The following is a 55,637-nucleotide window of genomic DNA, read 5'->3' on the forward strand; positions in this document are numbered from 1 at the left end:
GAGCATCACCCCCACCGCCCCCAGTACCAGCACGATCACCAGGGTGATCAGCCAGGCACGCTGGGCGATGCGCCGCCGCGCCACGCTGAACGCCGCCTCCACGGTCTCGGCGAACAGCGTACGGTCACGCGCTTCGTGGTTGTAGGCCTGCACGGTCTTGATCTGGCCGAGGCTCTCGGCGACGTAGCTGCCGACATCGGCGACCCGGTCCTGGCTTTGCCGCGACAGGCTGCGCACCCGCCGGCCGAACAGCAGGATCGGCGCCAGCACCAGCGGCAAGGCCAGCACCACGATGCTGGTGAGCTTGGGGTTGGTGACGAACAACAGGATCACACCACCCACCACCATCAGGGCGTTGCGCAGGAACATCGACAAGGACGAACCGATCACCGACTGCAGCAGCGTCGTGTCGGCGGTCAGCCGCGACTGGATCTCCGAGCTGCGGTTGTCTTCGAAGAACCCCGGGTGCAGCCCCAGCAGATGATCGAACACCGCCCGGCGGATGTCGGCGACACAGCGCTCACCGATCCACGACACCAGGTAGAAGCGGGCGAAGGTGCCCACGGCCAGGGCCAGCACCAGCAGCAGGAACAGGCCGATGGTCTGGTTGAGCTGGTGCATGGAGCCGGTCATGAACCCCTGATCCACCAGCAGGCGGATCCCCTGCCCCATCGACAGGGTAATGCCGGCGGTGACCACCAGCGCCAACAAGGCCAACAGGGCCTGGCGGCGGTAAGGGCGCAGGAACTGCCAGCCCAGGTGCAGGGCACGACGCTGGCGGGAAGAGATCGGTTCAGGCATGGCGGGCATGTTCGGCAGGAAGATGGACCAAGCCTACCACTCGTCCACCTCGCAGGAACTGATCCACCCCCGCAGGCTTCGTATCGGACATAGCGGACGGCGTGGGCGTAAAGGCCTTATGCCCCACCTATGACCTTTCGTTCTAAGGTGCCGCTGGAGCTTTGCCGCGCTTTCTGTTGGACTGGTCCTGTCATGCACCGCCAGCTGTCACAGGCCAGTCATGGCAAAGCGGTACGTTCGAGCATGAACCTGAAGAGGAGACAGGACATGAGCTTGCAGCACGGCAACGAGACGCCCAAGACCCCGAAGAACCCGCAACCCCAGGCCTGCGGTTCGATCATCGATGGCCAGGGCCGCGAGGTGCCGATCACCGAGCAGATGATCCAGAAGGCCTGCAAGGACCTGGAAGAAAGCCGAGTCAAGAAAGTCGGCAAAGACTAGCACAAGAATTCCTTCGAACCCGGCGCATGCGCCGGGTTTTTATTTGCCGGTCAAGCCGTCAAACCAGCACCGCCCCCAACGCACTCACCACCTGCGCCAGCTGCGGCGCCTCGCCCCGCAGACGCACCGCCAACCCTTCGATCTCGCGCCGTACCGGGTAATGCTTGCGCAGCAGGTCGAAGGCCGCACGCTGCTCGGCAGGGTCGTCGCTCAGGCTGCGACGGAAATCGGCATCGTCACGGCGCGGGTCGTACACCGCCCGGCACAGGGTGGCCAGTGCCCAGGCCGGTTCGGCGCCCGCATCCAGCTCGATCTGCGCCAGCGCAGGGGCAGGCAACAGGTCCGCCAGCCGTACCTGCTCGGGTTCGCCCTGCACGCGGCAGAACGCCTGGTAGATCTGCGCCGTGCCGCGCTGCTTGCCGTCCAGGCTGTAGCCGGCGATATGCGGGGTGGCCAGGGTGCACAGATCGGCCAGTTGCAGGTCCACCTGCGGTTCGCCCTCCCACACGTCGAGCACCGCGTGCAGGTCTTCGCGATCGAGCAGCAGCTCACGCAGCGCAGCATTGTCCACCACTGGGCCACGGCTGGCGTTGATCAGCCAGGCGCCGGGGCGCAGGCGCGCCAGGCGTGCTTCATCGAGCAGGTGCCAGGTCGGGTGTTCGCCACCGCGTTGCAGCGGCGTGTGCAGGCTGATCACGTCGCACTGCGCGACGATGGTCTCGAGGTCGACGAAGTCGCCGCCCTCGCTGGCCTGGCGCAGCGGGTCGCACACCAGCACCTTCCAGCCCAGGCCATGCAGTACGCGCACCAGGCGCCCACCCACTTCGCCGGCACCGACCACGCCATAGACCCGCTTGCCCAGCTCGACACCCTCGAGCTCGGCCAGGGTCAGCAGGCTGCCCAGCACATAATCGACCACGCCACGGGCGTTGCAGCCCGGCGCGCTGCTCCAGTGGATGCCGGCTTGCGCGAAATAGTCGAGGGCGAGGTGATCGGTACCGATGGTGCAGGTGCCCACGAAGCGCACCTTGCTGCCTTCCAGCAGTTGCCGGTCGACGCGGGTCACCGAGCGCACCAGCAGCACGTCGGCGTCCTTCACGCAGGCGGCATCGATGGCCCGGCCGGGGTAGCGGCGGATCTCGCCGAAACCGGCAAAGAAGGCATCGAGCAGCGGGATGTTTTCGTCGGCAACTATCAGCATGGCGCTCTCCTGTCAGGGGAGCGCAGTGTAGCCTGATCGCGCCGGCCTCAGTCGGCCTTCTTGCGGATCCAGTACAGGTAGGTGCCGGCCTCTTCCTGCTGGCCCAGCAGTTCGTGGCCCAGGAAAACACAGAACTTAGGGATGTCGCGACGGGTCGAGGGGTCGGTGGCGATCACCTTGAGCACGCCGCCAGCTACCAGTTCGCGCACGTGCTTGTGCAACATCATCACCGGTTCCGGGCAGTTCAGGCCGGTGGCGTCGAGGGTGGCGTCGTGGGTGAAGTCGGTCATGAAAGGCTCCGCAAAATGATCGTCATTGTGGCGCATCCATCGATGGGCTCCAAGGGGGCTGCCGCGCAGCCCAGGCGCTGGTTTCAACGCGGTTTCAGGTCCAACCGGCGAAGGTGGCAGGTCACTTCCTCGCGGTCGTGGTACAGCTGCTTGCAGGCGATCGACACTTTCACCTTGCGCGCCTTGAAGCCTTCCTCGATGCGGTCGAGCAGCTTGCGCACCTCGGCGTGGCGCTGCTTCATCGGCAGCTTGAGGTTGACCACCGCCTCGCGGCACAGCCCCTCGCCCAACCAGGTCTCGATCAGCGACGCGGTACGCGCCGGCTTCTCGACGATATCGCAGACCATCCAGTCCACGGTCTGTTTCGGCTTCCAGGTGAAGCCGTCGGCCATCAGGTGGGTGACCAGGCCGGTGTCCATCAGGCTCTCGGCCATCGGCCCGTTGTCGATGGCGGTAACCAGCATGCCGCGCTTGACCAGCTGGTAGGTCCAGCCGCCGGGCGCAGCCCCCAGGTCGACACCGGTCATGTCGTCGTTCAGGCGCTGGTCCCACTGCGCGCGCGGGATGAACTGGTGCCAGGCTTCTTCCAGCTTGAGGGTCGAGCGGCTGGGTGCCTCGCGAGGGAACTTCAGGCGCGGGATGCCCATTGGCCACAGCGCCTGGTTACCCGCTTCGGCCTGGCCCAGGAACACCCGCCGGCCACTGATGAAGGTCAGCAACAGGCGCGGACGCTGCGCGTCGTCGACCAGCCGCCCGGCCTTCTCCAGCGCCTTGCGCAGCGGCACTTCGAACTTGCGGCAGAAGGTCGACAGTTCCTTGCCGTCGTTGGTGTCGAGCACCTCCAGCCACAGGCTGCCGAACACCGGCAACTCGGCCAGGTGCTCGAGCAGCACGCTGATGCGGTCGGTCTCGGGCAGCTCGATGTAGCCGCCGCGCGCCCACTGGCGCGGGAAGATCAACTGGTCGAAACGCATTTCACGCATCACCCGCGCGGCACCGTCGGGCTCGCTGCAGACGAATTCGGCGCAGGCGCTGTTTGGCTTGCCTTTGGCATAGCCGGCCACGCCCAGGTGGGCGGCGTGTTCGCTGATTTCGGCGCAGACCTCGCCCTCGAAGCCGGGCCGGCAATGCATGAACAGGGTATTCATCTCTAACTCCACATCACTGGCGCAGGCGGCGCCAGCCTTGACCCGGCGCAACGCAAGGTGCGGCCGGGCGGCGAATGATAAAGGAAGATCGGAACCCGCGACACGCCCCACCGGTCCAGAAAAGGGTCAGGCCCGGCAAACGGGGCTAACCTGACTGTTCAGCCAGGTCCGTGCCGTGCGGACCGATCCACAGCGGTGACACTGGCGACCCCATGGCAGTCGCCGGGCACCGGAGCACAAGGAGTTGTCAATGCCCTCGCTCGATAGCCTGAAAACCCTCAAGTCGCTGAAGGTGGCCGACCACACCTACCACTATTTCAGCCTCGCCGAAGCTGCCCGCCAGCTGGGCGACCTGCAACACCTGCCGATGTCGCTGAAAGTGCTGCTGGAGAACCTGCTGCGCTGGGAGGACGGCAAGACCGTCACCGGCGACGACCTGCAGGCCTTGGCCGAGTGGCTCAAGGAGCGCCGCTCGGACCGCGAGATCCAGTACCGCCCGGCGCGGGTACTGATGCAGGACTTCACCGGCGTGCCGGCCGTGGTCGACCTGGCCGCCATGCGCGCTGCCATGCACAAGGCCGGTGGCGACCCGCAGCGCATCAACCCGCTGTCGCCGGTGGACCTGGTGATCGACCACTCGGTGATGGTCGACCGCTACGCCAGCCCCGCCGCCTTCGCCCAGAACGTCGACATCGAGATGCAGCGCAACGGCGAGCGCTACGCGTTCCTGCGCTGGGGCCAGAACGCCTTCGACAACTTCCGCGTGGTGCCACCGGGCACCGGCATCTGCCATCAGGTCAACCTGGAATACCTCGGGCGCACGGTCTGGACCCGTGAAGAAAACGGGCGTACCTACGCCTTCCCCGACACCCTGGTCGGCACCGACTCGCACACCACCATGATCAACGGCCTGGGCGTGCTCGGCTGGGGCGTGGGCGGTATCGAGGCCGAAGCGGCGATGCTCGGCCAGCCAGTGTCGATGTTGATCCCGGAGGTGATCGGCTTCAAGCTCACCGGCAAGCTGCGCGAGGGCATCACCGCCACCGACCTGGTGCTGACAGTGACGCAGATGCTGCGCAAGAAAGGGGTGGTGGGCAAATTCGTCGAGTTCTACGGCGACGGCCTGGCCGACCTGCCGCTGGCCGACCGCGCCACCATCGCCAACATGGCCCCGGAATACGGTGCCACCTGCGGCTTCTTCCCGGTCGACCAGGTGACCCTCGACTACCTGCGCCTGTCGGGCCGCCCGGAGCAGGCGGTGCAATTGGTCGAAGCCTATTGCAAGGCCCAGGGCCTCTGGCGCCTGCCCGGCCAGGAACCGCTGTTCAGCGACAGCCTGGCGCTGGACATGCGTGAGGTCGAAGCCAGCCTGGCCGGGCCCAAGCGCCCCCAGGACCGGGTGGCCCTGCCCCAGGTGCGCCAGGCCTTCGACCATTTCATCGAGCTGCAACCCAAGCCGCTGGCGAAAGAAGTCGGGCGCCTGGAAAGCGAAGGCGGTGGCGGCGTGGCCGTGGGCAATGCCGACCAGGCCGGCGAGATCGAGTACACCCATGCCGGCCAGACCCACACCCTGCGTGACGGCGCGGTGGTGATCGCCGCCATCACCTCGTGCACCAACACCTCCAACCCCAGCGTGATGATGGCGGCCGGGCTGGTGGCGAAAAAAGCCGTGGAAAAGGGCCTGCAGCGCAAGCCCTGGGTCAAGAGTTCGCTGGCCCCCGGCTCCAAGGTGGTCACCGACTACTTCAAGGCAGCCGGCCTGACGCCCTACCTCGACCAACTGGGCTTCGACCTGGTGGGCTATGGCTGCACCACCTGCATCGGCAACTCCGGGCCGCTGGACGAGGCCATCGAACAGGCCATCGGCAGCGCCGACCTGACGGTCGCCTCGGTGCTGTCGGGCAACCGCAACTTCGAAGGCCGGGTGCACCCACTGGTGAAAACCAACTGGCTGGCCTCGCCACCGCTGGTGGTGGCCTACGCCCTGGCCGGCAGCGTGCGCGTGGACCTGAGCCAGGATGCCCTGGGCACCGGCAAGGATGGCCAACCGGTCTACCTGCGCGATATCTGGCCCAGCCAGCAGGAAATCGCCGCAGCGGTCAGCAACGTCGACACCCGCATGTTCCACAAGGAATACGCCGAAGTGTTCGCCGGCGACGCGCAGTGGCAGGCCATCGAGGTACCACAGGCGGCCACCTATGTCTGGCAGGACGATTCCACCTACATCCAGCACCCGCCGTTCTTCGACGACATTGGCGGCCCGTTGCCGCAGATCGCCGATGTGAAGGGGGCACGCATCCTCGCCCTGCTCGGCGACTCGGTGACCACCGACCATATTTCCCCGGCCGGCAACATCAAGGCCGACAGCCCCGCCGGGCGCTACCTGCGCGACAAGGGCGTGGAACCGCGCGACTTCAACTCCTACGGCTCGCGCCGCGGCAACCACGAAGTGATGATGCGCGGCACCTTCGCCAATATCCGCATCCGCAACGAGATGCTCGGCGGCGAGGAAGGTGGCAACACGCTGTATGTCCCGACCGGCGAGAAGCTGTCGATCTATGACGCCGCCATGCGCTACCAGCAGGACGGTACGCCGCTGGTGGTGATCGCCGGGCAGGAATACGGCACCGGCTCCAGCCGCGACTGGGCAGCCAAGGGCACCAACCTGTTGGGAGTGAAGGCCGTGCTGGCGGAAAGCTTCGAGCGCATCCACCGCTCCAACCTGGTGGGCATGGGCGTGTTGCCGCTGCAGTTCAAGGCCGGTGACGACCGCAAGCGCCTGGGGCTGACCGGCAAGGAGCGCATCGACGTACTGGGGCTGAGCGGCGCGCAGCTGCGGCCGGGGATGAACCTGCCATTGCGCATTACCCGTGAGGACGGGCAACAGCAGCAGATCGAGGTGCTGTGCCGGATCGACACGCTCAATGAGGTGGAATACTTCAAGGCGGGGGGCATCCTGCACTATGTGCTGCGGCAACTGATTGCAGGGTGATCATGGCCAGGGGCCATTTATTGGCCCCTGATCTGGTGTCCTGAAGGGCGCGAGCTCAGTCGAAGCAGTTCCGGACTCGCTGCCACAAGGATTTTGCATGTCGTTGCCCCACTGGATCGCGCTGGGCCTGCTGGCCCTCGGCTACTGCTTTGCACTGGCCCACGGCAGCCTCGGCCTGGCGGCCCTGCCCAGCCTGCTCGCCCTGCTGTGCACCGCCCTGCTGGTACGGCGCAGGGTGCGCTGGCAACAGAGCCTCGGCCACCTGCTGTTCATCGTCCTGGCGGCGGCGCTGGCCCTGCACTGGCTGCCGGGCTTCAATGGCGCCAAGGTCATCGACAAGGCCGTGTTCAGCCCAGGCGCTGTGCCCTTCTCGATGTACCTGAACCTGGACAAGCCGCTGATCGGCCTATGGTTGCTGCTGGCCTGCCCGTGGCTGGTGGTGCTGCGCGGGCGTGGGCTGGCGCTGAGCCTGCTGGCAATCCTGCCGCTGACCCTGCTCGCCTGCCTGGGGGGCGCCTGGGCCCTGGGGCTGGTGGCCTGGGCCCCCAAGTGGCCAGACCAGGCCTGGCTGTGGCTGCTGAACAACCTGCTGCTGGTCAGCCTGACCGAGGAACTGCTGTTTCGCGGTTACATCCAGGGCGGCCTGCAACGTCTGTTCAAGCATGACGGCCTGGCGTTGCTGGCAGCCGCGCTGCTGTTCGGCCTGGCTCACCTGGGTGGTGGCTGGCAGTGGTTCTACCTGGCGACGCTGGCGGGGGTGGGTTATGGCCTGGCATACCGCCATGGCGGCCTGGCCGCAGCGGTGGCCTGCCACGTCTGCGTCAACCTGGCGCACTTCGCCGGCTTCAGTTATCCGATGCTGGTTCTTGGCTAAGCAATCGGTCATGATCCGACCTGATCGTCATAAACCATAAATAAAGCTGCCATATTGACGGCAACGCACGTGAACGCGCGGGCTTCAATCACAACCTCAGTGCTCACCCGTTGCGCCAGATCAATGCCAGTTAAATATTCATTCAATAAAACCAACGGCTTGCCGATACCTGTCGAAAGCCTTGCGGATTGAACAGCCAATGCGTAACAACCAGCCGATTACCCAGAGAGAACGGACTTTCCCTGCCCAGCAGCGGTTGATCTCCACGACCAACGCCAAAGGCGTGATCACCTACTGCAACGACGCCTTCGTCGAGATCAGCGGCTTCTCCCGCGAGGAGCTGCTGGGCGCAGCGCACAACCTGGTGCGCCACCCCGACGTACCGCCGGCGGTATTTGCCCACATGTGGCAGACCCTCAAGCAAGGCCTGCCATGGATGGGCATCGTCAAGAACCGCTGCAAGACCGGCGACCACTACTGGGTCAATGCCTACGTCACCCCGGTGTTCGAGAACAACCAGGTGGTTGGCTATGAATCGGTGCGGGTCAAACCCACCGCCGAACAGATCCGCCGCGCCGAAGCCTTGTACCAGCGCATCAACCAGGGCAAGTCGGCGATCCCGCGCCGCGACCAGTGGCTGCCAGTGCTGCAGGACTGGCTGCCGTTCATCCTGATCAGCCAGGTCGGCTTCCTGATCGGCAACTGGCTCGGCCACTCCTGGGGCTTTGCCCTGGCTGCCGGCCTCTCGGTCCCCCTGGGCCTGCTCGGCCTGAGCTGGCAGCAGCGCGGCCTCAAACGCCTGCTGCGCCTGGCCGAACAGAGCACGTCCGACCCGCTGATCGCGCAGATGTACACCGACAGCCGCGGTGTCCAGGCGCGCCTGGAAATGGCCATGCTCAGCCAGGACGCACGGATGAAGACCTGCCTGACCCGCCTGCAGGACAGCGCCGAGCAGCTCAGCGACCAGGCCCGCCAGTCCGATACCCTCGCCCACCAGAGCTCGTCGGGCCTGGAGCGCCAGCGCGTGGAAACCGAGCAGGTGGCCGCCGCCGTCAACCAGATGGCTGCCACTACCCAGGAAGTGGCCAACCATGTGCAACGCACCGCCGATGCCACCCAGGAAGCCAACCGCCTGACCAGCCAGGGCCGCAGCATTGCCGGCGAAACCCGTGACGCCATCGAACGCCTGTCGGCGGCCGTGGGCGAGACGGGCCTGACCGTGACGCAACTGGCCAAGGACAGCGACGAAATTGGCGGCGTGGTCGATGTGATCAAGGGCATTGCCGACCAGACCAATCTGCTGGCGCTCAACGCCGCCATCGAAGCGGCCCGTGCCGGCGAGATGGGCCGCGGTTTCGCCGTGGTCGCCGACGAGGTTCGCCAGCTGGCCCAGCGCACCGCCGAGTCCACCGGGCAGATCCACGGCCTGATCGCCAAGCTGCAACAAACCGCCAACAACGCGGTGCAGACCATGGAGACCGGCCACCGCCAGGCGCAGGAAGGTGTCGAGCGGGTCATGGAGGCCGACCAGGCGCTGGTGGGCATCAGCGAAGCGGTCGCCAACATCACCGACATGGCCACCCAGATCGCCGCCGCCACCGAAGAACAGACCGCGGTGGCCGAAGAGATCAGCCGCAACATCAGCACCATTGCCGACCTGGCCGACCAGACCGCCGGCCAGGCCCAGCGCTCGGCGCTGCTCAGCGAAGAGCTGACCAGCACCGCTGGCACCCAGTACTCGCTGGTGGAGCGTTTCAACCGCTGAACCTGTAACACCCACTGCGGGGCAAGTCCGCTGGCACGAGATCATCGTGGCAGCAGGCTTGCCCCGCAGTGCGTTCTACCAGTCCAGCTTCAACCGGCTTTCGAAATAGCGTTCTTCGCCCGTCAACGGATCCACGAAGCACAGGCTCTGGGCCAGCAGCTTCAGTGGCCGCTCGTAGTCATCCTGTGCGTCGACCAGTTGCGGATAGAACGGGTCGTTGCAGATCCCCGCCCCCAGCGCCGCCATGTGCACCCGTAACTGATGGGTCTTGCCGGTCACCGGCGACAGGCCATAGCGCCACAGCTCACCGTTCTTTTCCAGCACGCAGGCATGGGTTTCGCTGTTATCGGCCCCTTCTACTTCATGCATGCGGAAGAACGGCTCGCCATGCACCAGGCGGCTGCAGTGCACCAGCGGGAAGTCATGCTGCGGCATCGCCGCCGCGATGGCCTGGTAATGCTTGTCGATGCGCCGCTCGGGGAACAGCCGCTGGTACGCAGCGCGGGTTTGCGGGTTGGCCGAGAACAACACCAGCCCGGCGGTGTGCCGGTCGATGCGGTGCAGGGGCACCAGGTGCGGGTTGTCGAGCCGGCGGATCAACCGGCGCAGCAGGGTCTGCTCGACATATTCGCCGGTAGGCGTGACGGGCAGGAAATGCGGCTTGTCGGCCACCACCAGGTGCTCGTCCATGTACAGGATCTGTTCCTGTACCGGGATCGGCTTCTCATTGGGCACTTCACGAAAGTAATGCAGGCGCATGCCCTGGCGGTAGGCGAGATCGGCGGCAATCGCCTGGCCTTGTGCGTCCAGCACCCGGCCCCGGGCGAAACGGTCCAGCCACTGCTCGCGGTCGATGCCCTTGAAGTGGTCGCACAGGCAATCGAGCACTGTCGCCCAACGCCCGGGCGGCAGGCATACAGTGCTGGCTTGCAGGTGGGCGGGGTCGAAAGGCGTGGTCATCGTCGGGCTCTGCTGATCAGGAGCCGGGCATTATCCCCCAGCGTGCGCGGCGCAACCAGCCTCGCCGGCCGGCTCGCAGCGCGCCTTGAGCCAGCGCAGCACCTGCACCGCATCCCAGCGCCCGGGGTCGAACAAGGCGTAGCTCATGCCCTGGTAGCCCACCACGTCCAGCGGCCGATGAAAGCCGGCGCGCTGGAACAAGGCCTCGATCTCGGCGAAACAGGTGTTGAAATGGACCTTGCCGAACGGCGTCTGCTCATCGGTGACGATGCCGTCGAGGCGCAGTTCCAGCACGGCGTCGCACACACGCTCCGGGGCCATGTGGTTGATGCTGTACTTGAGTTGCTCGACATTGAGCATGGCTTCACCTCGATACTGTATTTATATACAGCATACGGAGCGCGCCAGGCCGTCGTCAATGCGCGGTTCAGCGCAGAAACGCCACCACCTGTTCGGCATCGAAGGGCCAGTTCAGCTCGGCCCCGGTATCACCGCGGCGCAGTACCGGGATGGTCAGGCTGTAGCGCTCGAACAACAGCTCGTCGTCGGCAATATCGACCAGCTCGACCAGCAAGCCATGCTCGACGAACGGCATCAACATGGCCTCGGCCACTTCACACAGGTGGCACCCGAGGGTGCCGAACAGCTGGCATTCAGGGAGCATGGGGCAAACCCGGAAATCGCAGTTGAGGGATGCTTATTCTAGGTCCGTGCTTGCCATTGCGCACCTGCGCTGGATCAATCCTGGCTGGTGGCGCCGATGCGGTGCAGCGACAGGTCGGCGCCCTGGAACTCCTGTTCGTGGCTCAGGCGCAGGCCGTGTACCGCCTTGATCAGGCCGTACACGACAAAGCCGCCGGCCAGCGCTACCAGCACGCCGGCGAAGCTGCCGAGCAGCTGGCTGACCAGGCTTACGCCACCCAGGCCACCCAGCGCCGCCTGGCCGAACACGCCGCAGGCGATACCGCCCCACACCCCACACACACCGTGCAGCGGCCACACACCGAGCACATCGTCGATCTTCCAGCGGTTCTGCGCCGCGGTGAAGCACCAGACGAACAGGCCACCTGCGATGAGGCCGGTGCCCAGCGCACCGATCGGGTGCATCAGGTCGGAGCCCGCGCAGACAGCCACCAACCCGGCCAGCGGGCCGTTATGCAGGAAGCCGGGGTCGTTGCGCCCGGCCACCAGTGCCGACACGGTGCCGCCGACCATGGCCATCAGCGAGTTGATCGCCACCAGGCCGCTCACCCCTTGCAGGGTCTGTGCGCTCATCACGTTGAAGCCGAACCAGCCGATGATCAGGATCCACGAACCCAGCGCCAGGAAGGGAATGCTTGACGGCGCGAACGCCACCAGCCGGCCATCGCGATAGCGGCCACGGCGTGCACCGAGAAGGATCACCGCCGCCAGCGCCAGCCAGCCGCCCATTGCATGCACCACCACGGAGCCGGCGAAGTCATGGAAAGGTGCGCCGAAGCGGGCCTGCAACCAGGCTTGCCAGCCGAAGTTGCCATTCCACACCACACCCTCGAAGAACGGGTAGATGAACGCCACGATCAGTGCCGTGGCGCACAACTGCGGCACAAACCGCGCACGCTCGGCAATGCCGCCGGAGATGATCGCCGGGATTGCGGCCGCGAATGTCAGCAGGAAGAAGCACTTGACCAGCGCATAGCCATGGTCGTTGGCCAGCACTGCGGCGGGCTGGAAAAAGGTCACGCCGTAGGCGATCCAGTAACCGATGAAGAAATACACCAGCGCCGAGATGGCGAAGTCGCTGAGGATTTTCGACAGGGCGTTGACCTGGTTCTTGTGGCGCACGGTACCGACTTCGAGAAACGCGAAGCCGGCGTGCATGGCCAATACCAGGATGGCGCCCATGAGAATGAACAAGGTGTTGGAGCCATGGACCAGGGAGTCCATCGCGCTGTGCATGTTTTCCATGTAGTGGCAGACCTGCAAAAAGGCACCAGGACAGTTCAAGAACCGGCATCCCTGCACCGAATCGGTGCCAGGCGCCTGCCCCGCCTCTGTGAGCGGGTGAACGCCTGCGTGGTTTTTTCTTGGGTTTGTCGTGGATTGGGTTAAGGTTTAGCGTCATCCGTTGGGCGGGTGCACGGTTTCGGCGCGGGCGCTTGTCAAGGCGCCTCGAACATAAGCAAGCGCTGTACCAGTACTTCAAGCTGAACCTTCCGCGCCCGCCATCACTCGAAATAGCCACACACATCAACCAAGGAGAGGCCCACCCATGGCCAGCAAATCGGCAAAGACTGCTCAAGACATCCTGATGGCTGACTTCCAGGCCTTGGTCCGCGACACCGAGAGGCTGCTCGCCGACACCGCCAACCTGGCCGGCGACCAGGCGGACGACCTGCGCGAACAGATCCACGAGCGCCTGGCCCAGGCCCGCGAAACCCTGCAGCTCACCCAGGACTCGGTGCGCCAACGCGGCCAGGCGGCTCTGGGCAGCGCCGAGCAGTACGTGCAGGAGAACCCCTGGCAGGCCATCGGTATCGCTGCGGGCGTCGGCCTGCTGATCGGCCTGCTGGCCAAGCGCTGAGGAGCCGCCATGGACAACGACGCCATCGGCGCCGGCGCGTCCGGCAAGCGCCTGGGCGCCGCGATGCTGGGGCTGCTGCACAGCCACATCGAGCTGTTCGGCATCGAGCTGCAGGAGCAGAAAGGGCGCACCCTGCGCCTGCTGCTGTTCGCCGGCCTGGCGCTGGTGTTCGCCCTGCTGCTGCTGACCGCCCTGTCCGGGCTGGTACTGGTGCTGCTGTGGGACAGCTATCGGCTGGCCGGGATCGTCGGCTTGTGCCTGTTCTACGGCATCGCCGCGCTGTACTGCGGCCTGCGCCTGAAAGCGGCGGTGTTCGATGAGTCCTCGCCGTTCAGCGCCACGCTCGAAGAGCTGGCCAAGGACCGGGAGCGCCTGCTGCCATGAACCTGCCCGAAATGCCCAATACCCGTAACCCCCGTGAACTGCGCAAGGCGCTGTTGCGCCTGCGCATGGAGATGCACCGCCAGCAGATCAGCCACGAATCCACCCAGATGCTCGAACCGGTCCGCCGCCTGCGCGGCATGGGCAGCTCGTTCGGCGAGGGCATGGGGGTCAAGCACGGCTCGCTGTGGGGCCTGGGCGCTGTCGTCGCGCTCGGTTTTCTCACCGGCAAAGGTGTGCGCAGCGGCAACATGACTCGCCTGCTGCGGCTGGGTACCAGCCTGGTGCCACTGATTCGCCTGTTCCTGAGCAGCGGTCGCCGCCCCTGAACGTCGCGCGCGCCCTTGCCAGGGCGCGCCAGACGCAGGAAGCTATGCCCACTCAACGAACGGAGATCGAGCCTTGGACTGGCACACCCTGCTGACCCGCGAACGCCTGGGCAAGGCCCTCTACAGCCCTGAAGAGCTCGGCCGCAGCCCTTTCCACAAGGACCACGACCGTATCATCTTCTCCGGCGCCTTCCGCCGCCTGGGGCGCAAGACCCAGGTGCACCCGGTCACCAGCAACGATCATATCCACACCCGCCTCACCCATTCGCTGGAAGTCAGCTGCGTCGGCCGCTCGCTGGGCATGCGCGTCGGCGAGACACTGCGCGACGCCCTGCCCGACTGGTGCGAACCCAGCGACCTGGGGATGATCGTGCAGTCGGCTTGCCTGGCGCACGACATCGGCAACCCACCCTTCGGCCACTCTGGCGAAGACGCCATCCGCCACTGGTTCCAACAGGCGGCCGGACGCGGCTGGCTGGACGACATGAGCGACGACCAACGCGCCGACTTCCTCAACTTCGAAGGTAACGCGCAGGGCTTTCGCGTGCTGACCCAGCTCGAATACCACCAGTTCGACGGTGGCACGCGCCTGACCTACGCGACGCTGGGCACCTACCTCAAGTACCCCTGGACTTCGCGCCATGCCGATGCCCAGGGCTACAAGAAGCACAAGTTCGGTTGCTACCAGAGCGAACTGCCCCTGCTCGAGCAGATCGCCGGCAAGCTGGGCCTGCCGCAGCTCGAACACCAACGCTGGGCCCGGCACCCGCTGGTCTACCTGATGGAAGCGGCCGACGATATCTGTTACGCCCTGATCGACCTCGAAGACGGCCTGGAGATGGACCTGCTGCAATACGCCGAAGTCGAAGCGCTGCTGCTCGACCTGGTCGGTGACGACCTGCCGGAAACCTACCGCCAGCTCGGCCCCAACGAATCCCGTCGGCGCAAGCTGGCAATCCTGCGCGGCAAAGCCATCGAGCACTTGACCAACGCCGCCGCGCAAGCCTTCGTCGAACAGCAGGGCGCTCTGCTCGCCGGCCGCCTGCCCGGCGACCTGGTCGAGCACATGCACGGCCCGGCCCAGCGCTGCGTCTTGCAGGCCAAAGACATGGCACGCAAGAAGATCTTCCAGGACAAGCGCAAGACCCTGCATGAAATCGGCGCCTACACCACCCTGGAGATCCTCCTCAACACGTTTTGCGGCGCGGCACTGGAGCAGCATGGCGGGCGCACACCCTCGTTCAAGAGCCGACGCGTGCTGGATCTGATCGGCAACAACGCGCCCAATCCGCATGGCTCGCTGCATGGCGCCTTCCTGCGCATGATCGACTTCATCGCCGGCATGACCGACAGCTATGCCAGTGAAATGGCCTGCGAAATGACCGGGCGCTCCAGCCCGACTTGAATCAGGGCGGTGGCGGTATCGTGATAGTTACCTGCACCGCCACACTTGTAAGAATCTTCCTGCAACCAATAAAAAACATTAAACATTAACTAGCCGACCAACTAAAAAAGCCCTGAACGGTAAGCCATCCACCAAAAAATCCACATTATTCGTAGCACACCCTCCCTCTTTACGTAAGGAATTTCCTATATACAGTAATTAGCCTGAGCATCCCTGCCCGCCGCCATTCAACTGAGCTAATGTGCCGACTGCTTTCGCCTCGCCGCATGGAATGTTGAATATGCAGACCGTATTTATCGTCGACGATCATCCCGTTATCCGCCTGGCTATCCGCATGTTGTTGGAAAACCAGGATTACAAGGTAGTAGGCGAATCTGACAATGGCGTCGACGCCATGCAGATGATTCGCGAATCCCGTCCCGACCTGGTCATCCTCGACATCAGTATCCCCAAGCTCGACGGCCTCGAGATGCTGTCACGCTTCCAGACTTTGGCCATCCCGCTCAAAGTCCTGGTGTTGACCGCACAATCGCCCGCGCTGTTCGCCATCCGTTGCATGCACTCAGGCGCGGCGGGCTATGTTTGCAAACAAGAGGACCTTGGTGAACTGCTCAGCGCCATCAAAGCAGTACTCTCCGGCTACAACTACTTCCCCAGCCAGGCACTCAATGCCGCGCAAAAAAACGCCAACCAGGAACTTGAGTTATTCCGTCAGGTCAACGATCGCGAACTGATGGTCCTGCAACTCTTTGCCCAGGGTCGTAGCAACAAGGAAATCGCCAAGGGCATGTTTCTCAGTAACAAGACGGTGAGCACCTACAAGAAGCGCCTGATGCACAAGTTGCATGCCAGCACCCTGGTGGAGCTGATCGACGTCGCCAAACGCAACGCGCTGGTTTGAGGTCGTGATGTGGAAGTACCTTGGTATACCGCTGCTTTGCCTGAGCCTGGGCGCACCCTTGCCGACTGTTTGCGCGAACATCGACGAAGGCAGGACCTACGCCCTGCTCAGCCGCTCGGCACCGACTTCGATCCACCCCGCCCTGACCCCGGCACAACGCCACTGGCTCGCCAATCGTCATGAACTGGTGCTGGGCACCTCGGCACCCGACTACCCGCCGTTCGACATCACCACCGGAGGGCACGAATACCAAGGGTTGACCGCCGACTACGCAGGCCTGGTCGGCAACGCCCTCGGCTTGCCGGTGCGGGTACAACGCTTCCCCAGCCGGCCAGCGGCCGTTGCGGCGCTCAAGAGCGGGCGCATCGACCTGCTCGGCAGTGCCAATGGTTATGAAGCCACCACCCAGGGGCTGGCGCTTTCACGCCCCTACGCTGTCGACCAACCCGTGCTGGTAACCCGGGAGGACGAAACACGGGCCCTGGACACCGGCCTGGACGGCATGCGCCTGAGCATGCTCTATCACTACCTGCCGTCCGAAGAAATCCGAGCCAGTTACCCCAAGGCCGAGCTGCTGACGTTCGAGTCCTCCACCCAGGCGCTCAATGCCGTGGCATTCGAGCAGGCCGACGTGTTCATCGGCGACACGATTTCCACTCACTACCTGATCAGTCGAGGGCACCTGCCACGCCTGCGCATGGCCAACTTCGGCAAGCATGAGGCGGTAGGCTTCAGTTTTGCCATGCGCGAAGACGACTCGATGTTGCTGGCCCTGGTCAACGCTGCACTCGACGCCCAGACGAGCGCCACCCGCAACGATATCTTCAAGCGATGGAGCGCCAGCAGTGGCAGCTTGCTGACCGACCGCAAGCTGCAGCTCTCGCCACGGGAAGAGAACTGGCTGCGCGATCATCCGGTGATGCGGGTAGTCGTCAACGACACCGCGGCCCCGCTCACCTTCCTCGACGGCAACGGCCGACTGCGCGGCATCGTCGCTGATCTGCTCGAACTTATCCGTCTGCGTACCGGCTTGCGCTTTGACATCCGGCGCGCCAGTGGTGATGGCGACATGATCGACCAGGTTGAGTCCGGCCGCGCCGATATCATCGCCACGTTGTCCACCGACTCCCGCCCAGGCAACCCGCTGCAATACAGCAGGCCCTTTCTGGAAAGCGCCTACGTGCTGGTCAGCCGCGTGGGCAACCACCAGCCCGTCAACCTCAAACAACTCAAGGGCAAGCGGGTCGCGGTTCCCCGCGACAGCAGCGTGGCCACGCTGCTCAATGCCAGACACCCACTGATTCATCAGGTTGCCACCGACAGCACTTACTACTCCATGGCCCTGCTGGGCAGCGGTGCCGTGGATGCCGCGATCGCCACGCTCATCGACGCCAACCACATGCTGGCCAGCAACGACGACCTGGTGATCCGCAGCACTGTCGGCACCGAGCCCGCGACCTTCTCGCTGGCTACACTGCCCCAGGCCAACGAACTGGCATCAATCCTCGACAAGGCGTTGCTGAGCATCACGCCGGAAGAACTGGGGGTGATCAACAGCCGCTGGCGCGATCACGGCGCGGCCGACGATGCCTATTGGCGCAACTACCGCAGGGTGATCCTGCAGGTGGTCGCGGTCATCGGCGTGCTGCTGGTGCTGGCACTGGTGTGGAATGCCCGGCTGCGTCGCCAGATCAAGCAACGCCAACACGCCGAACGGGCCCTCAACGACCAGCTCGAATTCATGGGCGCCTTGCTCAATGGCACACCACACCCCATGTACGTGCGCGACCGCGAAGGGCGCCTGCAGAGCTGCAACGACAGTTACCTGCAAGCGGTCGGCGCCAGCCTTGAGCAGATCATCGGCAAGCGCCTTGAGGACAGCCGCTTCAGCAATTGCGACTATACCCGGCAGATCCAGGACGATTACCGGCGTGTCATGGAGCAAGGCAAACCCTTGATCCTCGATCGCCCGCTGCGCCTGAAGGGCAAGGACCTGACCATCTACCACTGGATCCTCCCCTACCGCGACTCTCTGGGGGAAATGCAGGGCATCATCGGTGGCTGGATCGACATCAGCGAACGCCGCAACCTGGTCCAGGACCTGCGCCTGGCCAAACAGCAGGCCGATGACGCCAACCGTGCCAAAAGCACCTTCCTCGCCACCATCAGCCACGAAATCCGCACGCCGATGAACGCCTTGATCGGCATGCTCGAACTCGCCTCACGGCGCGCCGAACAGGGCCAGCTGGACCGCCCTGCGCTGGAGATTGCCCATCATTCGGCCAGGGACCTGCTGGGGCTGATAGGCGACATCCTCGACATCGCCCGGATCGAGTCGGGCCATCTGTCCCTGGCCCCGGAGCCGGTGGACCTGGCAGCGCTGGTCGAGTCCGTCGGACGTGTATTCGACGGGCTGGCCCGGCAGAAGGGCCTGGCGCTCGAGGTGGTGGTCGCCGCCGAGGCGCGCCGCCATGCACTGCTCGACCCGCTGCGGTTCAAACAGGTGATGTCGAACCTGGTGAGCAACGCGATCAAGTTCACCGAGCAAGGCCAGGTGAGCATCAGCGTCAAACTGCGTGGCAGCGGCGAGACCTCGGCCCAGACCCTCGACGTGGAAGTCCGCGACACCGGCATCGGCATCCACGAGCAGGAACTCGAGCAGCTGTTCACCCCCTTCGTGCAGGCCAACCCCTACAGCGACGGTGCCCGGGCCGGCACCGGCCTGGGCCTTGTGATAAGCCGCAGCCTGTGCACGATGATGGGCGGCGAACTGACCCTGCAGAGCCTGCATGGCGTGGGTACGCGGGTAAGGCTGCGCATGCCCTTGCAATGCGTTGCGCCGGTCAAGTCGAGGTCCCAGGACGCCAGCAACATCGAACGCCCGGATGCACGGCTGAGGATCCTGGTGATTGACGATCACCCCGCCAACCTGTTGCTGATTGCACAACAGCTGAACTACCTGGGGTTGCGCCAGGACAGCGCTCGCGAAGGTCGCGAAGGGTTGCGCAAATGGCGCGAAGGCTGTTTCGACGTACTGATCGTCGACTGCAACATGCCGCAAATGAACGGCTACGAGCTGGCCAGGACCGTGCGTGCAGAGGAGCGCCTGCACGGCAGGCCACGCTGCATCATGCTTGGCTACACCGCCAATGCCCAACCCGAGGTACGCCAGCAGTGCCTGGATGCCGGCATGGACGACTGCCTGCTCAAACCCATCGGCCTGCAGGTGCTCGGCCAGCGCCTGGCGGCCATTGCCCGCAACTCCAGGCCATGCAAGGAAGGCTGCGACGATTGCGGTCATCGCTTCGATCTGCAGGGCCTGAGCGCCATCGTCGGCGACAGTGCCAGTGACCGCGACCGCATCCTCAGTACCTTGCACCTCAGCCTGCAGCAGGACCTGGCCACGCTGATGGCCATCGATCCGCAGCAGGACGCCGATGCGCTCGCCGCACAGGCACACAAGATCCTCAGCGCGGCACGAATGCTGGATGCCAGGTCATTGATTCAGGCGTGCGAACTACTGGAAGAGCCTGGGTTATCCCTGGCCGAGATGAAGTTGTACCGTCAGGCACTGGCACGGCAGATGCGCCGTGTGGAGAAAGCCCTGGCCCGGCACATGGGGTGCCAGGCAGAGCCAAAGTGAGGCGGCACCCAGCCGGGCACCGCCGCCACGGATCAGGAAGCCGGGTTGATCGGCTTTTCCGGGTACCAGGCGTCCAGCAGCGGGCTGACTTCGATATTGGTCAGTTCGCTGCGGCCCTTGAGCCAGGCTTCGACAGCGGCGCGCTGCTCTTCGGTTACCGAGCCACGCTCAGCTTTGCAGACCAGGCCGAAGTCATCGCCACCGACATAGTCCAGGCCGTTGGCGTCCATGGCTTCAGCCAGGAAAGCGTCGAGGAAGGCATCGATGGCTTCATCGGACAGGTCTTCCTTGAAGCCCAGGTTCAGTTCGAAACCCAGTTCCTGGAATTCATCCACGCACAGTTTTTTGCGCAGGCGACGGGAACGGTTGGTAGCCATGAAACAATCCTCTCAAGTATTAACGCGCGGCACTTTACCAGTTTCTGCCGCACTTCGGCGCATTTGTGTCGAACGGGACGCACACACCTCGCGCTTGGGGCATAATGCGCACTTGTTTTCGTGCCGGGGCCATCATTCTTACAGCCCCCTGTTCTTTTTCCCTCGCCTGCAGGGTTCATCTATCCATGATCAAGACGCTCCGCCCCCTATTGCTCGCCGGCCTGCTTCTGCCAGTCGCCCTGCCCAGCCAGGCCGCCGCCGTCAACACCAGCCTTCCTGCCAAGGTGCAGCAGGCCCTGAAGACCAACAAACTGCAGGACTCCGCCCTGTCCCTGGTGATGCTGCCGCTCAACGGCCCCGGCACCGCGACCGTGTTCAACGCCGATGTCTCGGTGAACCCGGCCTCGACCATGAAGCTGGTCACCACCTATGCCGCGCTTGAACTGCTGGGGCCCACCTTCCAGTGGAAGACCGAGTTCTACACCGACGGCACCCTGAGCAACGGGGTGCTCAACGGCAACCTCTACCTCAAGGGCGGTGGCGACCCCAAGCTGAACATGGAGAAGCTCTGGCTGCTGATGCGCGACCTGCGCGCCAACGGCGTGCGCACCGTGACCGGCGACCTGGTCCTGGACCGCAGCCATTTCGTGCAGCCCAACCTGCCACAGTTCAATGATGACGGCGGTGACGACAACAAGCCGTTCCTGGTCAAGCCCGATTCGCTGCTGGTCAACCTCAAAGCCCTGCGCTTCGTCGCTCGCAATGACGGTGGCAAGGTCACGGTGGCGGTCGAGCCGCCGATCGCCAGCATCCGCATCGACAACCAGGTCAAGGCCGTGGCGGGCAAGCAATGCACCGGCGAAGTGCGCTACAACCCGGTGACCCAGGCCGACGGCGTCAGCGTGACGGTCAGCGGCCAACTGGCCGAAGGTTGCAACTCGCAGACCTACCTGTCGCTGCTGGACCACCCGACCTATGCCGCCGGGGCCGTGCGGGCCATCTGGAACGAGCTGGGCGGCAGCATCCAGGGCAGCGATCGCATCGAGAACGTGCCCAAGAGCGCCCGTTTGCTGGCCCGGGCCTTCTCGCCGGACTTGGTCGAGGTGATCCGCGACATCAACAAGTACAGCAACAACACCATGGCCCAGCAGCTGTTCCTCAGCCTCGGCGCGCAGTTCCGCACCGATGCCGATGGCGACGACGCCCGTGCCGCGCAGCGCGTGGTGCGTCAGTGGCTGGCGAAGAAAGGCATTACCGCGCCGCATCTGGTGATGGAGAACGGCTCGGGCCTGTCCCGCGCGGAACGGGTCAGCACCCGCGAGATGGCCGCGCTGCTGCAGGCCGCCTGGAACAGCCCGTACGCCGCCGAGTTCATCAGCTCGATGCCACTGGTGGGCATGGACGGCACCATGCGCAAGCGCCTCAAGCGCACGGCCATGAGCGGTGAGGCCCATATCAAGACCGGCACCCTCAACACCGTCCGCGCAATCGCCGGCTTCAGCCGCGACAGCAATGGCAACACCTGGGCGGTCGCGGCCATCCTCAACGACCCCAAACCCTGGGGTGCCTCGCAGGTGCTGGACCAGGTACTGCTGGACCTCTACCGGCAGCCAAAGCTGGCCAACGGGACGGCGGGCATCGCGCCCTGATATCGACCTGAGCCGGTTACACGAGCAAACGACAAAGGGGCGCCTGGCGCCCCTTTGTCGTATCTGCCTGTAAGCCACCACCTGGCTCGCACGCCCCCTGCAGGAGCGGCCTGCGCCGCTCCTGCAGACAGGCAAAAAAAAGCCCGCCAGTGTGAGAGCGGGCAAGGACCTACGAAGATTCTTCTAGCGACCAACTAGCTTCCACGATAGGTCGAGTAGCTGTACGGCGAGATCAACAGCGGCACGTGGTAGTGCTCTTGCTGCTCGTCGATGCCAAAGCGCAGCACGACAACGTCAAGAAACGCTGCGGCCGGCAGTTGCACGCCGCGAGCGCGGTAATAATCGCCGGCGCTGAACTGCAATTGATAAACGCCGGTTCGGTAGTCGTCACCCTGCAACAGCGGCGCGTCGACGCGGCCATCGCTGTTGGTCAGCACCGTGTTGATCAACTCCAGCTGCTGGCCTTCGACACGGTACAACTCCACCTTGATCGCGTTGCCCGGGCAGCCATGCGCGGCATCCAGTACGTGTGTGGTCAAACGTCCCATTTGCTTGTCGCCTCTTGTCGTATGCGTGGGCAAAAAATACACGGCATGCACCGGGCACGGGGGCCAGCGGTGTGCGGGAATGACGCCATTAAGACAGTTTCTCAAAAAATTGTACACAATTTTTTAAACCCTTCTTGCCGCTCGCCCGCCCACCCCCAAAAACAGGCCATCAATCGCAAAGACAGGCGGCAAGCTGGCGTCACCGTCATTAGCTGACCAATCAGGCAGGTTTCTTGCAAGCCATTCCAGGGCGACAAATGGGAAGAAATGCGGAAAAACAGGCTTACAAAGTATTTAATAAGTTGTATACAATCAGCCCATCCGGTGGTGCGACATCCCGACGCGGCCCGCCCACCAACCGCACTAACGTACAAGAAGGAAGACTGCAGTGAGCGCTGACTACCCTCGCGACCTGATCGGTTACGGCAACAACCCACCTCATCCGCAATGGCCGGGGAATGCCCGCATTGCACTGTCCTTCGTGCTCAATTACGAAGAAGGTGGCGAGCGCAACATCCTGCACGGCGACAAAGAGTCCGAGGCCTTCCTGTCTGAAATGGTTGCCGCCCAGCCGCTGCAGGGCCAACGCAACATGAGCATGGAATCGCTCTACGAATACGGCAGCCGCGCCGGTGTGTGGCGCCTGCTCAAGCTGTTCAAGGACAGCGGCGTGCCGCTGACCATCTTCGCCGTGGCCATGGCCGCCCAGCGCCATCCCGACGTGATCCGAGCCATGGCCGAGGCCGGCCACGAGATCTGCAGCCACGGCTACCGCTGGATCGACTACCAGAACATGGAGGAAGCGCAAGAGCGCGAGCACATGCTCGAAGCCATCCGCATCCTCACCGAACTGACCGGCGAACGCCCGGTGGGCTGGTACACCGGCCGCACCGGGCCGAACACCCGCCGCCTGGTGATGGAGGAAGGCGGCTTCCTCTATGACAGCGACACCTACGACGACGACCTGCCCTACTGGGAGCCGAACAACCCGACCGGCAAGCCACACCTGGTGATCCCCTACACCCTGGACACCAACGACATGCGCTTCACCCAGGTGCAGGGTTTCAACTGCGGCGAGCAATTCTTCCAGTACCTCAAGGACGCCTTTGACGTGCTGTACGCAGAAGGCGCCGAAGCCCCGAAAATGCTTTCCATCGGCCTGCACTGCCGCCTGGTCGGTCGCCCGGCGCGACTGGCCGCGCTCAAGCGCTTCGTCGATTACGCCAAGAGCCACGAGCAGGTCTGGTTCGCCCGTCGCGTGGACATCGCCCGCCACTGGCACGCCACCCATCCGTACAAGAAAGAGAACGCCTGATGACCGCCTTCAAGACCCTCAAACCGTCCAGCCTGGACCGCGCCGCCTTCGTCGAAGCCTTCGCCGACATCTACGAGCACTCGCCGTGGGTCGCCGAAAAAGCCTACGACCTCGGCCAACTGGCTGAACTGGACGAGATCGAAGCGCTGCATCAGCGCATGAGCGACATCCTGCTCAGCGCCAACCACAGCGACCAGCTGGCGCTGATCAACGCTCACCCGGACCTGGCCGGCAAAGCCGCCGTACAGGGCGAGCTGACCGAATCGAGCACCAACGAGCAGGCCGGCGCCGGTATCCACCAGTGCACCGCCGAAGAGTTCGCCCGGTTCACCGAACTGAACGACGCCTACAAAGCCAAGTTCCAGTTCCCGTTCATCATGGCGGTCAAGGGCAGCAACCGGCACCAAATCCTCGCCTCCTTCGAAACCCGCATCCACAACGACAAGGATGCCGAGTTCAAGGAAGCCCTGGCGCAGATCAACCTGATCGCCCTGTTCCGCCTGCTGCAGCTTTGAGGATTGTGCCCAGGCCTGGCCCGAGTGCGTGACGCGTCCGTACCCAGGGCCAGGCCTGAAAAGCCAGTCCACCCAAATCAAGAACAACGAACATAGAAGAGATAACCGCATGCGCACCCTGATGATCGAGCCCCTGACCAAAGAAGCCTTTGCCCCGTTCGGTGATGTGATCGAAACCGATGGCAGCGACCACTTCATGATCAACAACGGCTCGACCATGCGCTTCCACAAGCTCGCCACGGTCGAGACCGCCGAGCCTGAGGACAAGGCGATCATCAGCATCTTCCGCGCCGACGCGCTGGAAATGCCGCTGACCGTACGCATGCTGGAACGCCATCCGCTGGGCAGCCAGGCTTTCATCCCGCTGCTCGGCAACCCCTTTCTGATCGTGGTCGCGCCAGTTGGCGATGCACCTGTATCAGGCTTGGTCCGCGCCTTCCGCAGTAACGGCAGGCAGGGCATCAATTACCATCGCGGCGTTTGGCACCACCCGGTGCTTACGATCGAAAAGCGGGATGATTTCCTGGTGGTTGATCGCAGTGGTTCTGGCAACAACTGCGATGAGCATTACTTCCCCGAGGAACAGATGTTGATCCTCAATCCCCACCAATAAGAAAAGGTCGGTCACCCAGGTCCGCCTGAACCGTGACCGGCGAGAGGTACATACTGTGGAAGCACACCTTCACGAATGGCTGAACCTGAGCATTCGCTGGGTTCACATGATCACCGGCGTCGCCTGGATCGGTGCATCGTTCTACTTCGTCTGGCTGGAGAACCATCTGAACCGCAGCAACCCGCGCGATGGGTTGTCGGGTGACCTTTGGGCCATCCACGGTGGCGGTATCTACCACCTGGAAAAATACAAGCTCGCACCACCGAAAATGCCCGAGAACCTGCACTGGTTCAAATGGGAAGCCTACTTCACCTGGATGTCCGGGATCGCCTTGCTGTGCGTGGTGTTCTACTGGAACCCGGCCCTGTACCTGCTGGCACCCGGCAGCACCCTGAGCGGTGCCGAAGGCGTGGCCATCGGTATCGGTTCGCTGATCGCCGGCTGGTTCGTCTACGACTTCCTCTGCGACTCGCCCCTGGGCAAGAAACCGGCCCTGCTGGGTGGCGTGCTGTTCGTGCTGATCATCGCCGCATGCTGGGGCTTCAGCCTGGTGTTCAGCGGCCGTGGCGCTTACCTGCACACTGGCGCGATCATCGGCACCATCATGGTCGGCAACGTGTTCCGCATCATCATGCCGGCCCAGCGCCAGCTGGTGGCGGCCATCGAGAACAACCAGACCCCCGACCCGGTACTGCCGGCCAAGGGCCTGCTGCGCTCGCGCCACAACAACTACTTCACCCTGCCGGTGCTGTTCATCATGATCAGCAACCACTTCCCGAGCACCTACGGCAGCCAGTACAACTGGCTGATCCTGGCCGGGATCGCGGTGGCCGCGGTACTGATCCGTCACTACTTCAACACCCGCCACGACAGCAACAAGTACGCCTGGACCCTGCCTGTCGGCGCCCTGGCGATGATCTGCCTGGCCTACGTTACCGGCCCCAAGCCGCTGCCCACTGCGCCTGAGCAGGCTGCTGCGAAGGTCGAATACCAGCCGCTGCCAGCAACGGCAGTAGGTGGCAAGACCGCCGCAGAACTGCGTGCCGAGGAAGCGGCCAAGCCTGCCGAAGCACCGGCTGCTGCAGCCCCGGCAACCGCCCAGGCCGCGACCGGTAATTTCGACAAGATCCACACCGTCATCCAGGAACGCTGCACCGTGTGCCACTCGTCCAAACCGACCAGCCCACTGTTCAGCGCCGCCCCTGCCGGCGTGATGTTCGACACCCCGCAGCAGATCCAGGCCCAGGCCGCGCGCATCCAGGCGCAGGCCGTCGCCAGCCAGATCATGCCGCTGGGTAACATCACCCAGATGACCGTCGAAGAGCGCAAGCTGGTCGGCGACTGGATCGCCAAGGGCGCCCAGGTCAACTGAAAGCAGCTGCAAGCTACAAGCGGTAAGTAGCTAGATAACAAGCAAGCATCGAGCCTCAGGCTTCGAGCGGGAACCACAAGCTTCTACTTGAAGCTTGCCGCTTGGAGCTTTTGGCTTGGATCCGAGAATAAAAACAAAACTCGAGGTGCTGCATGTCCGAGTCACCCAAGGCGTACATTCCTGTTGCGCCGCCACGACAGCCCCTGCCCCTGTTCCAGCTGATCCTGGTGGGTTTGCAACACGTTCTGCTGATGTACGGTGGCGCCATTGCCGTGCCGCTGATCATCGGCCAGGCCGCCGGCCTGTCCCGCGAGGAAGTCGCCTTCCTGATCAACGCCGACCTGCTGGTCGCCGGCGTTGCCACCATCATCCAATCCTTCGGTATCGGCCCGGTCGGCATCCGCATGCCGGTCATGATGGGCGCCAGCTTCGCCGCCGTCGGCAGCATGGTGGCCATGGCCGGCATGCCTGGCGTCGGTTTGCAGGGGATCTTCGGCGCGACCATCGCCGCCGGTTTCTTCGGCATGCTGATCGCGCCGTTCATGTCCAAGGTCGTACGCTTCTTCCCACCCTTGGTAACCGGCACGGTCATCACCTCCATCGGCCTGTCGCTGTTCCCGGTGGCGGTCAACTGGGCCGGTGGTGGCCATGAGGCCGAGACCTTCGGCTCGCCGATCTACCTGATGGTCGCCGGCCTGGTGCTGTCGGTGATCCTGCTGATCAACCGCTTCATGCGCGGCTTCTGGGTCAACGTTTCGGTGCTGGTGGGCATGGGCCTGGGCTACATCCTCGCCGGCTCCATCGGCATGGTCGACCTGTCCGGCCTGAACGAGGCCCCCTGGCTGCAGGTGGTCACCCCCCTGCACTTCGGCATGCCGACCTTCAGCCTGGCGCCGATCCTGTCGATGTGCCTGGTGGTGGTGATCATCTTCGTCGAGTCGACCGGCATGTTCCTCGCCCTGGGCAAGGTCACCGACCGTGAAGTTACCCCTGGCATGCTGCGTCGCGGCCTGCTGTGCGACGCCGGGGCATCGTTCATCGCCGGGTTCTTCAATACCTTCACCCACTCCTCGTTCGCCCAGAACATCGGCCTGGTGCAAATGACCGGGGTGCGCTGCCGCTACGTCACGGTGATGGCCGGCGGCTTGCTGATCCTGCTCAGCCTGCTGCCCAAGGCGGCCTTCCTGATCGCCTCGATCCCGCCTGCGGTACTGGGCGGCGCGTCCATCGCCATGTTCGGCATGGTCACCGCCACCGGGATCAAGATCCTCCAGGAAGCGGACATCTCCGACCGTCGCAACCAGCTGCTGGTCGCGGTCAGTGTCGGCCTGGGCCTGATCCCCGTGGTCCGCCCGGAGTTCTTCGCGCAGATGCCGCAGTGGATGGAGCCCATCACCCACAGTGGCATCGCCATGGCCACCCTCAGCGCCCTGGTGCTGAACCTTTTGTTCAACATCCTCGGTGGCGCCGACCGCGCCGTGCACAACGACGCCTGCCACCAGCATTGAGGACCAGGGGCGGCAGCGTTTGCCGCCCCGTTTATCACTTGCAGTAACCGCATCACCGTCGGCCCGCCGGAATGGGCCGCCCGGGGCGCCTGCGCGCCGAAAAAACCGCCAACAAAAACAATAAGTCCGGGAAACACAACATGAAGCGCATCACTTCCTCGCTGTTGCTGGGCAGCAGCCTGCTGGCCACCCTCCCCTCGCACGCCGGCGAATGGCTGCAGTGGCACGGCGAAAGCCTGACCTACCTGTATGGCAAGGACTTCAAGGTCAACCCCGATATCCAGCAGACCATCACCTTCGAGCACGCCAACAAGTGGAAGTACGGCGACACCTTCCTGTTCGTCGACAAGATTTTCTACAACGGCAAGCCTGACCCGAGCAAAGGCGTGACCACCTACTACGGCGAGTTCAGCCCGCGCCTGTCGTTCGGCAAGATCTTCGACCGTAACCTCGGCTTCGGCCCGGTCAAGGACGTACTGCTGGCCATGACCTACGAACGTGGCGAAGGCGACAACGAGGCCTACCTGATCGGCCCCGGCTTCGACCTGAACATTCCCGGCTTCAACTACTTCACCCTGAACTTCTACCTGCGCAACACCGAAGGCAGCCGCCCGGGCGACAACGTCTGGCAGATCACCCCCGGCTGGTCCTACACCATTCCCGTGGGCCGCTCCGACATCCTGATCGACGGCTACATGGACTGGGTCACCGACAACGACCAGACCCGCCGTGGCACCTACCATTCCAACCTGCACTTCAACCCACAGGTCAAATACGACCTGGGCAAGGCCCTGAACCTGGGCGCCAAGCAGCTTTACGTGGGCTTCGAGTACAGCTACTGGAAGGACAAGTACGGCATCGACAGCCGCGGCAACCTGGAGAGCAATCAGAGCGTCGCCAGTGCCCTGATCAAGGTCCACTTCTGATAACCTGACCAAACGCACAACTTTGTAACAGCGTGCTCCAGGACGGAGCACTTGAGGACCGGCGCGCAAGCCAGTAATCTGCGCGCCCCCTCGATCGGGGCAGGAAGGATCCTGCCCGCGTTTGCTGACCGCTCAGTCAATGAATTAGGGCGGTTGGTCAACGTGTTGCCAGCCAGAAAGACCCATGTTCATCCGTTCAGCAAGACGTCGAGCAGGATGGTTGTGGCCAACCCGGAAAAGTTGGCGCAGCTCTTGCCAAACAGCTGTGGCCAATCGAAAAAAGCTGACTCAAAAGACAAAAAAACAGCGCCCGAGCGCTGACAACAGATCCAATCAAGGGAGCGACACACGCAATGCGCATCATCAATAGCCTGATCCTCGCCGGCGGCCTGCTGGCCTGCGGCGCCAGCCAAGCCGGCGACCTGCTGCAGTGGCAGAACAACAGCCTGACCTACCTGTGGGGCAAGAACTTCAAGGTCAACCCCGAGATCCAGCAGACGGTGACCTTCGAGCACGCCGATGCCTGGAAGTACGGCGACAACTTCTTCTTCCTCGACAAGATCTTCTACCAGGGCAAGAAGGACGCCAACAACGGCCCGAACACCTACTACGGCGAGTTCAGCCCACGCCTGTCGTTCGGCAAGATCTTCGACCAGAAGATCGAATTCGGCCCGGTCAAGGACGTGCTGCTGGCCATGACCTACGAGTTCGGCGAGGGTGACACCGAGTCCTACCTGATCGGCCCGGGCTTCGACCTGGCCATCCCAGGCTTCGACTACTTCCAGCTGAACTTCTACCAGCGCACCACCGACGGCAGCCGCCCGGGTGACAACGTCTGGCAGATCACCCCGGTGTGGTCCTACACCATCCCTGTGGGTTCGTCCGACGTGCTGATCGACGGCTTCATGGACTGGGTGGTGGACAACGACGAGAACCGTCGCGGCACCTACCAGGCCAACCTGCACTTCAACCCGCAGATCAAGTACGACCTGGGTAAGGCGTTGCACCTGGGTGAGAAGCAGCTGTACGTCGGTATCGAGTACGACTACTGGAAGAACAAGTACGGCATCAAGGACAGCGATGCCTTCACCACCGACCAGAACACCGCCAGCCTGTTGGTGAAAGTGCACTTCTGATGACTGAAACGAAACAGCGCCTCAAATCGAGGCGCTGTTTCGTTAGAGTTTGTAGGAATTAACTTACATAATTGTTAGCTTTTTCTTACCTTTAAAAAACCTGTCCTGCAAATCAATATCAACATCACCGGCAGCACCACGCCTACCGCCAGCAAACCAGCCTCAACCTGGCCGTGTTCAAGCACCCGCCAGATATCCAGCATCAGCATGAACCCATTGATCAACAGCGCCACGCCGAACATGGCGCAGCACCTGAGCAACGCCCCTACGCCCGTGCCATTCATCAGGAACCACAGGCCCAGGACGCCCCAAGCCAGCGCGGTGAGCAGATACAGCGCGAGATGATAGGCATCGTAGGTCAATACATTGCCAAACATATTCAGCCCTCGCCTTTATTTAAAAAGAAAGACCTGAACTATAAAGCCGAAAATTCGTTCAGCATACAGCGAAATTTTGACAAAACTTTTGCAAACACTCCGGTAGTCTGCATGCTTTCCTGCACCCAATAAGGATATAGGCAGAACTCATGCGTGCACCTCTCGCCGCGCCCTGGCGCTTCCTCATTCTTTTGTGTTCGACCTGGTTCGGCGTTTTTCTGCTGACCCGGTTGGTCTTGTTGCTGGCTCACGCAGACGAGTTCAGCGGCAACTACTTCGCGGTGTTTTTCACCGGCGCGCTGTACGACCTCAGCTTCCTCATCTATGCCGCCCTGCCGCTGGGCCTCTACCTGGCCCTGTGCCCGGCTTCGCTGTGGCGCACACGGGCGCACCGCTGGTTGATGCAGGGCGTGCTGGCCGTCAGCCTGTTCGTGATGCTGTTCGTCGCCGTGGCCGAATGGCTGTTCTGGGACGAGTTCGGCGTACGCTTCAACTTCATCGCCGTCGACTACCTGGTGTATTCCAAGGAAGTGCTGGACAACATCCGCGAGTCCTACCCCCTGCCAACGCTGCTCGGCAGCCTGGCGGTGGCTGCCGTGGTGCTCTGCCTGCTGCTGCGCAAGCCGCTGCTCAGCGCACTGTCCGCAGCACCCGCCAACCTGCGCCAGCGCCTGGCCGGTGTTGCCGTACTGGCAGTGCTGTGCGGCGCCTCGGTGCTGATCATCGACCAGCAGTTCCCGCGCAACCCGGATGGCAACGCCTACCAGCGCGAACTGTCGAGCAACGGCCCGTACCAGTTCTTCGCCGCCTTCCGCAACAACGAGCTCGACTACACCCAGTTCTACGCCACCCTCGGCGGCGAGGCGGTCGGCGCCCAGATGCACCATGAACTGGCGGCCGCCAATGCCCGCTTCGACATTCGCGAACCCCAGGACATCCGCCGCCACATCAGCGCCAGCGGCCCGCAGCGCACGCCCAACATCATCCTGGTGACCATCGAAAGCTTCAGCGCCAAGTACATGGGCAGCAACGGCGACCCGCGCAACCTCACGCCCAACCTCGACGTGCTGCGCAAGCAGAGCCTGTACTTCAACAATTTCTACGCCACCGGCACCCGCACCGACCGCGGCCTGGAAGCCATCACCCTGTCGATCCCGCCCACCCCCGGGCGCTCGATCGTCAAGCGCATCGGCCGTGAAAGTGGCTACGCCAGCCTCGGCCAGCAATTGGCGGCCGTAGGTTACGACGCGGTCTACGTCTACGGCGGGCGCGGCTACTTCGACAACATGAACGCGTTCTTCAGCGGCAACGGCTATCGCATCGTCGACCAGAGCAGCGTCGATGAAAGCGAAATCAGCTTCAAGAATGCCTGGGGCATGGCCGACGAGGACCTGTATCGCCAGGCGATCAAGCTGGCCGATGCCGACCACGCCACGCAAAAGCCGTTCTTCCTGCAACTGATGACCACGTCCAACCACCGCCCTTACACCTACCCCGAGGGGCGTATCGACATCCCTTCAGGTGACGGTCGCGAAGGCGCAGTGAAGTACACCGACTACGCCATCGACCAGTTCCTGCAGCAGGCCCGGAAAAAACCCTGGTTCGACAACACCCTGTTCATCTTCGTCGCCGACCACACGGCCGGTAGCGCCGGTAAAGAGGACCTGCCGGTCGCCAACTACCAGATTCCGCTGTGGATCTATGCACCGAAGATGATCGAACCGGCCGAGAACCCGACCCTGGCCAGCCAGATCGACCTGGCGCCGACCCTGCTGGGCCTGCTCAACCTGAGCTACACCTCGACCTTCTTCGGCCGCGACCTGCTCAAGGGCGACGACCTGCCACCCCGGGTACTGATCGGCAACTACCAGCACCTGGGCCTTTACGACGGCAAGGACCTGGCAATCCTCAGCCCCCGCGGTGGCCTGCGGATTCACCAGGATGCCCTGGGCAACAGCCATGAGACCAAGGTGGGCGTGGACAACCCGCTGATCCGCCGGGCCATTGCCTACTACCAGAGTGCGGCCTACGGCTTCAGCCAGAACCTGCTGAGCTGGCGCCCAGACGAGAAGCGCGTGACGGTCAGCCCCTGACCGCGCGCCATAGCTTCGATACAGCGCTGACCAGCGCCAGCACCACGGCCCCGGCGACCACGCCGGCCACGCCGTTGAGCAAGGCGCCGGTCAGCGCACCGCCCCGGCTTTCGGCGAAGGCTTCGATGGCGTGATGCAGCGGTGCAATGCCGTGCACCAGGATACCGCCACCGACCAGGAACATGGCCGCAGTACCAATCACCGACAGGCTCTTCATCAGGTAAGGCGCCGCGCGCAGGATGCCGTTGCCGACGGCACGGGTGACACTCGAGGCCTTCTTGCTCATCCACAACCCCAGGTCATCGAGCTTGACGATGCCGCCCACCAGGCCATACACACCCACGGTCATGACAATCGCGATACCCGACAGCACGATGATCTGCTGGGTCAGCGGCGCATCGGCGACGGTACCCAGGGTGATGGCGATGATCTCGGCGGAGAGGATGAAGTCGGTGCGCACCGCGCCTTTGATCTTGTCCTTCTCGAAGGCCACCAGGTCGACATTGGCATCGGCTACGGCTTCTTTACGCGCCTCGTGCTGCGCCTCGTCCTCTGCCTTGCTGTGCAAGAACTTGTGCGCCAGCTTCTCGAAGCCCTCGAAACACAGGTAGGCGCCACCGACCATCAACAATGGCGTCACCGCCCACGGGATGAACGCACTGATCAGCAGCGCTGCCGGCACCAGGATCGCCTTGTTGACCATCGAGCCCTTGGCCACCGCCCACACCACCGGGATCTCGCGCTCGGCGCGTACGCCGGAAACCTGCTGGGCATTGAGCGCCAGGTCGTCACCGAGCACGCCGGCGGTCTTTTTCGCCGCGACCTTGGTCATCAGCGAGACATCGTCGAGTACCGTGGCGATATCGTCGATCAGCACCAAAAGACTGCTTCCTGCCATGTTTGCCTGTATCCCGTAGGTTGAATGCTGCGGATTCTAGCCCAAAGTCGCTGCCTTGAGCCCCCGTCGGGGCGGGTGCTACCATGCCGCACCCCTCACGCAGGGGGCCATACACGAGGAAGACCCCCGACAATGAGCACCATTCGCGAGCGCAACAAGGAACTGATCCTGCGCGCAGCCAGTGAAGAGTTCGCCGACAAAGGCTTCGCCGCCACCAAGACCAGCGATATCGCGGCCAAGGCCGGCCTGCCCAAGCCGAACGTCTACTACTACTTCAAGTCGAAGGAAAACCTCTACCGCGAGGTGCTAGAGAGCATCATCGCGCCCATCATGCAGGCTTCGACGCCGTTCAACGCCGACGGCGACCCCAAGGACGTGCTCAGCGCCTACATCCGCTCGAAGATTCGCATCTCCCGTGACCTGCCCCACGCCTCCAAGGTGTTCGCCAGCGAAATCATGCACGGCGCCCCGCACCTGTCGCCGCGCCAGGTCGAGCAGCTCAACGAGCAGGCCCGGCACAACATCGAGTGCATCCAGAGCTGGCTCGACCGCGGGCAGATCGCCAACGTCGATCCGCACCACCTGATGTTCAGCATCTGGGCAGCGACACAAACCTACGCGGATTTCGACTGGCAGATTGCCGTGGTGACGGGGAAGGCCAAGTTGGCCGACAGTGACTACGATGCGGCGGCAGAGACCATCATTCGCCTGGTGTTGAAGGGCTGCGAGCCGGAAGCAGCCTGATAGGGCCAATGGGGCTGCCTTGTGCCGCGAAAGGGCCGCAAAGCGGCCCCAATATCTTGAACCTTACGCCGCAACCCCCGCATCCGCCGTCAGCCCCGCCGCCTCGATCGCACTGATCGCGCATTGCTCGTCGATATCCGACGTATCCCCGCTGATCCCTACCGCACCCAGCACCTTGCCGTCCTGATCGCGAATCAGCACGCCACCCGGCACCGGCACCACCGGCCGCTCGCCCAGGCCATTGAGCGCTGCGTAAAACGCCGGCCGCTGCTGCGAGTCCAGCGCCAGCAGGCGCGAGCCCTTGCCCAGGGCCACTGCGCCCCAGGCCTTGCCAATCGCCACCTCCGGCCGCAGCAGGCTGGCGCCATCCTCCCGTTGCAGCGCCAGCAGGTGCCCGCCGGCATCCAGCACCGCCACGGTCAGTGGCGCTGCGTTGATCTTGCGCCCTGCGGCCTGCGCGGCGTTCACCACGCCGACGGCGACTTTAAGGGTCAATGCGTTCATGAAAAGGTCCTCTTCTTGTTGTGAGAAGCCCTGAGGGCAGTTGAAAACCGATGAAGAGAATAGAACACAACTAAGGTATGTTTTGTATACAATAATTTGACGCGATCGTACCGACTGCGACGAAATGCCGCTTTTCACAGGCCCAGACGCCAATCAGAGCCTGCCGACGAAAATGGATTGACCTTTGGGTCGAAGCGTGAATACACTCTGCCGCAAAGCAAGTTGTATACAATTACAAAATCGATGAGGCACAAACCATGAGCAAAATGAGAGCAATCGATGCAGCCGTTCTGGTCATGCGCCGTGAAGGTGTAGATACCGCGTTCGGCATTCCTGGCGCCGCGATCAACCCGCTGTACTCGGCCCTGAAAAAAGTCGGTGGCATCGATCACGTCCTCGCTCGCCACGTCGAAGGTGCCTCGCACATGGCCGAGGGCTACACCCGCGCCAACCCGGGCAACATCGGCGTATGCATCGGCACCTCCGGCCCTGCCGGCACCGACATGGTCACCGGCCTGTACAGCGCGTCGGCCGACTCCATCCCGATCCTCTGCATCACTGGCCAGGCTCCACGTGCCCGCCTGCACAAGGAAGACTTCCAGGCCGTCGACATCACCAGCATCGTCAAGCCGGTGACCAAGTGGGCGACCACCGTCCTGGAGCCGGGCCAGGTGCCCTACGCGTTCCAGAAGGCCTTCTACGAAATGCGCACCGGCCGCCCAGGCCCTGTGCTGATCGACCTGCCGTTCGACGTGCAGATGGCCGAAATCGAATTCGACATCGACGCCTACGAGCCGCTGCCGGTCAACAAGCCGTCCGCCACCCGCGTACAGGCCGAGAAAGCCCTGGCCCTGCTCAATGACGCCGAGCGCCCGCTGCTGGTGGCCGGTGGTGGCATCATCAACGCCGACGCCAGCGACAAGCTGGTCGAGTTCGCCGAACTGACCGGCGTACCGGTTGTGCCGACCCTGATGGGCTGGGGCACCATCCCTGACGACCACGCGCTGATGGTCGGCATGGTCGGCCTGCAGACCTCGCACCGCTACGGCAACGCGACCATGCTCAAGTCCGACCTGGTGTTCGGCATCGGCAACCGCTGGGCCAACCGCCACACCGGCTCGGTCGACGTCTACACCGAAGGCCGCAAGTTCGTGCACGTCGACATCGAACCGACCCAGATCGGCCGCGTGTTCACCCCGGACCTGGGTATCGTTTCCGACGCCGGCAAGGCGCTGGACGTGTTCCTCGAAGTGGCCCGCGAGTGGAAAGCCGCCGGCAAGCTGAAATGCCGCAAGGCCTGGCTGGAAGACTGCCAGCAGCGCAAGGCGACCCTGCAGCGCAAGACCAACTTCGACAACGTCCCGGTCAAGCCACAGCGCGTGTACCAGGAAATGAACGAAGTGTTCGGCAAGGACACCACCTACGTCAGCACCATCGGCCTGTCGCAGATCGCCGGCGCGCAGTTCCTGCACGTGTACAAGCCACGCCACTGGATCAACTGCGGCCAGGCCGGCCCGCTGGGCTGGACCATCCCTGCTGCCCTGGGCGTGGTCAAGGCAGACCCTGCGCGCAAGGTTGTCGCGCTGTCCGGTGACTACGACTTCCAGTTCATGATCGAAGAGCTGGCAGTGGGCGCACAGTTCAACCTGCCGTACGTCCACGTGCTGGTGAACAACGCCTACCTCGGCCTGATCCGCCAGGCGCAGCGTGGCTTCGACATGGATTACTGTGTACAACTGGCGTTCGAGAACATCAATTCCACCGACGCCGCCACCTACGGTGTCGACCACGTCGCCGTGGTCGAAGGCCTGGGCTGCAAGGCCATCCGCGTGTTCGAACCGGCCGAGATCGCCCCTGCCCTGCTCAAGGCGCAGAAGATGGCCGAAGAGTTCCGCGTACCGGTAGTGGTCGAAGTGATCCTCGAGCGCGTCACCAACATTTCCATGGGCACCGAGATCAACGCGGTCAACGAGTTCGAAGACCTCGCCCTGGTCGGCAACGACGCGCCAACCGCCATCTCGATGCTCGACTGATTGCCTGACGCCCCCGCGCACCTGCGTGCCGGGGGCCCTCATTGCAAGGAGACAACCATGCCTCGCTTCGCTGCCAACCTGTCCATGCTGTTCACCGAACAGGACTTCCTGGCCCGCTTCAAGGCCGCCGCCGATGCTGGCTTCAGCGGTGTCGAATACCTCTTCCCGTACGACTTCAGCGCCGCCGAGATCAAGCAGCAGCTGGACGCCCACGGCCTGACCCAGGTGCTGTTCAACCTGCCTGCAGGCGACTGGTCGAAAGGTGAGCGCGGCATCACCTGCCACCCGGACCGCGTCGAAGAGTTCCGTGCCGGTGTCGACAAGGCCATCGAATACGCCAAGGTGCTGGGCAACACCCAGGTCAACGCCCTGGCCGGCATCCGCCCGCAAGGCCTGCAGTGCGCCGACGTGCGCAAGACCTTCGTCGACAACCTCAAGTACGCCGCCGACAAGCTCAAGGCCGCCGGGATCCGCCTGGTCATGGAAATGATCAACACCCGCGACATCCCGGGCTTCTACCTGAACACCACTAAACAGGCCCTGGAAATCCAGGCCGAAGTGGGCAGCGACAACCTGTTCCTGCAGTACGACATCTACCACATGCAGATCATGGAAGGTGACCTGGCCCGCACCCTGGAAGCCAACCTGCCACTGATCAACCACGTGCAGCTGGCCGACAACCCGGGCCGCCACGAGCCGGGCACCGGCGAGATCAACTACCGCTTCCTGTTCGAACACCTGGACCGCATTGGCTACCAGGGCTGGGTGGGCGCGGAGTACAAGCCCAAGACCACCACCGAGGCGGGCCTGGGCTGGCTGAAGACTCACAACGCTATCTAAGGATTCGCTCGAAGGGGCTGCCCTGATTGGCCCCTGTGGGAGCTGGCTTGCCAGCGATAGCGTCAACACGGCCAACATCGTTTGCAGATTGATCGCAATCGCTGGCAAGCCAGCTCCCACAAGGTTCGCACCGCCTGCTCCATCGAGATTCAACAATTACAACGAGGTAATCTCTCATGGCTAAAATCGGTTTCATCGGCACCGGCATCATGGGCAACCCCATGGCCCAGAACCTGCAAAAAGCAGGTCACAGCATCTTCGTTTCGACCCACCACGACGCCGCTCCGGCCAACCTGATCGCTGCCGGCGGCGTGGCCCTGGCCAACCCCAAGGAAGTGGCCCAGGAAGCTGAATTCATCATCGTCATGGTGCCCGACACCCCGCAGGTCGAAAGCGTCCTGTTCGGTGAAAACGGCGTCGCCGAAGGCGTGGGCCCGAACAAAGTCGTGATCGACATGAGCTCGATCTCGCCGACCGCCACCAAAGCCTTCGCCGAGAAAATCAAAGCCACCGGCGCCGCCTACCTGGACGCCCCGGTGTCCGGCGGTGAAGTCGGCGCCAAGGCCGCTACCCTGAGCATCATGGTCGGCGGCTGCCCGAAAGCCTTCGAACGCGCCCTGCCGCTGTTCGAAGCCATGGGCAAGAACATCACCCGCGTCGGCGGCAACGGTGACGGCCAGACCGCCAAGGTCGCCAACCAGATCATCGTCGCCCTGAACATCCAGGCCGTTGCCGAAGCCCTGCTGTTCGCCGCCAAGAACGGCGCGGACCCAGCCAAGGTGCGTGAAGCGCTGATGGGCGGCTTCGCTTCCTCGAAGATCCTCGAAGTGCACGCCGAACGCATGATCAAAGGCACCTTCGACCCAGGCTTCCGCATCAACCTGCACCAGAAAGACCTGAACCTGGCCCTGCAAGGCGCCAAGGAACTGGGCATCAACCTGCCCAACACCTCCAATGCCCAGCAAGTGTTCAACACCTGCCAGGCCCTGGGCGGCGGCAACTGGGACCACTCGGCGCTGATCAAAGGCCTGGAGCACATGGCCAACTTCTCGATCCGCGACGACAAGTAAGTAATAAGCCTTACCGGCCTCTTCGCGGGTAAACCCGCTCCCACAGGAATCACACCAACCTTGAAACCTGTGCTGTACCTGTGGGAGCGGGTTCACCCGCGAAGAAGCCAACACCGATGACCCTGCGACAACAGGCTCATGGGTAACCCCGAGCAACACCCGCCCCTGGTTCGGCCTGCACGGAGGCAGTTCCAGGGGCGTTTTTGATTCTGCAGAACAACAATAATCTGGGAGCCTGCCATGTCGGTCGATCCGCAAAAATTACTCCGCGAGCTGTTCGACACAGCCATCGCCGCCGCCCACCCCCGTCAGGTCCTCGAACCCTACCTGCCCGCCGACCGTAGCGGCCGGGTCATCGTCATCGGCGCAGGCAAAGCCGCCGCCGCCATGGCCGAAGTGGTCGAGAAAAGCTGGCAGGGCGACGTTTCCGGTCTAGTGGTCACCCGCTACGGCCATGGCGCCAACTGCCAGAAGATCGAAGTGGTCGAAGCCGCCCACCCGGTCCCCGATGCCGCCGGCCTGGCCGTGGCCAAGCGCGTGCTCGAGCTGGTCAGCGACCTCACCGAAGACGACCGCGTCATCTTCCTGCTCTCCGGCGGTGGCTCGGCCCTGCTGGCCCTGCCCGCCGAAGGCCTGACCCTGGCCGACAAGCAGCAGATCAACAAGGCGCTGCTCAAGTCCGGCGCCGCCATCGACGAGATGAACTGCGTGCGCAAGCACCTCTCGGCGATCAAGGGCGGCCGCCTGGCCAAGGCCTGCTGGCCAGCCACCGTCTACACCTATGCGATTTCCGACGTACCGGGCGACCTGGCCACGGTCATCGCCTCCGGCCCCACCGTGGCCGACCCGAGCACCTCGGCCGATGCCCTGGCGATCCTCAAACGCTACAACATCGAGGCACCAAAGGCCGTCATCGACTGGCTCAACAACCCGGCCTCGGAAACCGTCAAGGCCGACGACCCGGCCCTGGCGCGCAGCCACTTCCAGCTGATCGCCAAACCCCAGCAGTCGCTGGAGGCCGCTGCCGTGAAGGCCCGCCAGGCCGGCTTCAGCCCGCTGATCCTCGGCGACCTGGAAGGCGAGTCGCGGGAAGTGGCCAAGGTCCACGCCGGCATCGCCCGGCAGATCGTCCTGCATGGCCAGCCGCTGAAGGCGCCCTGCGTGATCCTCTCCGGCGGCGAGACCACCGTCACCGTGCGCGGCAACGGCCGCGGCGGGCGCAACGCCGAGTTCCTGCTCAGCCTCACCGAAAGCCTCAAGGGCCTGCCGGGTGTGTATGCCCTGGCCGGTGACACCGACGGTATCGACGGCTCGGAAGAGAACGCCGGCGCCTTCATGACCCCAGGCAGCTACGCCCGCGCCGAGGCCCTGGGCCTGTCGGCCAGCGATGAGCTGGACAACAACAACGGCTATGGCTACTTCGCCGCCCTCGAAGCGCTGATCGTCACCGAGCCGACCCGCACCAACGTCAACGACTTCCGCGCCATCCTGATCCTCGAGACCCCGCAATCATGACGCCTGATAAAAAAGTAAAAATCCTCGCCACCCTCGGGCCTGCGATCAAAGGCATCGATGACATCCGCCAGCTGGTCGAAGCCGGGGTGAACATCTTCCGCCTCAACTTCAGCCACGGCGAACACGCCGACCACGCCCTGCGCTACCAGTGGATCCGCGAAGTCGAGCAGCAGCTCAACTACCCGCTGGGCATCCTCATGGACCTGCAGGGCCCGAAACTGCGCGTTGGCCGCTTCGCCGACGGCAAGGTGCAACTGCAGCGCGGCCAGGCCCTGCGCCTGGACCTGGACAAAACCCCGGGCGACAGCCGCCGGGTCAACCTGCCGCACCCGGAGATCATCGCCGCGCTGGAGCCCGGCATGGACCTGCTGCTCGATGACGGCAAGCTGCGCCTGCGGGTGACCGCCAAGCACAGCGATGCCATCGACACCGAAGTGCTGGCCGGCGGCGAGCTGTCCGACCGCAAGGGCGTCAACGTGCCGCAGGCGGTGCTTGACCTGTCCCCGCTCACCGAGAAAGACCGCCGCGACCTCACCTTCGGCCTGGAGCTGGGCGTGGACTGGGTGGCCCTGTCGTTCGTGCAGCGCCCGCAAGACATCGTCGAAGCGCGCCAGCTGATCGGCGACCGCGCCTACCTGATGGCCAAGATCGAGAAGCCTTCGGCGGTCGAGCAACTGCGCGCCATCGCCGAGCTGTCCGACGCGATCATGGTCGCCCGTGGCGACCTGGGCGTGGAAGTGCCGGCCGAAAGCGTGCCGCAGATCCAGAAGCAGATCATCAACACCTGCCGCCAGTTGGGCAAGCCGGTGGTGGTGGCCACGCAGATGCTCGAATCCATGCGCTTCTCCCCTGCCCCGACCCGCGCCGAAGTCACCGACGTGGCCAACGCCGTGGCCGAGGGTGCCGATGCGGTGATGCTGTCGGCCGAGACCGCCTCGGGTGACTACCCACTGGAAGCGGTGCAGATGATGAGCAAGATCATCCGCCAGGTGGAAAACGGCCCGGACTACCAGGCCCAGCTCGATGTGGGCCGGCCCAAGGCCGAGGCCACCGTATCGGACGCCATCAGCTGCGCGATCCGCCGCATCAGCGGCATCCTGCCGGTGGCGGTACTGGTCAACTACAGCGAGTCGGGCAACTCCACCCTTCGCGCCGCCCGCGAGCGGCCACGGGCGCCGATCCTCAACCTGACGCCGAACCTCAACACCGCGCGGCGCCTTAGCGTGGCCTGGGGTGTGCACTCGGTGGTCAACGACCGCCTGCGCCAGGTCGACGAGGTGGTCTCCACCGCGTTGGAAATTGCCCAGGCACAAGGCATGGCCAGCCGCGGCGACACGCTGCTGATCACCGCCGGTGTGCCTTTCGGCAAGCCAGGTTCGACTAATACGCTGCGGATCGAGACCTTGGTCTGACGATCGCCGGGGGCGTGTTGCGCCCCTTTCGCCGGCAAGCCGGCTCCCACAGAGGATTGCGCAATACCTGTGGGAGCTGGCTTGCCAGCGATTGGAGGGCAAAGCCCTCCCCATACATCGATATGCGGAAAACCGAGGCCCAAAGAGGCCCACCGCTGACCACTCACCTTACTGACTGCCCATGTACACCAAAAATTTCGTCAACCCGTGCCCCGACTGGGCCACGGCTTTGCTCAACGGCTTCAGCCAGGTGCTGCTGCTGCGCAACCCCCTGTGCGGCCTATGCTGCCTGCTGGCCATCCTGCTGACCGCCCCGTCGCTGGTCGGCGGCGCCCTGCTCGGCGCCCTCGCCGGCCTGCTCACCGCCCAACGCCGTGGCTATGACCGCGCCGACCGACAGGCCGGGCTGTACTGCTACAACGGCGTATTGATCGGCATCCTGATCAGCGCCGTACTGCCCTGGTCGGCCATCCTGCCGCCACTGATCATCGCCGCCGGTGGGCTGTCGAGCATGCTCACCCATCAGTGGCGCAAGCGCGGGGGCAAATTGCTGGTGGCTTACACCGCCCCCTTCGTATTGCTCGGCTGGGCCGCCCTGCTGCTGGCTGAACCCACTGCCAACAGCTACGTCGAGGCCGACCCGCTGTACGCCATGCTGCGCGGCCTCGGGCAGATCTTCCTGCTCGACAAGCCGATGGCCGGGTTGCTGATCGTTATCGGGATGTATTTTGCCAACCCCTATGCGGCCACCTGGGCGGTGATCGGTTCGGCCATCGGTGGCGGCGTCGCGCTGTTGGCTGGCGAGGCGCAAGGGGCCTGGCTGGGCCTCTACGGTTTCAACGCAGCGCTGGCTGCGCTGGCCTTCAGCCGCCAGGGCGAGAGGCCCTGGGTGACGCTGCTGGCCATTGCTTTGGCACTGTTGCTGCAACCGCTGTTCAACCTGCTGCCAATCGCCGGGCTGACCGCGCCGTTTGTGGTCGCCTGCTGGCTGATGCACGTGGGTAGTCATCTCGCGCAGCTCAACCAGCGCCGCGGTGCACCGCGCTTGCACAGCTGAAACCCAGCCCCTAGGCTCTGCCCATTCGCACAAGGGAACGAGCCCATGGACAACCCCACGAGTCTGCGCGAGCGGCTCTACGTCATCGTCTTCCAGACCGACACCGTCGCCGGCCGGCGCTTCGACAAGCTACTGCTGCTGATCATCCTCGCCAGCCTGATCACGGTGATCCTCGACAGCATCGACGAGGTGCACCAGAACTACGCGGGGCTGCTGGCACTGATCGAATGGGGCTTCACCGCGATCTTCCTCGCCGAGTACCTGACCCGCCTGTACTGCTCGCCCAAGCCGCTGCGCTACGCCTTCAGCTTCTATGGGCTGGTGGACCTGCTGGCGATCGTGCCGGGGATCATCGCCCTGTACTACAGCGACGCCCAGTACCTGCTGATCATCCGCGTGGTACGTATGCTGCGGATCTTCCGCGTGCTCAAGCTCAGCCCGTACCTCAAGCAGGCCCACTACCTGTTGGCCGCTCTGCACGGCAGCAAACAGAAGATCATCGTATTCCTGGTTACTGTGTCGACCCTGGTCACCGTGTTCGGCACCTTGATGTACGTGATCGAAGGCCCCGAGCATGGCTTCACCAGCATCCCCAAGGGCATCTACTGGGCCATCGTCACCCTCACCACCGTGGGCTTCGGCGATATCGTGCCCAAGACCCCGCTGGGGCAGGTGCTGTCGTCGCTGGTGATGATCACCGGTTACTCGATCATCGCCGTGCCCACCGGCATCTTCACCGCCGAGCTGGCCAATGCCATGCGCGGCGAGCAGTTGCAGCATGACTGCCCGACCTGCGCCAAGAAGAGCCATGAGCATGGTGCGGCGTTCTGTTCGCGGTGTGGGAATGCGTTGTTTACCAAACAATGATGTTTGCAGGCCCGGCCTCATCGCCGGCAAGCCGGCTCCCACAAGGGTGAGCGCCAACACTGTGGGAGCCGGCTTGCCGGCGATGAGGCCGGTGCCGACAACGACATAACCAAAGTCCTTTTTGTTCTTTAACCCTCGCAGAACCACCCGCTATAGTCGCAGGCACTCTGCCTACACCCTTTCAATAACAAGGACGCAACGTGAAAAAACTCTTCAGCGCCTCGCTGCTCGCCGCAGGCCTGGCCCTGGGCAACCTCGCCCAGGCCGCCCCGACCCTGCTCAACGTTTCCTATGACGTGATGCGCGACTTCTACAAGGACTACAACCCAGCCTTCCAGAAGCACTGGGAAGCCGAACACAACGAGAAGGTCAACCTGCAGATGTCCTTCGGCGGCTCGAGCAAGCAGGCTCGTGCAGTGATCGATGGCCTGCCGGCCGATGTCATCACCATGAACATGGCCACCGACATCAACGCCCTGGCCGACAATGGCAAGCTGGTGCCGGACAACTGGGTGACTCGCCTGCCGAACAACAGCGCGCCGTTCACCTCGGCCACCGTGTTCATCGTGCGCAAGGGCAACCCGAAAGCGCTGAAAGACTGGCCCGACCTGCTCAAGGACGGCGTTCAGGTGATCGTGCCCAACCCTAAAACCTCGGGTAACGGCCGCTACACCTACCTCTCGGCCTGGGGCTACGTGCTCAAGCAGGGCGGTGACGAGAGCAAGGCCCGCGACTTCGTCGGCAAGCTGTTCAAGCAGGCGCCGGTGCTCGATACCGGTGGCCGCGCCGCCACCACCACCTTCATGACCAACCAGATTGGCGACGTGCTGGTGACCTTCGAGAACGAAGCGGAAATGATCGCCCGCGAGTTCGGCCGCGATCAGTTCGAAGTGGTCTACCCAAGCGTGTCGGCCGAAGCCGAGCCGCCGGTGAGCCTGGTCGACAAGGTGGTGGCCAAGAAAGGCACCCAGGCCGTGGCCGAGGAATACCTGAAGTACCTGTGGTCGCCCGAAGCCCAGGAAATCGCCGCCAACAACTACCTGCGCCCGCGTGACGCCGCGGTACTGGCCAAGTACACCGACCGCTTCCCGAAAGTCGAGTTTCTGTCTGTAGAGAAGACCTTCGGTGACTGGCGCACCGTGCAGAAGACCCACTTCAACGACGGTGGTGTGTTCGACCAGATCTACACCAACAAGTAAGTAGTCGCCTGTGCTGGCCTCTTCGCGGGCAAGCCCGCTCCCACAGGTATGGCGCTGTTCTCGATGACAGCGCCGTACCTGTGGGAGCGGGCCTGCCAGCGATGACGCCAGCCGGGGGCAACATCAACCCTGGCGGAACACCAATGCCTTCAAGCCCCCTTCCGGGTCCGCATCCGGAAACTCCGGCGGGTTTTCCAACCGCTCGACAAACTCAAGCCCCGGCGCATGCTCGGCCATGCCGTCAATCAGGAACTGCGACTCGATTCCCGGGTCGTTGACACAGGCCAGCACGGTCCCACCCTCGTTCAACAGCTCCGGCAACCGCCGCAGAATCTTCCCGTAGTCCTGGGTCAGCACAAAGCTGCCACGCTGGAAGGTCGGCGGGTCGATGATGATCAGGTCGTACGGCCCGTACTTGCGCACCTTGCCCCACGACTTGAACAGCTCATGCCCCAGGTAGGCGACGCGCGACGCGTCGTGGCCGTTGAGCCGGTGGTTGTCACGGCCACGGGACAGCGCGGACTTGGCCATGTCCAGGTTGACCACCTGCTCGGCGCCCCCGGCAACCGCCGCCACCGAAAAGCCGCAGGTATAGGCGAACAGGTTGAGCACCCGCTTGCCTGCCGCCTGCTCGCGCACCCAGCGCCGGCCGTAGCGCATGTCGAGGAACAGGCCATTGTTCTGCCGCACGCCCAGGTCGAGCAGGTACTTCAGGCCATCCTCGACCACTTCGCGCTGCAGGCAGGGCTCACCCAGCAACCACTGGCCAGGGCTGTCGGGCAAGTAGCGGTGCTGTAGCAAGATGGCCTGGCCGGTCCATTGCGGGCGCTGTGCCAGGGTTTGCAACATCGCTTCAAGCTCAGCCAGCTGGCCCTCGGGCGGTTCGCGGAACAGCGCTACCAGCAGCACCCCGTCAAGCCAGTCGACGGTGATCTGCTCCAGGCCCGGCCAGCAACGGCCACGGCCATGGAACAGGCGGCGGGTTTCGGCGGGGGCGGGATCGAGGGCGGCGAGCAGGTGCTGCTCGAGGGTGGCGATGGCTGGGCTCATGTCGGTCTTGATCGGGCAAAAGCGCCATTCTACCCGCTCAGCCGCGGCTCATGCCGCCATCGATGAAAGGGATGCGTGGGTTGCCCGCATTTTTGTCGCTTTTTCGCCCGTGCAGTGCCGGGGATAGTGCGGCCACCCCCACTGAATACGGACCACTGCCATGCCACCGCTCAAGATCGAATTCTTCCATGACGTCGTCTGCGCCTGGTGCTTCGTCCTCGCCCCGCGCCTGAAGCAACTGCAAGAGGAACTGGACCTGGATATCCAGCACCGCAGCTTCATCCTCCAGGCCAGCCGCGCGGCAATGATCGAGCGCTTCGGCTCGATGCCCGAAGCCAAGCACACCATCCTCGGCCACTGGCAGTCATGCGCCCATGCCGAGGACGTCAAGCGCATCAATATCGAAGGCATGCGTCAGCAGGGCTTCGAATACCCTACCGGCCTGCTTGCCGGCCTGGCCTGCCAGGCTGCCAAGGCGCTGGAAGGCAACCCCGGCCACGAGCGCCTGTTCGACCGCCTGCAGGAGGCCCACCTGGTGCACAACCGTAACATCGGTGACCAGGCCACGGTGCTGGCCGTGGCGGCCGAAGCCGGTCTCGAGCCCGAGGCATTCGCCGCCGCCCTGCAACAACAAGCGCCGCAACTGCTCGAAGAGGACCTGGTGCTGGGCCGGCGCCTGAACGTCAGCTCGGTGCCCAGCCTGTTGATCGATGGCCGCTTCCTGATCTGCGGCGCCCTGACCTTCGAGCAACTGCGCCGGACCATCACCCTGGCCCGGGCCGACCAGAGCGCTCACACCGAGGTGCAGTCCACCCCGTGAGCGCTGTCGGGGTTCCATGACCGGCACTGCTCGCACAGCAACTGCGCCAGCATCTTCACTTCGGGGTTGTGCCGATAGGCCTCCGGATATCCCAGGTACAGCGGCACCTCGCGCTCACGCTGGTGCTGCAGGGCGACCCGGCTCAGACGCCCCTGCCTGAGCCCCTCGCTCACCCGGTGCTGCGGCAGCCAGGCAAAGCCCAGGCCGCGCTCGACGAAGCTTTCGGCAGCGGCCAGGCTGCTCACCGTCCAGCGCTGGGAAGTCCCCAGCCAGCCGCTGTTCTGCGAATGGCGCGTGCCGGAGTCGCGAATCACCACCTGCCGATAAGGCTTCATGTCGTCCAGACTCAACTCACCCTGTGCCTGGCTCAACGGATGGCCAGTACCGACCACGCAAACCAGCGAGACATTGAGCAGCAGCACCTGCACGCAGCCGGGCGGCAGGCTGCTGGCGATGGCCAGCTCGACCTTGCCATCCTCCAGCAGCTCGCGACCACCGGACAGCGCGGTTTCGTACAGGCGGATGCGGTGGTCCTGGTAGTGCCCGGAAAAATCCAGCAGCGCCTGCTGCAGGACGTCGAGAGGGAACAGTACATCCACCGCCAGCGCCTGCTCGGTGAACAAGCCCGGCTGGTACTGGTTGGCCAGGCGCTCAAGCTTTTGCGCCGCCCCCAGCAGGTGCTTGGCCTGGGGCAACAGCGCCTGGCCCAGTGGCGTCAGCACGGCCTTGCGGCCCTCGATGACAAACAGCTCCTGGCCCAGCAGCTGTTCCATGCGGCCGACCGCATGGCTGACCGCCGACTGCGACTTGTACAGGTGCTCGCCGGCCTGCTGGAAACCGCCGCATTCGACGGTGCTGACGAACGCGCGCCACTGTTCGAGACTGATCCTGGAAAACACCGATGCCTCCTTGCTGGCCCGTCAGGCGGGCGACCGTTCCATGTCCTGCGGCGTTTTACCATAGCCTGCCCATCATTCCGAGCCGGCCACGCTGCGCGCCCGGGCCGGGCGGAACCACCAGCCCTGCTGCATCCCTGCGGCAGCCAGCAGGATCAGCGCCACCCCCAGCCATTGCAACGGCGCCAGGCGATGACCGAAGGCCACCCAGTCCACCAGGATCGCCGCGATCGGGTAGATGAACGACAGCGCGCCAGTCAGTGCGGTGGGCAAGCGCTGAATGGCGCTATACAGCAGCACATACATCAGCCCGGTATGGACGATGCCCAGGGTCACCAGGCTACCCAGCGCGGGCAACTCTCCCGGCAGGCCACCGAGTGTCACCCAGGGCGCCAGCAGCAACACCCCGGTGCTCACCTGGATCAGCGCGATCAGGTGCGGCGGCGTGCCGGTCAGGCGCTTGATGATCAGTGCCGCCACCGCATAGAGGAACGCGGCACCCAGCGCCAGGCCGATGCCCAGCAGGTATTCGCTGCCGCTGGCCTGCCCGCTGCCATGGGCGCTGACGATGGCCAGCATGCCGACAAAGGCCACGCCCAGCCAGGTGAGCTTGGCCAGGGTGATCTTCTCGCCGAGAAACAGCGCCGCCAGCCCCACCAGCATGAACGGCTGGACGTTGTACACCGCCGTGCCGATGGCGATCGATGCCCGCGAGTAGGAGGCGAACAGCAGCACCCAGTTGCCGACGATCGCCACCCCGCTGACCACCGCCAGCAGGAAGGTGGCGCGGGTCAGCACGCCGGGCTTGAGAAAGCCCATGGCCGCGCAGATCAGCAGCAAGGTGCCGGCGCCGAACACGCAGCGCCAGAACACCACCTCCAGCACCGGCTGCCCGGACACCAGCACGAACCAGCCGATGGTCCCGGAGATCAGCATGGCGGCGACCATTTCCAGGGAACCGCGGCGTAGCGAATTGTCCATCTCACACCTCCTGTACACGATGGCCACAGTATGCGCGGGGTGCTGATGGGCCATCCAGCGGATAGCGAAGGCAGATTTACCCATTCGCCTTTACTATCAAGGCCAATCACCCGAATTGCCTAACGAGGTAGCCATGACTGACGACATCGACCAGCTGCTGATCAATGCCCTGATGGAGGACTCGCGCCGCTCGCTCAAGGCCCTGGCGCAGATCAGCGGGCTGTCCGCGCCCAGCGTCAGCGAGCGCCTGCGCCGCCTGGAGGAACGCGGCGTGTTGCGTGGCTACACGGTGGAGGTGGACCCACGCTGCTTTGGTTACCAGTTGCAGGCCATCGTGCGGATTCGCCCGCTGCCGGGGCAGTTGCAGGAGGTGGAGCGGCAGATCATCGCCATCCCCGAGTTCACCGAGTGCGACAAGGTTACCGGTGAGGATTGCTTCATCGCGCGCCTGCATGTGCGATCGATGGAACAGTTGGACATCCTGCTCGACCGGCTCAATGTGCTGGCCGAGACCAATACCGCGATCATCAAGAAGACCTCGGTGAAGCGCAGGCTGCCGCCGATGGCTTGACAGCCGCTGCGCAGGGCTTGCGACATGCACCAAGGCGGACAGTGGTGATCTTGCAGGAATAACTGGCCCGAAACAGATGTGGGAGCTGGCTTGCCGGCGCCCCCCACACCCGCCCTGGCGATTTTTTGTACACATAAATGTCACCTTAAGTGCCATTTTTGTGTGCACTTTTGCGAAGCAGCGCCCCATTAGGTTACACACTACGGCCATCTAATTTTGACCAATTGATCAACTAATACGCATCTTAAAAAATTTAATCTGTTCATTCGGTCAACTTATAAATTCTTTATTTCAGCTACTTATGTTTCAACTAGCAAAATTCAAAATGATGGCAACCTGAAACTTGGATTCACTCTGGCATAGAACTGGCTTTTGTGTGTTCGTGTTTTGTATACAACTTAAACAAAACATAAATACACAAGAACCCGCAGCGTCGCCCCGAACCGCGACCGCCGCGCCCAGAACCCAGTGATGCCAACGCCTGCACCGACGAGATGGCGAGCCCGTGCGCCAGCGCCCGCTCATCGCAGTCACACGCATCAGGAGCCGCCGGAATGAGTAGCAGCCTCCCCCTTGCCCCTGAACTTTCCGTTGCCAGCACCAGCCCCGCCTCAACCACCCTCGAAGGCCACCCGGCCGAACTCGAACTCAGCCCACGCCTGCATAACCGCGACCTCGCCCCGACCAAAGCCGAAGGCCGGCGCTGGGGTGGCTACAGCATCTTCGCGCTATGGACCAACGATGTGCACAACATCGCCAACTACTCCTTCGCCATGGGGCTGTTCGCCCTCGGCCTGGGCGGCTGGCAGATCCTCCTGTCGCTGGCGATCGGCGCGGCGCTGGTGTACTTCTTCATGAACCTGTCCGGCTACATGGGGCAGAAAACCGGCGTGCCCTTCCCGGTGATCAGCCGCATCGCCTTCGGCATCCACGGCGCGCAGATCCCGGCGCTGATCCGCGCGGTGATCGCCATCGCCTGGTTCGGTATCCAGACCTACCTCGCCTCGGTGGTACTGCGGGTGCTGCTCACGGCCGTCTGGCCGCAAGTGGCCGCCTACGACCACGACAGCATCCTCGGCCTGTCGAGCCTGGGCTGGGTGTGCTTCGTGGCGATCTGGCTGGTGCAGCTGGTGATCCTCGCCTACGGCATGGAGATGGTGCGCCGCTACGAGGCCTTCGCCGGCCCGGTGATCCTGCTGACCGTGGCTTGCCTTGCGGTATTCATGTACTTCAAGGCCGACGCGCGCATCGCCTGGTCGGTGGCCGAACCGCTGACCGGCTATGAGATGTGGCGCAATATCTTCGCCGGCGGCGCGCTGTGGCTGGCGATCTACGGCACCCTGGTGCTGAACTTCTGCGACTTCGCCCGCAGCTCGCCGTGCCGCAAGACCATCCGCGTCGGCAACTTCTGGGGCCTGCCGGTGAACATCCTGGTGTTCGCCGCCATCACCGTGGTGCTGTGCGGCGCGCAGTTCCAGATCAACGGCCAGATCATCGACAGCCCGACGCAGATCGTCGCCAGCATCCCCAACACCCTGTTCCTGGTACTGGGCTGCATGGCCTTCCTGATCGTCACCGTGGCGGTGAACATCATGGCCAACTTCGTCGCCCCGGCCTTCGTGCTCAGCAACCTGGCGCCACGCCACCTGAACTTCCGCCGTGCCGGCCTGATCAGCGCCACCCTGGCGGTGCTGATCCTGCCGTGGAACCTGTACAACAGCCCGTTGGTGATCGTGTACTTCCTCTCCGGCCTGGGCGCCCTGCTCGGCCCACTGTACGGCGTGATCATGGCCGACTACTGGCTGCTGCGTAAGGGCCGCATCAACGTGCCCGAGCTGTACAGCGAGAACCCCGCCGGCGCCTACCACTACACCAAGGGCATCAACCTGCGCGCCCTCGCCGCGTTCATCCCAGCCGCGCTGCTGGCCATCGTCCTGGCCCTGGTGCCCAACTTCCACAGCGTCGCGCCGTTCTCCTGGCTGATCGGCGCCGGCATCGCCGCCGCCCTGTACCTGCTGATCGCACCGCGCCACGCCCAGTACCACGACGTCAGCGGCGAGTGCATCGCCGTCGACCACAGCAGCCACTGATTTCAGGGAGATCTGTCATGCGTATTCTGATCGCCAACGTCAACACCACCGCAGCCATCACCGAAGCCATCGCCGAACAGGCGCGCAGCGTCGCCGCGCCGGGTACCGAGATCGTCGGCCTGACGCCCTGGTTCGGTGCCGAATCGGTGGAGGGCAATTTCGAGAGCTACCTGGCCGCCATCGCCGTGATGGACCGGGTGCTGGCCTATGACCAGCCGTACGACGCCGTCATCCAGGCCGGCTACGGCGAGCATGGCCGCGAAGGCCTGCAGGAGCTGCTGAACGTGCCGGTGGTGGACATCACCGACGCCGCCGCCAGCACGGCGATGTACCTGGGCCACGCCTACTCCGTGGTGACGACCCTGGACCGCACCGTGCCGCTGATCGAAGACCGTTTGAAACTGTCGGGCCTGTACGACCGCTGCGCCTCGGTGCGCGCCAGCGGGCTGGCGGTACTGGAGCTTGAAGCCGACCCAAGGCGGGCCGTTGAGGCCATTGTCGAGCAGGCCGAACGCGCCGTGCATGAGGACAAGGCCGAGGTGATCTGCCTGGGTTGCGGCGGCATGGCCGGGCTTGACGAGGAGATTCGCCGGCGCACCGGGGTGCCGGTGGTGGACGGTGTGAGTGCGGCGGTGACCATCGCCGAATCGCTGGTGCGCCTGGGCTTGAGCACCTCCAAGGTGCGCACCTATGCCACGCCGCGGGCGAAGAAGGTGGTGGGCTGGCCGATGCGGTTCGGCCGCTGAGTTAGTTTGCACCAGTAAAGCCCCCCCTGTAGGAGCGGCCTTGTGCCGCGAAAGGGCCGCAAAGCGGCCCCGGGTTTATGCGTTATCACATAAATTGCTGGGGCTGCTGCGCAGCCCTTTCGCGGCACAAGGCCGCGCCTACAGCGGACGTGCAAGCCCATTGAGTGAGGTGAGCCCGCTGACTCACCCCATCATCCTGGCCAACCGCTCGCCACTGCCACAGGCCAGGGTAAACCCCAACGCCCCATGCCCCAGGTTCAACCACAGGTTGCGGTACGCCGTCACCCCGATGATCGGCACCCCGGTCGGTGTCGCCGGGCGCATCCCCGCCCACTCCACCGCCTGGTCATAATCAGCAGCGATGGGCAGCGTCTCAGTCGCCAGCCGGCGCATGCTGCGCAGCCTGCCGGCATCCACGGTCTCGTCATAGCCAACGATATCCACCATCGCCGCTACCCGTAGTTGCTGATCCAGCCGGGCATAGACGATCTTGCGTTCATAATCGGTCAGGCTCACTTCAGGCGCCCGATGTGCCTCGGTGACCGGCGCGGTCAGGCTGTAGCCCTTCAGTGGATACACCGGCAGGTTCAGGCCGGGCAACCCCAGGCTGGCGCTGCGGTGCCCGGCGCACAGCACCAGGCGCTGTACCTCCAGCTGCCGATCGGCGAGCGCCAGCGCCACCACCTCGTCCTTGCGCCGGATCAGCCGAGTCACCGCTTGGCCCAGGTGTATCCGGCAGCGCCCCGACGCCTCCAGGCGCTCGGCCAGGCGCAGGCAGAAGCGGTGGCAATCGGCGACTTCCTCGTCCGGGGTGAACACGCCGCCGATAAAGGGCGCATCGGCCAGCGCCGGATCGAGCAGGCGCAATTGCCCGGCATCCAGCACCCGCTGATTAAGCGGATCGAGCAACTGTTCGCGGCCATGGGCGAAGGCCTGCTGCGTGCGAAAGGCGACCAGCTTGCCGTTGCGCCGCCAGGCAAAATCCGCCAGGCCGTCCTCCTCGCGCCAACGCGCCAGCGCGGCTTGGCTCTCAAGGGCCAAGCTCAGCAACTGGGCAGCATTGCGGCGATTGACCCCTGTGCGGCAGGCCATGACAAATGCCGCCAGCCAGCGCCACTGCGCCGGGTCCAGGCGCAGGCGCAACCGCAAGGGCGAGTCGCCCTGCAGCAGCCAGCCAAGCGCCTGCCAGGGTACGCCGGCATCGGCCAACGGCGCCACATAGCGGTACGACAACTGCCCGCCATTGGCGAAGCTGGTGGCACTGGCCAGGCTGTCACGGGCCTCGACCAGATCCACTTCCATGCCCTCACGCACCAGCGCATAGGCCGTGGCCAGACCAACCACCCCTCCTCCGATTACCGTTACCCGCCGGCTCATCCGTACATCCCTGTGCATGCGTTGAGCGCAAGACAGTAACAGCAGCTCAGGTCGGGCAGCCAGACGCACCGTTATCCAGGCCCTGGCGCACGTTGCGGCTGAGCAGGCTAGCCTTGCCGTCGTGCCAGGTGAGGGTGAGCACATACAGGGTGTCGAAGTCGTCACCGCCCCAGTCCTGGGTGATCACCCGCTTTTCACCCAGGGCCTTGCCGGCCACGGCATTGATCAATTCCGGCAGGTAGCCATGGGACCACGCGGTATAGATCGTCGCGTTTCGGTACTTGTCGCGCAGCAGTTCTTCGGCGAGGTCATCGGTGTCGTTGGCGCCGTAGTCGATGTTCACCGGCAGGCCCAGGCGGATGGCACTGGGGGTGATGGTCATCAATGGGCGGATATAGCTGTAGCTCTGGTCCTGGCTGCCTTCCTCGACATGCCGCGAAGGGTTGGCGGCGAACACGTAGTCGGCCTTGCCGAAACGCTCCGGCAGCAAGGTGGCCAGGTCGATGGCACGGTTTAGCCCCTGGCAGTTCAGTTGCCCCAGCCCTTCGCCCGGTTTTTCGCCATGGCGCAGGAAAACCAGCGTCTGCGTGCCGTCCACCGGTTGCGCCCGGCTTTCGACCACATCCAGGGCCAGGGGCACCGCCGCAGCGGTCAGCATCAGGCTCAACAACAGGTGACGACGACGTCGAACGAAGGGGGGCAGTTTCATCTACGGCAGGCTCTTGTGGCAGAAGGTATCTGGGCTCGCCACAAGGCCTGCCGCCGAAGCCGCAGGCGCCCCTGTGGTGGGTGCCATCCTTGGCTGCGCGTGAGGGTCAGAGTGCCCTCGCCCGTTTTGGTTCCTCCTTGGGTACAACTGCCGTTCCGTGGCCAGCGACCACGTTAAAAGGGAACTGTTGCCAAATGATGTCCCGTGCCTCAATCGTCCCGGGTCAGTACTTCGAGCAGTTCGATCTCGAAGGTCAAATCCGCGTTCGGCGGGATCGAGCCGACGCTGCGCTCGCCGTAGCCCAGGTGCGCCGGCACCAGCAGTTTGCGCTTGCCGCCTACGCGCATCCCCATCAGCCCCTGGTCCCAGCCCTTGATCACCCGACCGGTGCCGATCACGCACTGGAACGGCTTGCCACGCGACCAGGACGAATCGAACTCGCTGCCGTCGGCCAGCCAGCCGGTGTACTGGGTGGTGATCAGCGCGCCCTTGACCACGGCCTTGCCGTCGCCTTCCTGTAGATCGATGACTTGCAGCTCACTGCTCATGGCAGGCTCCTCGAAGCGGTTTTTCGTGGCCGCCCTTTTCGCAGGAATGCACAGGTTTGGCAAGGCAGGTTGCCTCAGGTCGGGGCGAACTGCTCGAAGACCTGCTGGCCGGTGAGGTCCTTGGTTTCGTTCTTGAAGCAGTACCAGGCAGGCTTTTCGTCGATAAAGATCTGCTCGGTGAAGGTCCAGTCTTCTTCGCCATCGAGCAGGCCGACCGGCACCACGTACAGGTCGCTTTCTTTCAAGCGGTAGAACAGGTGCGTGCCGCATTGGCCGCAGAAGCCGCGCTGGGCCCATTCGGAGGAGTCATAGACGCTGGGCGCCGGGCCTTCGAAGTGCGGAGGCTGGGTGCACTGCACCGCCAACAGGGGGCCGCCGGTCCATTTGCGGCACATGCTGCAGTGGCAGGCGCCGACGTGGGTGTTATCGACGGTCAGTTTCAGATGCGTGGCGCCGCAGAGGCAGGTGCCTTGTTTTTCCAATGGCATGATCGAAGCTCCGTGCTGTTTTGGGGGGATTGGAGTATAGGCCTCGGTGCTCGAGGGGGCGCTTTTGGTTCTTTAGGTGGGCTGTGGGACTGCTATGTGTTCGCCGATAGAGGTTCTGACACGCCCAGTAACAGTACCCTGAAGCAAGATCAACGAACCGGCATCAACACCGCCTCACCCGCAAAGAACGCCTGCAAGTTACGCAGCACCAGGTTCACGGTATCGCGCGCCGCCTCCGGAGACTGCCCGGCAACGTGCGGAGTAAGCACGGTGTTGCCCAGCGCCTTGAGCGCATCCGGCACCGCCGGCTCGTCATCGAACACATCCAGCGCGGCACCGGCGATCAGGCCTTGCTGCAGGGCAGCAATCAGCGCCTGGGTGTCCACCACGCTGGCCCGGGCGATGTTCACCAGGTAACCCTCGGCGCCCAAGGCTTCGAGCACTTGGCCATCGACCAGATGGCGTGTGCCGTTGCCCCCGGGCGTGGCGACCACCAGGATATCGACCGCATCGGCCAGGTGCAGCGGGCTGTCGTACCAGGTGTAGGGCACATCGGTGCGCGGGGTGCGGCTGTGGTAGCTGACGTTCATGTCGAAACCCAGGGCGGCGCGCCGGGCGATGGCCTGGCCTACCGCGCCAAGGCCGATGATGCCCAGGCGCTTGCCGCTCACCGAGGGGCTGATCACCCGGTTCCATTCACCGCGACGGGTGCTGGCGTCGGCACGCGGGATGTCGCGCAGCAGCGCCAAAAGCAGGGCCAGGGTGTGGTCGGCGACCGCTCCGGCATTGGCACCGGCGCCATTGGTCACGGTGATACCGCGCGCGGCGGCGGCGGCCAGGTCGACCTGCTCGTAGCCGGCGCCGATCACGCAGATGATCTGCAGCTTCACGAGCTGTTCGATCTCAGCGGCGGTCAGGCCCAGCGGGCCACGGGTGAGCACGGCGTCGATCTCGCCGGCATGCCGGGTGATGGCATCGGCACGCATCTGCGGCGAAGGCGCGCGGATCAGGCGGTAACCGGCCTGCTCCAGCAGAGGTAGGTAGTCATCGACGGTTTCCACCAACACCAGGACTGTCTTGCTCATGCCACCCTCCCATT

General features: G+C 64.0%; 55 protein-coding genes. 33 read left to right on the plus strand and 22 right to left on the minus strand.

What is annotated here, in order from left to right:
* A partial coding sequence (locus tag L6D77_RS20825) for an ABC transporter transmembrane domain-containing protein (RefSeq protein WP_248285644.1) occupies positions 1–801 on the minus strand: 801 nt, incomplete at its 3' end.
* Positions 802–1,068: 267 nt separating this feature from the next.
* On the opposite strand from L6D77_RS20825, the gene L6D77_RS20830 reads away from it, so the two are divergent.
* Positions 1,069–1,242, plus strand: a complete 174-nt coding sequence (locus tag L6D77_RS20830) for a PA1571 family protein (protein ID WP_232880044.1) — start codon at positions 1,069–1,071, stop codon at positions 1,240–1,242.
* Between the two features lie 58 nt (positions 1,243–1,300).
* On the opposite strand, the gene pdxB is transcribed toward L6D77_RS20830, so the two are convergent.
* The 3 genes from pdxB to rlmM form a co-directional block, all read right to left on the minus strand.
* Positions 1,301–2,443 carry a 4-phosphoerythronate dehydrogenase PdxB gene (gene pdxB, locus L6D77_RS20835; RefSeq protein ID WP_232880045.1) on the minus strand — a complete coding sequence of 381 codons (1,143 nt, stop codon included), beginning with the start codon at positions 2,441–2,443 and terminating at the stop codon, positions 1,301–1,303.
* Between the two features lie 47 nt (positions 2,444–2,490).
* Positions 2,491–2,733 (minus strand): sulfurtransferase TusA, encoded by a 243-nt coding sequence (tusA, locus tag L6D77_RS20840; protein WP_232880046.1) that lies wholly within the window; start codon positions 2,731–2,733, stop codon positions 2,491–2,493.
* Positions 2,734–2,816: 83 nt separating this feature from the next.
* Positions 2,817–3,881 carry a 23S rRNA (cytidine(2498)-2'-O)-methyltransferase RlmM gene (gene rlmM, locus L6D77_RS20845; protein ID WP_232880047.1) on the minus strand — a complete coding sequence of 355 codons (1,065 nt, stop codon included), beginning with the start codon at positions 3,879–3,881 and terminating at the stop codon, positions 2,817–2,819.
* Positions 3,882–4,131: 250 nt separating this feature from the next.
* Between rlmM and acnA the strand changes: the two genes are divergently transcribed.
* Positions 4,132–6,873 carry an aconitate hydratase AcnA gene (gene acnA / locus L6D77_RS20850; protein WP_232880048.1) on the plus strand — a complete coding sequence of 914 codons (2,742 nt, stop codon included), beginning with the start codon at positions 4,132–4,134 and terminating at the stop codon, positions 6,871–6,873.
* Between the two features lie 97 nt (positions 6,874–6,970).
* The gene (locus tag L6D77_RS20855; RefSeq protein WP_232880049.1) at positions 6,971–7,747 is read left to right on the plus strand and encodes a CPBP family intramembrane glutamic endopeptidase; all 777 of its coding nucleotides are present in this window, start codon (positions 6,971–6,973) and stop codon (positions 7,745–7,747) included.
* Positions 7,748–7,755: 8 nt separating this feature from the next.
* Here L6D77_RS20855 and L6D77_RS20860 read toward each other — a convergent pair whose 3' ends face one another.
* Entirely contained in the window at positions 7,756–7,947 is a 192-nt protein-coding gene (locus tag L6D77_RS20860) for a hypothetical protein (protein ID WP_232880050.1), read from the minus strand.
* Here L6D77_RS20860 and L6D77_RS20865 point away from each other — a divergent pair.
* The gene (locus L6D77_RS20865) at positions 7,947–9,512 is read left to right on the plus strand and encodes a methyl-accepting chemotaxis protein (RefSeq protein ID WP_232880051.1); all 1,566 of its coding nucleotides are present in this window, start codon (positions 7,947–7,949) and stop codon (positions 9,510–9,512) included. The two genes, L6D77_RS20860 and L6D77_RS20865, sit on opposite strands and share 1 nt — an antisense overlap.
* Positions 9,513–9,587: 75 nt before the next feature.
* Here the strand turns inward: L6D77_RS20865 and L6D77_RS20870 are convergent, their stop codons facing one another.
* The 4 genes from L6D77_RS20870 to L6D77_RS20885 form a co-directional block, all read right to left on the minus strand.
* Positions 9,588–10,472 (minus strand): pseudouridine synthase, encoded by an 885-nt coding sequence (locus L6D77_RS20870; protein WP_232880052.1) that lies wholly within the window; start codon positions 10,470–10,472, stop codon positions 9,588–9,590.
* A 30-nt stretch (positions 10,473–10,502) separates the two neighbouring features.
* Positions 10,503–10,832 carry a transcriptional regulator gene (locus tag L6D77_RS20875; protein ID WP_232880053.1) on the minus strand — a complete coding sequence of 110 codons (330 nt, stop codon included), beginning with the start codon at positions 10,830–10,832 and terminating at the stop codon, positions 10,503–10,505.
* 67 nt (positions 10,833–10,899) lie between these two features.
* Positions 10,900–11,136 carry a glutaredoxin family protein gene (locus L6D77_RS20880; protein ID WP_232880054.1) on the minus strand — a complete coding sequence of 79 codons (237 nt, stop codon included), beginning with the start codon at positions 11,134–11,136 and terminating at the stop codon, positions 10,900–10,902.
* A 74-nt stretch (positions 11,137–11,210) separates the two neighbouring features.
* Positions 11,211–12,419: an ammonium transporter gene (locus L6D77_RS20885; RefSeq protein WP_232880055.1), complete on the minus strand. Its 1,209-nt coding sequence runs from the start codon at positions 12,417–12,419 to the stop codon at positions 11,211–11,213.
* Positions 12,420–12,723: 304 nt separating this feature from the next.
* Between L6D77_RS20885 and L6D77_RS20890 the strand changes: the two genes are divergently transcribed.
* The 6 genes from L6D77_RS20890 (at position 12,724) to L6D77_RS20915 (ending at position 19,694) form a co-directional block, all read left to right on the plus strand.
* Positions 12,724–13,035, plus strand: a complete 312-nt coding sequence (locus L6D77_RS20890) for an ElaB/YgaM/YqjD family protein (protein WP_232880056.1) — start codon at positions 12,724–12,726, stop codon at positions 13,033–13,035.
* A 9-nt stretch (positions 13,036–13,044) separates the two neighbouring features.
* Positions 13,045–13,419, plus strand: coding sequence for a phage holin family protein (locus L6D77_RS20895; RefSeq protein WP_232880057.1), 375 nt, complete (start codon positions 13,045–13,047; stop codon positions 13,417–13,419).
* Positions 13,416–13,745 (plus strand): hypothetical protein, encoded by a 330-nt coding sequence (locus L6D77_RS20900; RefSeq protein ID WP_232880058.1) that lies wholly within the window; start codon positions 13,416–13,418, stop codon positions 13,743–13,745. The genes L6D77_RS20895 and L6D77_RS20900 overlap by 4 nt, the downstream gene beginning before the upstream one ends.
* Before the next feature lie 73 nt (positions 13,746–13,818).
* A complete protein-coding gene (locus L6D77_RS20905; RefSeq protein ID WP_232880059.1) occupies positions 13,819–15,150 on the plus strand; it encodes a deoxyguanosinetriphosphate triphosphohydrolase in 1,332 nt (443 codons plus the stop codon).
* A 280-nt stretch (positions 15,151–15,430) separates the two neighbouring features.
* Positions 15,431–16,051, plus strand: a complete 621-nt coding sequence (locus L6D77_RS20910; protein WP_232880219.1) for a response regulator transcription factor — start codon at positions 15,431–15,433, stop codon at positions 16,049–16,051.
* A 7-nt stretch (positions 16,052–16,058) separates the two neighbouring features.
* Positions 16,059–19,694, plus strand: a complete 3,636-nt coding sequence (locus tag L6D77_RS20915; protein WP_232880060.1) for an ATP-binding protein — start codon at positions 16,059–16,061, stop codon at positions 19,692–19,694.
* A 32-nt stretch (positions 19,695–19,726) separates the two neighbouring features.
* On the opposite strand, the gene L6D77_RS20920 is transcribed toward L6D77_RS20915, so the two are convergent.
* Complete coding sequence (locus L6D77_RS20920; protein WP_213657687.1) at positions 19,727–20,071, minus strand: YggL family protein; 345 nt, start codon at positions 20,069–20,071, stop codon at positions 19,727–19,729.
* A 185-nt stretch (positions 20,072–20,256) separates the two neighbouring features.
* Between L6D77_RS20920 and dacB the strand changes: the two genes are divergently transcribed.
* Entirely contained in the window at positions 20,257–21,720 is a 1,464-nt protein-coding gene (gene dacB, locus L6D77_RS20925; RefSeq protein ID WP_232880061.1) for a D-alanyl-D-alanine carboxypeptidase/D-alanyl-D-alanine endopeptidase, read from the plus strand.
* A gap of 194 nt (positions 21,721–21,914) precedes the next feature.
* On the opposite strand, the gene uraH is transcribed toward dacB, so the two are convergent.
* Complete coding sequence (uraH, locus tag L6D77_RS20930; protein WP_232880062.1) at positions 21,915–22,268, minus strand: hydroxyisourate hydrolase; 354 nt, start codon at positions 22,266–22,268, stop codon at positions 21,915–21,917.
* 388 nt (positions 22,269–22,656) lie between these two features.
* Between uraH and puuE the strand changes: the two genes are divergently transcribed.
* The 8 genes from puuE to L6D77_RS20970 all read left to right on the plus strand — a co-directional run bounded on the left by puuE (position 22,657) and on the right by L6D77_RS20970 (position 29,653).
* Positions 22,657–23,583, plus strand: coding sequence for an allantoinase PuuE (gene puuE, locus L6D77_RS20935; protein WP_125463336.1), 927 nt, complete (start codon positions 22,657–22,659; stop codon positions 23,581–23,583).
* A complete protein-coding gene (gene uraD / locus L6D77_RS20940) occupies positions 23,583–24,098 on the plus strand; it encodes a 2-oxo-4-hydroxy-4-carboxy-5-ureidoimidazoline decarboxylase (protein WP_232880063.1) in 516 nt (171 codons plus the stop codon). Before puuE ends, uraD begins: the two co-directional genes overlap by 1 nt.
* Before the next feature lie 109 nt (positions 24,099–24,207).
* Positions 24,208–24,711 (plus strand): ureidoglycolate lyase, encoded by a 504-nt coding sequence (locus tag L6D77_RS20945; RefSeq protein WP_046856488.1) that lies wholly within the window; start codon positions 24,208–24,210, stop codon positions 24,709–24,711.
* A gap of 55 nt (positions 24,712–24,766) precedes the next feature.
* Positions 24,767–26,083, plus strand: a complete 1,317-nt coding sequence (locus tag L6D77_RS20950) for a urate hydroxylase PuuD (protein ID WP_232880064.1) — start codon at positions 24,767–24,769, stop codon at positions 26,081–26,083.
* Between the two features lie 152 nt (positions 26,084–26,235).
* Positions 26,236–27,591 carry a nucleobase:cation symporter-2 family protein gene (locus L6D77_RS20955; RefSeq protein ID WP_232880065.1) on the plus strand — a complete coding sequence of 452 codons (1,356 nt, stop codon included), beginning with the start codon at positions 26,236–26,238 and terminating at the stop codon, positions 27,589–27,591.
* A gap of 140 nt (positions 27,592–27,731) precedes the next feature.
* A complete protein-coding gene (locus L6D77_RS20960) occupies positions 27,732–28,517 on the plus strand; it encodes an outer membrane protein OmpK (RefSeq protein ID WP_232880066.1) in 786 nt (261 codons plus the stop codon).
* Between the two features lie 51 nt (positions 28,518–28,568).
* Positions 28,569–28,838, plus strand: coding sequence for a hypothetical protein (locus L6D77_RS20965; RefSeq protein WP_232880067.1), 270 nt, complete (start codon positions 28,569–28,571; stop codon positions 28,836–28,838).
* Between the two features lie 32 nt (positions 28,839–28,870).
* Positions 28,871–29,653 carry an outer membrane protein OmpK gene (locus L6D77_RS20970; protein ID WP_232880068.1) on the plus strand — a complete coding sequence of 261 codons (783 nt, stop codon included), beginning with the start codon at positions 28,871–28,873 and terminating at the stop codon, positions 29,651–29,653.
* Positions 29,654–29,727: 74 nt separating this feature from the next.
* Here the strand turns inward: L6D77_RS20970 and L6D77_RS20975 are convergent, their stop codons facing one another.
* On the minus strand, positions 29,728–30,030 hold the full coding sequence (locus L6D77_RS20975; protein ID WP_232880069.1) for a hypothetical protein: 303 nt from the start codon (positions 30,028–30,030) through the stop codon (positions 29,728–29,730).
* Positions 30,031–30,179: 149 nt separating this feature from the next.
* On the opposite strand from L6D77_RS20975, the gene L6D77_RS20980 reads away from it, so the two are divergent.
* Positions 30,180–32,123 carry an LTA synthase family protein gene (locus tag L6D77_RS20980; protein ID WP_232880070.1) on the plus strand — a complete coding sequence of 648 codons (1,944 nt, stop codon included), beginning with the start codon at positions 30,180–30,182 and terminating at the stop codon, positions 32,121–32,123.
* Here L6D77_RS20980 and L6D77_RS20985 read toward each other — a convergent pair.
* Positions 32,113–33,021, minus strand: coding sequence for a DUF808 domain-containing protein (locus L6D77_RS20985; RefSeq protein WP_232880071.1), 909 nt, complete (start codon positions 33,019–33,021; stop codon positions 32,113–32,115). The genes L6D77_RS20980 and L6D77_RS20985 overlap by 11 nt on opposite strands.
* A gap of 132 nt (positions 33,022–33,153) precedes the next feature.
* On the opposite strand from L6D77_RS20985, the gene L6D77_RS20990 reads away from it, so the two are divergent.
* Entirely contained in the window at positions 33,154–33,765 is a 612-nt protein-coding gene (locus L6D77_RS20990) for a TetR/AcrR family transcriptional regulator (protein WP_232880072.1), read from the plus strand.
* 63 nt (positions 33,766–33,828) lie between these two features.
* On the opposite strand, the gene L6D77_RS20995 is transcribed toward L6D77_RS20990, so the two are convergent.
* Entirely contained in the window at positions 33,829–34,269 is a 441-nt protein-coding gene (locus tag L6D77_RS20995) for a GlcG/HbpS family heme-binding protein (RefSeq protein WP_232880073.1), read from the minus strand.
* 257 nt (positions 34,270–34,526) lie between these two features.
* Here L6D77_RS20995 and gcl point away from each other — a divergent pair, with 257 nt between their 5' ends.
* From gcl to L6D77_RS21035, 8 genes are all read left to right on the plus strand, one after another.
* Positions 34,527–36,302, plus strand: a complete 1,776-nt coding sequence (gene gcl, locus L6D77_RS21000; RefSeq protein WP_232880074.1) for a glyoxylate carboligase — start codon at positions 34,527–34,529, stop codon at positions 36,300–36,302.
* A 57-nt stretch (positions 36,303–36,359) separates the two neighbouring features.
* On the plus strand, positions 36,360–37,142 hold the full coding sequence (hyi, locus tag L6D77_RS21005) for a hydroxypyruvate isomerase (protein WP_232880075.1): 783 nt from the start codon (positions 36,360–36,362) through the stop codon (positions 37,140–37,142).
* Between the two features lie 176 nt (positions 37,143–37,318).
* On the plus strand, positions 37,319–38,212 hold the full coding sequence (locus L6D77_RS21010; RefSeq protein ID WP_023631172.1) for a 2-hydroxy-3-oxopropionate reductase: 894 nt from the start codon (positions 37,319–37,321) through the stop codon (positions 38,210–38,212).
* A gap of 240 nt (positions 38,213–38,452) precedes the next feature.
* A complete protein-coding gene (locus L6D77_RS21015) occupies positions 38,453–39,727 on the plus strand; it encodes a glycerate kinase type-2 family protein (protein WP_232880076.1) in 1,275 nt (424 codons plus the stop codon).
* Positions 39,724–41,139 (plus strand): pyruvate kinase, encoded by a 1,416-nt coding sequence (pyk, locus tag L6D77_RS21020; protein WP_232880077.1) that lies wholly within the window; start codon positions 39,724–39,726, stop codon positions 41,137–41,139. The genes L6D77_RS21015 and pyk overlap by 4 nt, the downstream gene beginning before the upstream one ends.
* A 181-nt stretch (positions 41,140–41,320) precedes the next feature.
* Positions 41,321–42,196: an urea transporter gene (locus L6D77_RS21025; RefSeq protein WP_232880078.1), complete on the plus strand. Its 876-nt coding sequence runs from the start codon at positions 41,321–41,323 to the stop codon at positions 42,194–42,196.
* A 45-nt stretch (positions 42,197–42,241) separates the two neighbouring features.
* Positions 42,242–43,063, plus strand: coding sequence for an ion transporter (locus tag L6D77_RS21030; RefSeq protein WP_232880079.1), 822 nt, complete (start codon positions 42,242–42,244; stop codon positions 43,061–43,063).
* Positions 43,064–43,263: 200 nt separating this feature from the next.
* Complete coding sequence (locus L6D77_RS21035; protein WP_232880080.1) at positions 43,264–44,262, plus strand: sulfate ABC transporter substrate-binding protein; 999 nt, start codon at positions 43,264–43,266, stop codon at positions 44,260–44,262.
* Between the two features lie 123 nt (positions 44,263–44,385).
* On the opposite strand, the gene L6D77_RS21040 is transcribed toward L6D77_RS21035, so the two are convergent.
* Positions 44,386–45,312, minus strand: a complete 927-nt coding sequence (locus tag L6D77_RS21040; RefSeq protein ID WP_232880081.1) for a class I SAM-dependent methyltransferase — start codon at positions 45,310–45,312, stop codon at positions 44,386–44,388.
* Between the two features lie 160 nt (positions 45,313–45,472).
* Between L6D77_RS21040 and L6D77_RS21045 the strand changes: the two genes are divergently transcribed.
* Entirely contained in the window at positions 45,473–46,132 is a 660-nt protein-coding gene (locus tag L6D77_RS21045) for a DsbA family oxidoreductase (protein WP_232880082.1), read from the plus strand.
* Here L6D77_RS21045 and L6D77_RS21050 read toward each other — a convergent pair.
* Both L6D77_RS21050 and L6D77_RS21055 read right to left on the minus strand, forming a co-directional pair.
* On the minus strand, positions 46,105–47,031 hold the full coding sequence (locus L6D77_RS21050; RefSeq protein ID WP_232880083.1) for a LysR family transcriptional regulator: 927 nt from the start codon (positions 47,029–47,031) through the stop codon (positions 46,105–46,107). The two genes, L6D77_RS21045 and L6D77_RS21050, sit on opposite strands and share 28 nt — an antisense overlap.
* A gap of 72 nt (positions 47,032–47,103) precedes the next feature.
* On the minus strand, positions 47,104–48,009 hold the full coding sequence (locus L6D77_RS21055; protein ID WP_232880084.1) for a DMT family transporter: 906 nt from the start codon (positions 48,007–48,009) through the stop codon (positions 47,104–47,106).
* A 133-nt stretch (positions 48,010–48,142) separates the two neighbouring features.
* Here L6D77_RS21055 and L6D77_RS21060 point away from each other — a divergent pair, with 133 nt between their 5' ends.
* The 3 genes from L6D77_RS21060 (at position 48,143) to L6D77_RS21070 (ending at position 51,416) form a co-directional block, all read left to right on the plus strand.
* The gene (locus L6D77_RS21060; protein ID WP_232880085.1) at positions 48,143–48,580 is read left to right on the plus strand and encodes an Lrp/AsnC family transcriptional regulator; all 438 of its coding nucleotides are present in this window, start codon (positions 48,143–48,145) and stop codon (positions 48,578–48,580) included.
* 554 nt (positions 48,581–49,134) lie between these two features.
* The gene (locus tag L6D77_RS21065) at positions 49,135–50,670 is read left to right on the plus strand and encodes an NCS1 family nucleobase:cation symporter-1 (protein ID WP_232880086.1); all 1,536 of its coding nucleotides are present in this window, start codon (positions 49,135–49,137) and stop codon (positions 50,668–50,670) included.
* Positions 50,671–50,687: 17 nt separating this feature from the next.
* On the plus strand, positions 50,688–51,416 hold the full coding sequence (locus L6D77_RS21070) for an aspartate/glutamate racemase family protein (protein WP_232880087.1): 729 nt from the start codon (positions 50,688–50,690) through the stop codon (positions 51,414–51,416).
* Between the two features lie 183 nt (positions 51,417–51,599).
* Here the strand turns inward: L6D77_RS21070 and L6D77_RS21075 are convergent, their stop codons facing one another.
* From L6D77_RS21075 to L6D77_RS21095, 5 genes are all read right to left on the minus strand, one after another.
* Positions 51,600–52,793, minus strand: a complete 1,194-nt coding sequence (locus L6D77_RS21075) for a D-amino acid dehydrogenase (RefSeq protein WP_232880088.1) — start codon at positions 52,791–52,793, stop codon at positions 51,600–51,602.
* 46 nt (positions 52,794–52,839) lie between these two features.
* Positions 52,840–53,502, minus strand: a complete 663-nt coding sequence (locus L6D77_RS21080; protein ID WP_232880089.1) for a histidine phosphatase family protein — start codon at positions 53,500–53,502, stop codon at positions 52,840–52,842.
* 209 nt (positions 53,503–53,711) lie between these two features.
* Complete coding sequence (locus tag L6D77_RS21085; protein WP_232880090.1) at positions 53,712–54,050, minus strand: FKBP-type peptidyl-prolyl cis-trans isomerase; 339 nt, start codon at positions 54,048–54,050, stop codon at positions 53,712–53,714.
* 74 nt (positions 54,051–54,124) lie between these two features.
* On the minus strand, positions 54,125–54,538 hold the full coding sequence (locus tag L6D77_RS21090; RefSeq protein WP_232880091.1) for a GFA family protein: 414 nt from the start codon (positions 54,536–54,538) through the stop codon (positions 54,125–54,127).
* Positions 54,539–54,687: 149 nt separating this feature from the next.
* The gene (locus tag L6D77_RS21095; RefSeq protein WP_232880092.1) at positions 54,688–55,623 is read right to left on the minus strand and encodes a 2-hydroxyacid dehydrogenase; all 936 of its coding nucleotides are present in this window, start codon (positions 55,621–55,623) and stop codon (positions 54,688–54,690) included.
* Between the last annotated feature and the right edge of the window lie 14 nt (positions 55,624–55,637).

It is taken from the genome of Pseudomonas parasichuanensis, assembly GCF_021601385.1.
In the GTDB taxonomy this organism is placed as follows: Bacteria; Pseudomonadota; Gammaproteobacteria; order Pseudomonadales; family Pseudomonadaceae; genus Aquipseudomonas; species Aquipseudomonas parasichuanensis.

What these genes read in the sequence shown, in the direction of transcription:
- L6D77_RS20830 (WP_232880044.1), top strand. Translation starts at nt 1,069, where the DNA reads ATGAGCTTGCAGCACGGCAACGAGACGCCCAAGACCCCGAAGAACCCG.
- pdxB (WP_232880045.1), bottom strand. Translation starts at nt 2,443, where the DNA reads ATGCTGATAGTTGCCGACGAAAACATCCCGCTGCTCGATGCCTTCTTT.
- tusA (WP_232880046.1), bottom strand. Translation starts at nt 2,733, where the DNA reads ATGACCGACTTCACCCACGACGCCACCCTCGACGCCACCGGCCTGAAC.
- rlmM (WP_232880047.1), bottom strand. Translation starts at nt 3,881, where the DNA reads ATGAATACCCTGTTCATGCATTGCCGGCCCGGCTTCGAGGGCGAGGTC.
- acnA (WP_232880048.1), top strand. Translation starts at nt 4,132, where the DNA reads ATGCCCTCGCTCGATAGCCTGAAAACCCTCAAGTCGCTGAAGGTGGCC.
- L6D77_RS20855 (WP_232880049.1), top strand. Translation starts at nt 6,971, where the DNA reads ATGTCGTTGCCCCACTGGATCGCGCTGGGCCTGCTGGCCCTCGGCTAC.
- L6D77_RS20865 (WP_232880051.1), top strand. Translation starts at nt 7,947, where the DNA reads ATGCGTAACAACCAGCCGATTACCCAGAGAGAACGGACTTTCCCTGCC.
- L6D77_RS20870 (WP_232880052.1), bottom strand. Translation starts at nt 10,472, where the DNA reads ATGACCACGCCTTTCGACCCCGCCCACCTGCAAGCCAGCACTGTATGC.
- L6D77_RS20875 (WP_232880053.1), bottom strand. Translation starts at nt 10,832, where the DNA reads ATGCTCAATGTCGAGCAACTCAAGTACAGCATCAACCACATGGCCCCG.
- L6D77_RS20880 (WP_232880054.1), bottom strand. Translation starts at nt 11,136, where the DNA reads ATGCTCCCTGAATGCCAGCTGTTCGGCACCCTCGGGTGCCACCTGTGT.
- L6D77_RS20885 (WP_232880055.1), bottom strand. Translation starts at nt 12,419, where the DNA reads ATGGAAAACATGCACAGCGCGATGGACTCCCTGGTCCATGGCTCCAAC.
- L6D77_RS20890 (WP_232880056.1), top strand. Translation starts at nt 12,724, where the DNA reads ATGGCCAGCAAATCGGCAAAGACTGCTCAAGACATCCTGATGGCTGAC.
- L6D77_RS20895 (WP_232880057.1), top strand. Translation starts at nt 13,045, where the DNA reads ATGGACAACGACGCCATCGGCGCCGGCGCGTCCGGCAAGCGCCTGGGC.
- L6D77_RS20900 (WP_232880058.1), top strand. Translation starts at nt 13,416, where the DNA reads ATGAACCTGCCCGAAATGCCCAATACCCGTAACCCCCGTGAACTGCGC.
- L6D77_RS20910 (WP_232880219.1), top strand. Translation starts at nt 15,431, where the DNA reads ATGCAGACCGTATTTATCGTCGACGATCATCCCGTTATCCGCCTGGCT.
- L6D77_RS20915 (WP_232880060.1), top strand. Translation starts at nt 16,059, where the DNA reads ATGTGGAAGTACCTTGGTATACCGCTGCTTTGCCTGAGCCTGGGCGCA.
- L6D77_RS20920 (WP_213657687.1), bottom strand. Translation starts at nt 20,071, where the DNA reads ATGGCTACCAACCGTTCCCGTCGCCTGCGCAAAAAACTGTGCGTGGAT.
- dacB (WP_232880061.1), top strand. Translation starts at nt 20,257, where the DNA reads ATGATCAAGACGCTCCGCCCCCTATTGCTCGCCGGCCTGCTTCTGCCA.
- uraH (WP_232880062.1), bottom strand. Translation starts at nt 22,268, where the DNA reads ATGGGACGTTTGACCACACACGTACTGGATGCCGCGCATGGCTGCCCG.
- uraD (WP_232880063.1), top strand. Translation starts at nt 23,583, where the DNA reads ATGACCGCCTTCAAGACCCTCAAACCGTCCAGCCTGGACCGCGCCGCC.
- L6D77_RS20945 (WP_046856488.1), top strand. Translation starts at nt 24,208, where the DNA reads ATGCGCACCCTGATGATCGAGCCCCTGACCAAAGAAGCCTTTGCCCCG.
- L6D77_RS20955 (WP_232880065.1), top strand. Translation starts at nt 26,236, where the DNA reads ATGTCCGAGTCACCCAAGGCGTACATTCCTGTTGCGCCGCCACGACAG.
- L6D77_RS20960 (WP_232880066.1), top strand. Translation starts at nt 27,732, where the DNA reads ATGAAGCGCATCACTTCCTCGCTGTTGCTGGGCAGCAGCCTGCTGGCC.
- L6D77_RS20970 (WP_232880068.1), top strand. Translation starts at nt 28,871, where the DNA reads ATGCGCATCATCAATAGCCTGATCCTCGCCGGCGGCCTGCTGGCCTGC.
- L6D77_RS20975 (WP_232880069.1), bottom strand. Translation starts at nt 30,030, where the DNA reads ATGTTTGGCAATGTATTGACCTACGATGCCTATCATCTCGCGCTGTAT.
- L6D77_RS20980 (WP_232880070.1), top strand. Translation starts at nt 30,180, where the DNA reads ATGCGTGCACCTCTCGCCGCGCCCTGGCGCTTCCTCATTCTTTTGTGT.
- L6D77_RS20985 (WP_232880071.1), bottom strand. Translation starts at nt 33,021, where the DNA reads ATGGCAGGAAGCAGTCTTTTGGTGCTGATCGACGATATCGCCACGGTA.
- L6D77_RS20990 (WP_232880072.1), top strand. Translation starts at nt 33,154, where the DNA reads ATGAGCACCATTCGCGAGCGCAACAAGGAACTGATCCTGCGCGCAGCC.
- L6D77_RS20995 (WP_232880073.1), bottom strand. Translation starts at nt 34,269, where the DNA reads ATGAACGCATTGACCCTTAAAGTCGCCGTCGGCGTGGTGAACGCCGCG.
- gcl (WP_232880074.1), top strand. Translation starts at nt 34,527, where the DNA reads ATGAGCAAAATGAGAGCAATCGATGCAGCCGTTCTGGTCATGCGCCGT.
- hyi (WP_232880075.1), top strand. Translation starts at nt 36,360, where the DNA reads ATGCCTCGCTTCGCTGCCAACCTGTCCATGCTGTTCACCGAACAGGAC.
- L6D77_RS21010 (WP_023631172.1), top strand. Translation starts at nt 37,319, where the DNA reads ATGGCTAAAATCGGTTTCATCGGCACCGGCATCATGGGCAACCCCATG.
- L6D77_RS21015 (WP_232880076.1), top strand. Translation starts at nt 38,453, where the DNA reads ATGTCGGTCGATCCGCAAAAATTACTCCGCGAGCTGTTCGACACAGCC.
- pyk (WP_232880077.1), top strand. Translation starts at nt 39,724, where the DNA reads ATGACGCCTGATAAAAAAGTAAAAATCCTCGCCACCCTCGGGCCTGCG.
- L6D77_RS21025 (WP_232880078.1), top strand. Translation starts at nt 41,321, where the DNA reads ATGTACACCAAAAATTTCGTCAACCCGTGCCCCGACTGGGCCACGGCT.
- L6D77_RS21030 (WP_232880079.1), top strand. Translation starts at nt 42,242, where the DNA reads ATGGACAACCCCACGAGTCTGCGCGAGCGGCTCTACGTCATCGTCTTC.
- L6D77_RS21040 (WP_232880081.1), bottom strand. Translation starts at nt 45,312, where the DNA reads ATGAGCCCAGCCATCGCCACCCTCGAGCAGCACCTGCTCGCCGCCCTC.
- L6D77_RS21045 (WP_232880082.1), top strand. Translation starts at nt 45,473, where the DNA reads ATGCCACCGCTCAAGATCGAATTCTTCCATGACGTCGTCTGCGCCTGG.
- L6D77_RS21055 (WP_232880084.1), bottom strand. Translation starts at nt 48,009, where the DNA reads ATGGACAATTCGCTACGCCGCGGTTCCCTGGAAATGGTCGCCGCCATG.
- L6D77_RS21060 (WP_232880085.1), top strand. Translation starts at nt 48,143, where the DNA reads ATGACTGACGACATCGACCAGCTGCTGATCAATGCCCTGATGGAGGAC.
- L6D77_RS21065 (WP_232880086.1), top strand. Translation starts at nt 49,135, where the DNA reads ATGAGTAGCAGCCTCCCCCTTGCCCCTGAACTTTCCGTTGCCAGCACC.
- L6D77_RS21070 (WP_232880087.1), top strand. Translation starts at nt 50,688, where the DNA reads ATGCGTATTCTGATCGCCAACGTCAACACCACCGCAGCCATCACCGAA.
- L6D77_RS21075 (WP_232880088.1), bottom strand. Translation starts at nt 52,793, where the DNA reads ATGAGCCGGCGGGTAACGGTAATCGGAGGAGGGGTGGTTGGTCTGGCC.
- L6D77_RS21080 (WP_232880089.1), bottom strand. Translation starts at nt 53,502, where the DNA reads ATGAAACTGCCCCCCTTCGTTCGACGTCGTCGTCACCTGTTGTTGAGC.
- L6D77_RS21085 (WP_232880090.1), bottom strand. Translation starts at nt 54,050, where the DNA reads ATGAGCAGTGAGCTGCAAGTCATCGATCTACAGGAAGGCGACGGCAAG.
- L6D77_RS21090 (WP_232880091.1), bottom strand. Translation starts at nt 54,538, where the DNA reads ATGCCATTGGAAAAACAAGGCACCTGCCTCTGCGGCGCCACGCATCTG.
- L6D77_RS21095 (WP_232880092.1), bottom strand. Translation starts at nt 55,623, where the DNA reads ATGAGCAAGACAGTCCTGGTGTTGGTGGAAACCGTCGATGACTACCTA.